41 protein-coding genes (1 of these 41 only partly in view) are annotated in these 57,671 nt (G+C 45.8%); 18 read left to right on the plus strand and 23 right to left on the minus strand.

Going from position 1 to position 57,671, the window contains the following annotated elements; translation table 11 throughout:
• Window positions 1-398, minus strand: the 5' portion of a protein-coding gene (locus ACRD6K_RS01585) for an outer membrane beta-barrel protein (protein WP_430971790.1). Its footprint begins 280 nt before the window's first position; the window shows 398 of its 678 coding nt (coding positions 1-398); its start codon is at window positions 396-398; its stop codon lies off the left edge, out of view.
• A gap of 340 nt (window positions 399-738) precedes the next feature.
• Here ACRD6K_RS01585 and ACRD6K_RS01590 point away from each other — a divergent pair, with 340 nt between their 5' ends.
• Both ACRD6K_RS01590 and gldB read left to right on the plus strand, forming a co-directional pair.
• On the plus strand, window positions 739-1,563 hold the full coding sequence (locus ACRD6K_RS01590; RefSeq protein WP_430971791.1) for a hypothetical protein: 825 nt from the start codon (window positions 739-741) through the stop codon (window positions 1,561-1,563).
• 168 nt (window positions 1,564-1,731) lie between these two features.
• Window positions 1,732-2,739, plus strand: a complete 1,008-nt coding sequence (gldB, locus tag ACRD6K_RS01595) for a gliding motility lipoprotein GldB (RefSeq protein ID WP_430971792.1) — start codon at window positions 1,732-1,734, stop codon at window positions 2,737-2,739.
• 24 nt (window positions 2,740-2,763) lie between these two features.
• On the opposite strand, the gene ACRD6K_RS01600 is transcribed toward gldB, so the two are convergent.
• The gene (locus ACRD6K_RS01600) at window positions 2,764-3,453 is read right to left on the minus strand and encodes a response regulator transcription factor (protein WP_430971793.1); all 690 of its coding nucleotides are present in this window, start codon (window positions 3,451-3,453) and stop codon (window positions 2,764-2,766) included.
• Between the two features lie 47 nt (window positions 3,454-3,500).
• On the minus strand, window positions 3,501-5,135 hold the full coding sequence (locus tag ACRD6K_RS01605; protein WP_430971794.1) for a sensor histidine kinase: 1,635 nt from the start codon (window positions 5,133-5,135) through the stop codon (window positions 3,501-3,503).
• Window positions 5,136-5,272: 137 nt separating this feature from the next.
• On the opposite strand from ACRD6K_RS01605, the gene ACRD6K_RS01610 reads away from it, so the two are divergent.
• Complete coding sequence (locus ACRD6K_RS01610; RefSeq protein ID WP_430971795.1) at window positions 5,273-5,923, plus strand: hypothetical protein; 651 nt, start codon at window positions 5,273-5,275, stop codon at window positions 5,921-5,923.
• Window positions 5,924-6,094: 171 nt separating this feature from the next.
• Here ACRD6K_RS01610 and ACRD6K_RS01615 read toward each other — a convergent pair whose 3' ends face one another.
• Entirely contained in the window at window positions 6,095-7,036 is a 942-nt protein-coding gene (locus ACRD6K_RS01615) for a mechanosensitive ion channel family protein (protein ID WP_299578194.1), read from the minus strand.
• 487 nt (window positions 7,037-7,523) lie between these two features.
• On the opposite strand from ACRD6K_RS01615, the gene ACRD6K_RS01620 reads away from it, so the two are divergent.
• The 7 genes from ACRD6K_RS01620 to ACRD6K_RS01650 all read left to right on the plus strand — a co-directional run bounded on the left by ACRD6K_RS01620 (window position 7,524) and on the right by ACRD6K_RS01650 (window position 23,130).
• Window positions 7,524-8,417, plus strand: a complete 894-nt coding sequence (locus ACRD6K_RS01620) for an ABC transporter ATP-binding protein (protein ID WP_299578193.1) — start codon at window positions 7,524-7,526, stop codon at window positions 8,415-8,417.
• A gap of 93 nt (window positions 8,418-8,510) precedes the next feature.
• Window positions 8,511-11,846, plus strand: coding sequence for a golvesin C-terminal-like domain-containing protein (locus tag ACRD6K_RS01625; protein ID WP_430971796.1), 3,336 nt, complete (start codon window positions 8,511-8,513; stop codon window positions 11,844-11,846).
• Window positions 11,847-11,861: 15 nt separating this feature from the next.
• Entirely contained in the window at window positions 11,862-13,346 is a 1,485-nt protein-coding gene (locus ACRD6K_RS01630) for a TolC family protein (protein ID WP_430971797.1), read from the plus strand.
• A gap of 26 nt (window positions 13,347-13,372) precedes the next feature.
• Complete coding sequence (locus ACRD6K_RS01635) at window positions 13,373-14,431, plus strand: efflux RND transporter periplasmic adaptor subunit (RefSeq protein WP_299578190.1); 1,059 nt, start codon at window positions 13,373-13,375, stop codon at window positions 14,429-14,431.
• Between the two features lie 12 nt (window positions 14,432-14,443).
• Entirely contained in the window at window positions 14,444-17,524 is a 3,081-nt protein-coding gene (locus ACRD6K_RS01640; protein WP_430971798.1) for an efflux RND transporter permease subunit, read from the plus strand.
• Between the two features lie 62 nt (window positions 17,525-17,586).
• Window positions 17,587-22,302, plus strand: a complete 4,716-nt coding sequence (locus ACRD6K_RS01645) for an efflux RND transporter permease subunit (RefSeq protein WP_430971799.1) — start codon at window positions 17,587-17,589, stop codon at window positions 22,300-22,302.
• Between the two features lie 111 nt (window positions 22,303-22,413).
• Entirely contained in the window at window positions 22,414-23,130 is a 717-nt protein-coding gene (locus ACRD6K_RS01650; protein ID WP_430971800.1) for a hypothetical protein, read from the plus strand.
• 227 nt (window positions 23,131-23,357) lie between these two features.
• On the opposite strand, the gene ACRD6K_RS01655 is transcribed toward ACRD6K_RS01650, so the two are convergent.
• The 5 genes from ACRD6K_RS01655 to ACRD6K_RS01675 form a co-directional block, all read right to left on the minus strand.
• A complete protein-coding gene (locus ACRD6K_RS01655; protein ID WP_430971801.1) occupies window positions 23,358-24,185 on the minus strand; it encodes a hypothetical protein in 828 nt (275 codons plus the stop codon).
• 235 nt (window positions 24,186-24,420) lie between these two features.
• Window positions 24,421-24,939 carry a hypothetical protein gene (locus tag ACRD6K_RS01660; protein WP_430971802.1) on the minus strand — a complete coding sequence of 173 codons (519 nt, stop codon included), beginning with the start codon at window positions 24,937-24,939 and terminating at the stop codon, window positions 24,421-24,423.
• Window positions 24,940-25,088: 149 nt separating this feature from the next.
• Window positions 25,089-25,973, minus strand: coding sequence for a hypothetical protein (locus tag ACRD6K_RS01665; protein WP_430971803.1), 885 nt, complete (start codon window positions 25,971-25,973; stop codon window positions 25,089-25,091).
• 260 nt (window positions 25,974-26,233) lie between these two features.
• A complete protein-coding gene (locus tag ACRD6K_RS01670) occupies window positions 26,234-26,542 on the minus strand; it encodes a hypothetical protein (protein ID WP_430971804.1) in 309 nt (102 codons plus the stop codon).
• A 531-nt stretch (window positions 26,543-27,073) separates the two neighbouring features.
• Entirely contained in the window at window positions 27,074-29,356 is a 2,283-nt protein-coding gene (locus ACRD6K_RS01675) for a tetratricopeptide repeat-containing sensor histidine kinase (protein WP_430971805.1), read from the minus strand.
• A gap of 857 nt (window positions 29,357-30,213) precedes the next feature.
• Here ACRD6K_RS01675 and ACRD6K_RS01680 point away from each other — a divergent pair.
• Window positions 30,214-31,560: an NAD(P)/FAD-dependent oxidoreductase gene (locus tag ACRD6K_RS01680; RefSeq protein WP_430971806.1), complete on the plus strand. Its 1,347-nt coding sequence runs from the start codon at window positions 30,214-30,216 to the stop codon at window positions 31,558-31,560.
• Window positions 31,561-31,627: 67 nt separating this feature from the next.
• Here the strand turns inward: ACRD6K_RS01680 and ACRD6K_RS01685 are convergent, their stop codons facing one another.
• The 6 genes from ACRD6K_RS01685 to ACRD6K_RS01710 all read right to left on the minus strand — a co-directional run bounded on the left by ACRD6K_RS01685 (window position 31,628) and on the right by ACRD6K_RS01710 (window position 38,760).
• On the minus strand, window positions 31,628-32,626 hold the full coding sequence (locus ACRD6K_RS01685; protein ID WP_430971808.1) for a DMT family transporter: 999 nt from the start codon (window positions 32,624-32,626) through the stop codon (window positions 31,628-31,630).
• Between the two features lie 259 nt (window positions 32,627-32,885).
• Window positions 32,886-33,431: a GNAT family N-acetyltransferase gene (locus tag ACRD6K_RS01690; RefSeq protein ID WP_430971809.1), complete on the minus strand. Its 546-nt coding sequence runs from the start codon at window positions 33,429-33,431 to the stop codon at window positions 32,886-32,888.
• Window positions 33,432-33,579: 148 nt separating this feature from the next.
• A complete protein-coding gene (locus tag ACRD6K_RS01695; protein WP_299578181.1) occupies window positions 33,580-34,023 on the minus strand; it encodes a DMT family transporter in 444 nt (147 codons plus the stop codon).
• A gap of 91 nt (window positions 34,024-34,114) precedes the next feature.
• Entirely contained in the window at window positions 34,115-35,050 is a 936-nt protein-coding gene (locus tag ACRD6K_RS01700) for a YeiH family protein (protein ID WP_430971810.1), read from the minus strand.
• A 207-nt stretch (window positions 35,051-35,257) separates the two neighbouring features.
• Window positions 35,258-36,145: a LysR substrate-binding domain-containing protein gene (locus ACRD6K_RS01705; protein WP_299578179.1), complete on the minus strand. Its 888-nt coding sequence runs from the start codon at window positions 36,143-36,145 to the stop codon at window positions 35,258-35,260.
• 122 nt (window positions 36,146-36,267) lie between these two features.
• Window positions 36,268-38,760, minus strand: a complete 2,493-nt coding sequence (locus ACRD6K_RS01710) for a CoA-disulfide reductase (protein WP_430971811.1) — start codon at window positions 38,758-38,760, stop codon at window positions 36,268-36,270.
• A 235-nt stretch (window positions 38,761-38,995) separates the two neighbouring features.
• On the opposite strand from ACRD6K_RS01710, the gene ACRD6K_RS01715 reads away from it, so the two are divergent.
• Window positions 38,996-39,733, plus strand: a complete 738-nt coding sequence (locus ACRD6K_RS01715) for a lysophospholipid acyltransferase family protein (protein ID WP_430971812.1) — start codon at window positions 38,996-38,998, stop codon at window positions 39,731-39,733.
• A gap of 21 nt (window positions 39,734-39,754) precedes the next feature.
• Here ACRD6K_RS01715 and ACRD6K_RS01720 read toward each other — a convergent pair whose 3' ends face one another.
• Both ACRD6K_RS01720 and ACRD6K_RS01725 read right to left on the minus strand, forming a co-directional pair.
• Complete coding sequence (locus ACRD6K_RS01720) at window positions 39,755-41,242, minus strand: glycoside 3-dehydrogenase (protein WP_430971813.1); 1,488 nt, start codon at window positions 41,240-41,242, stop codon at window positions 39,755-39,757.
• A gap of 168 nt (window positions 41,243-41,410) precedes the next feature.
• On the minus strand, window positions 41,411-42,910 hold the full coding sequence (locus tag ACRD6K_RS01725) for a glycoside 3-dehydrogenase (RefSeq protein WP_430971814.1): 1,500 nt from the start codon (window positions 42,908-42,910) through the stop codon (window positions 41,411-41,413).
• A 316-nt stretch (window positions 42,911-43,226) separates the two neighbouring features.
• On the opposite strand from ACRD6K_RS01725, the gene ACRD6K_RS01730 reads away from it, so the two are divergent.
• From ACRD6K_RS01730 to ACRD6K_RS01750, 5 genes are all read left to right on the plus strand, one after another.
• Window positions 43,227-43,760, plus strand: coding sequence for a peroxiredoxin (locus ACRD6K_RS01730; protein ID WP_299578174.1), 534 nt, complete (start codon window positions 43,227-43,229; stop codon window positions 43,758-43,760).
• Window positions 43,761-44,131: 371 nt separating this feature from the next.
• Window positions 44,132-44,581 (plus strand): MarR family winged helix-turn-helix transcriptional regulator, encoded by a 450-nt coding sequence (locus tag ACRD6K_RS01735; RefSeq protein WP_299578173.1) that lies wholly within the window; start codon window positions 44,132-44,134, stop codon window positions 44,579-44,581.
• Between the two features lie 35 nt (window positions 44,582-44,616).
• Complete coding sequence (locus ACRD6K_RS01740; protein ID WP_430971815.1) at window positions 44,617-45,804, plus strand: efflux RND transporter periplasmic adaptor subunit; 1,188 nt, start codon at window positions 44,617-44,619, stop codon at window positions 45,802-45,804.
• Between the two features lie 15 nt (window positions 45,805-45,819).
• A complete protein-coding gene (locus tag ACRD6K_RS01745; RefSeq protein ID WP_430971816.1) occupies window positions 45,820-48,969 on the plus strand; it encodes an efflux RND transporter permease subunit in 3,150 nt (1,049 codons plus the stop codon).
• A gap of 25 nt (window positions 48,970-48,994) precedes the next feature.
• Window positions 48,995-50,383 (plus strand): TolC family protein, encoded by a 1,389-nt coding sequence (locus ACRD6K_RS01750; protein ID WP_430971817.1) that lies wholly within the window; start codon window positions 48,995-48,997, stop codon window positions 50,381-50,383.
• A gap of 80 nt (window positions 50,384-50,463) precedes the next feature.
• Here the strand turns inward: ACRD6K_RS01750 and ACRD6K_RS01755 are convergent, their stop codons facing one another.
• On the minus strand, window positions 50,464-50,841 hold the full coding sequence (locus ACRD6K_RS01755; RefSeq protein ID WP_430971818.1) for a DUF423 domain-containing protein: 378 nt from the start codon (window positions 50,839-50,841) through the stop codon (window positions 50,464-50,466).
• Window positions 50,842-51,116: 275 nt separating this feature from the next.
• Between ACRD6K_RS01755 and ACRD6K_RS01760 the strand changes: the two genes are divergently transcribed.
• Window positions 51,117-51,674: a hypothetical protein gene (locus ACRD6K_RS01760; protein WP_430971819.1), complete on the plus strand. Its 558-nt coding sequence runs from the start codon at window positions 51,117-51,119 to the stop codon at window positions 51,672-51,674.
• Window positions 51,675-51,687: 13 nt separating this feature from the next.
• Here ACRD6K_RS01760 and ACRD6K_RS01765 read toward each other — a convergent pair whose 3' ends face one another.
• The 5 genes from ACRD6K_RS01765 to ACRD6K_RS01785 form a co-directional block, all read right to left on the minus strand.
• Window positions 51,688-52,701, minus strand: coding sequence for a YeeE/YedE thiosulfate transporter family protein (locus ACRD6K_RS01765; RefSeq protein ID WP_430971820.1), 1,014 nt, complete (start codon window positions 52,699-52,701; stop codon window positions 51,688-51,690).
• Between the two features lie 201 nt (window positions 52,702-52,902).
• Complete coding sequence (locus ACRD6K_RS01770) at window positions 52,903-55,185, minus strand: NADP-dependent malic enzyme (protein ID WP_430971821.1); 2,283 nt, start codon at window positions 55,183-55,185, stop codon at window positions 52,903-52,905.
• 129 nt (window positions 55,186-55,314) lie between these two features.
• Complete coding sequence (locus tag ACRD6K_RS01775) at window positions 55,315-55,749, minus strand: VOC family protein (RefSeq protein WP_430971822.1); 435 nt, start codon at window positions 55,747-55,749, stop codon at window positions 55,315-55,317.
• A gap of 172 nt (window positions 55,750-55,921) precedes the next feature.
• The gene (locus tag ACRD6K_RS01780; RefSeq protein WP_430971823.1) at window positions 55,922-56,395 is read right to left on the minus strand and encodes a hypothetical protein; all 474 of its coding nucleotides are present in this window, start codon (window positions 56,393-56,395) and stop codon (window positions 55,922-55,924) included.
• Window positions 56,396-56,546: 151 nt separating this feature from the next.
• Window positions 56,547-57,668 (minus strand): hypothetical protein, encoded by a 1,122-nt coding sequence (locus ACRD6K_RS01785; RefSeq protein WP_430971824.1) that lies wholly within the window; start codon window positions 57,666-57,668, stop codon window positions 56,547-56,549.
• Between the last annotated feature and the right edge of the window lie 3 nt (window positions 57,669-57,671).

Genomic DNA, 57,671 nt, shown 5'->3' on the forward strand with positions numbered 1-57,671 from the left:
GACCAGCGTTGAAACTGGCTGGTGTGTAACTTTATCATCAGGGGAACTTCGACATATTTTAGCCGGTAGCGGAAAGAGGTTCCTGAAGCAAAGCTTTCGCCGGCAAACTGAATATCGCCCATTGGGTTGTAGTAACTCAGTTTGGCTCCCACGTTGTTGACAATTAATCCGGTAGAAATGGCGTACTTGTTTTCGGCATCAAAATAAAAGTCCGCATTTACTCCGTAATCAAAACCCATGGCTACTTTTCCTGATTCAACGCCCTCGGTGTCGGAGGAAAACCAGTTGATGGAAGGGCTGCCGGTGAAGGATAGGTCCATGGCTCGCTGCGAGAACGCCGATTGACTGATAAGGAACAAAAGAAGGAGGAGCAAAAGGTTATGGTATCGGTGTTTCATAATTGTTTTTGTTTCTGAATATCTGAATAATTGAACGGATGATCTTGTTTTTTTGTATCTGCAAATCTCGAATTTTCTTTTGAGAAAGACAATTCATCGGTTTATCAGTTGTTTCCGAACTTTTGGATTTGTTAACCCAAAATTAGACGATTTAATGAAACTTCCTGCTGCTGGGTGATTTTTACATTAATTAAACGATTTTTTTATGTCACTGCCGATGCTTTTTAGTATGTTAATCGACTGGTGATTAGGTTCTTGCCCTCTGGGTTTTATTTTTATTTAATCTAAATAAGTGGTAACTTATTCGGGAATTGATTGAATAACTTTAAATGACATGAAAATGAGTACAAAAGATGACATGAGTCGGAAGATAATGCGTTGGGCTTTGGCAATCGCATTTGTTTTTGGAGCCGGGCTTTTTACCAGCCAGGCTCAGGATGAACCCTCGCTTTTTGCAGTGGTTGATTTCATGAAAGTGGAAGCTGGCGATGAGGGTAAGTATGTTGACCTTGAGCAGAAGGTGTGGAAGCCCATCCACCAGGAGCGCATTAACCAAGGGGAGATCATTGGATGGGTGTTGTACCGGATTCATTACACGGGCGCTGATGATGAGTATAACTTTGTTACCGTTGCGCTATTTGATGATCCGGCTAAATTGGAGCATACCTTTTCGGTGGACATGGAAAAGGTGCATCCTGATGCGGATCTGGATGAGTTGTTTGAAGAAACGATGGATAGCCGGCAGCTTGTCCGGCAAGTTCTGATTCGTCGGGTTGGCGCTGTTTATCCTGAAGGTGGCCCTGGCAATTTTAAATACATTCAGGTCAACAGCATGAAAGTTAAGCCTGGACATGGAGGTGCCTATGTGAACAATGAAATGAACGTATGGCGCCCCGTGCACCAGGAGTTGATTAATGCCGATACCCGTAGTGGCTGGTCCTTGTGGCAGTCGGTTTACCCATTTGGGGAAAGCTTGCCTTTTGATTATGTAACTGTTGATTACTTTGCTGACTTTTCGAAACTGGGGGCAGCCGATGTATATGGAGCCTTTGAGAATGCCCATGCCGGTAAAGATATCGACATGTTGATGCAGGAGACAAATGAATCGCGAAGTCACGTGCGTGCTGAATTGTGGGAAGTGCTTGATTCGGTTTGGAAAGAATAACCATTGATTGAGGCTTTTCTTAGCGAGAATTCAAGCCTTTCAAGGATTTCGCTCGTTCATCAGAAAATATTTTGTAGTTTAACGAGTTGTAATTTTGACCCCGACCGTGATTTGTCGGGGTTTGTTTTGAAGTTAAACAGAACGAATGATTTAAACATGAAAGCTGAAATGACGAGGATAAAATGGGCTTTGTTTTTGGTGGGTATGGCTTTTGTTATTGGTTCGTGCCAACGAAATCCTTTGCGTGTTGATGTTTCGGATGTCGAGACAGTACAGACAGTGAAGTTTTATGACGATGCGCTTTTTGCAGATGAGGCGCTGACCAAAGAACGAATTGCCGAACTGGAGCAGGAGTATGGGCGCTTTTTCGAATTATTCAACTACCACATGATTGGGATTGGAGGACCAGAAGACGAAGGTTTCCTTTCCCAGCTAAAATCCTTTGTGGCGGATACGATGATTGTAAGCCTTAAAAGGCAAGCCGATCAGTTGATTGATAAAGAGGCTCTGGCGCACGATTTTACGCAGGCCTTTAAGCACTATCATTATTATTTCCCTCAAAAAGTGGTTCCAACCATTTATACCTGCATCAGTGGATTGAACCAGTCGGTGGTGTTGGCCGATTCGCTGATCGGGATTAGTTTGGACAAGTACCTAGGGGCCGATTCTCCGTATTATCCGAGCCTGGGAATTGCGAACTATAAAATACAAAACATGCACCCGCAAAAGATTGTGTCGGATGCTATGCATTTTTGGGGAGCTACCGAGTTTCCAATCAGCAACAGGGCCAGCAAAGTAATTGAAAACATGGTGTATCAAGGAAGCCTGCTGTACTTTGTGGAGGCCATGATGCCGGATTTGCCCGATAGTCTGATTGTTGGTTATACCGATGCACAGCTTGCTTTTTGTGAGGAAAGCGAGGCGGCTATGTGGAGTTACATGGCTGAGCAGAATTTGTTGTTTTCGACCAAGCGCATGGATATCAAAAGGTATGTGGATGATGGCCCTTATACCTCCAGTTTTACCACCGAATCCCCCGGCAGGGTAGGAGCCTGGCTGGGCTGGCAGATTGTACGGTCTTATATGAAGAAGAATCCGGAAGTGAGCCTGCAGCAGTTGATGGAGCAACAGGATTATCTCAGCATCTTAAATCAGTCGGGCTATCAACCGGAATAGGCTTTGGGGGCTTGTTGTCAGAGATCAGTCTGTTTTAAGCAGGAAGCCTCGCCCGTGAATGTTGGCAATCTCAACCGATGAATCGTTGGCTAGGTATTTCCGAAGTTTGGTAATGTAAACGTCCATGCTTCGGGCGGTAAAATAACCATCATCTCCCCATATCTTAAGCAAGGCTGTTTCGCGAAGCAAAAGTTCATTTTTGTTTTGGCAGAGTAGCTCCAACAGGTCAGCCTCTTTGGGGGAAAGTTTTTGCTCCATATTTTCGCGTGAAATGGTTCGCAACGAAACATCAAAAACCGAGTTTCCCAGCTGGTATTGAGTGGGGCGAGACTTGGGGTGTTGCTTGTTCCGGTTTAATATGGCTTTAATCTTGCAAAGCAACACTTCGGTGTCAAAAGGTTTGGTTATGTAATCGTCGGCACCAATCGAATAACCTCGAAGCACATCTTCCTTCAGGTTTTTGGCCGTAAGAAAAATGAAGGGAATGTGCGGATCAATTTTACGGACTTCGGTACCAATGGTAAAGCCATCCAGGTTGGGGAGCATCACATCCAGCAAACAGAGGTCGTAGCTGGAGTTTCGGAAGCGATCGATGGCCAGCTTGCCATCATCCACCCAGCTCACTTCAAAGTCATTCAGTTCAAGGTAGGATTTCAATACCGCACCGAAACTCAAATCATCCTCCACTAAAAACAGGTGTCGCTTTTCATTCATTGTTTTCTTAGTTTTAAGTTCCGAATTCAATGTTATCAATTGTCAGTTTATCCTCTCATGAAGGGTAAAAATACCTCAAACTGGCTACCCTTGCCCAGTTCGCTGTGGACCGAAATCGTTCCTTGATTGGCTTCTACGATGGCTTTAACATAGCTCAGTCCGAGTCCAAAACCTTTTACGTTGTGAATATTTCCACTGGTCTGTCGGTAAAAGCGTTCAAATATCCGGCCTTGAACCGATTTACTCATACCAATGCCTTTATCTGAAACCCGAATGATTACCCCTTTGGAGTTGTTGTGGGTTTCAAGTTTTATTTGGGGACTATCCTCTGAGTATTTGTTGGCATTATCTAGCAGGTTGTAGATAATATTGGCACAATGAGTCCGGTCGGTTGTCACGGTTGGATTGACCGCCTGCAGTTCGGTCTCAATTTTACCTCCGCGTTTTTCTACTTGTAATATAATGCTTTCAATTGCATCTTCAATCAGATGATGCAGGTTAATGGGTTCCCATTTGAAATCAAACTCTTTTTTATCCAGCCGGGCAATGGTTAAGATGTCTTCTACCTGCCGGTTCATACGGAAGTTCTCCTTCTTTATCATGTCAATAAAGTAGTTGATTTTGTCAGGTTGACGAATCACTTTTTCATTTTTGATGGAGTCGGCAGCCACTGAAATGGTGGCAATGGGCGTTTTAAATTCGTGGGTCATGTTATTGATGAAGTCCGACTTCATCTCCGAAATCTTCTTTTGTTTCAGCATAAAAAAGATCGTCAATCCAAAGGTTGTCAGAATAAATAGTGAAAAGATGAAAGAAGCTGCCAGTAGCCACGAAACCGAGCGGTAAATGTAGCGGTTTTGTGTAGGGAAAAAGAGGGCCAGTTGGGTATTGCGGTCGAAGATAGCTTGAGGAAATAAGTTGGTTTGGTATGGCGTATGGCTTAGGGCAAGGCTGTCGGCCTGTGCCGTCATGCTGGTGATCGTGTCTTGTTCCAGAATGGCAGCATCGTAGCTGAGGTTAATGTTTTGGTTTTGAAGCTCTTCTTTCAGAATCGAATTGACCTGATCAATGGAAATGGGAGCATCTTCAAAAGCGATAATTTCGCGGATAACCCGGTTCCCGATGTTTTTCAGATTTTTTGATTTGTCTTGTAGTCGCTGCTTGAGTTGTGGATTGAAATAGCTGAGTGTATCTACAATGGTTTCAATCGAATCGAGCTTGACAATGGTTGATTTCACCAAAGCGGTGGTGGTGGTGTAAATGGTATCGGCTTTGGAAATAAAGGAGTGCGTGTTCTTAAGGTTAAACGTACTGTCTTGATTTAGTTCTATAATATGCACATTGCTGTCGTTGACGGAAAGGTCCAGCTTGATGCGGCTGCTGCTTTGCGGCGATTTTGAATTCCGGATAATTTTCACGGGACGAGGCGGAATGGGTGGTGTTGGCATTTGCTTTGTTTGCCAGTGGAATTGCCCCGGACGCGGAATTCCGGTAATCAGCTGAACATCGTGCTGGGTTTCCATCCGGTGCGCCGTATTAGTCAAGGCCTGGTTTACGCTGCGATCGAACAGCTCATTGCGTACTTGCATGGCTTGGTTTATCCAAATAAGCTGAATGGCAATAATTCCCAGAATTGACGTGCCCATCAGCACCATTAGTAATGTAAAAAACCGTTTGTTCATAGTTCAAAGATAACCAATTCATTTGGCGTGTTTTTGACTTTAACTTTTCCTTAACAGAGTTTAACCAGGCTTTAACGGAGAGTTGGGTGGGGGCTGTCCTACCTTTGATGGTGCAAACTTCAATTAAAATTCATGTTATGAAAACAAAATTACAACTAAGAAGAATTGGCTTGTTTTTACTTTTTCTGCTGGCTGCTCTTCTGGTGACCGCACAACCCGATTCGAAACCCGGCAAGAAAAAGCACCTCAAGTTGGTTAAAATAGAAAACGGCGAGAAAACAGTTATGGACACCGTTTTACTGGGCGATGCCTCAGAGCTTGAGTTGATGGAAGAATTTGGCTTTACCGAAGAGCTTGATTCCATCCTGAAAAGAAAGCTGAAGCGCTTTAATATAGAGGTGACGGATGACGGTGAAAACCAGGAGGTTTTTGTTTTTTCGAAAGAAGACGACTTACCATCGGAGTGGTTTGCAGCGGTCGATTCCGTTCGAAAAGTGGTGAGAATCAAACGTGGTAACGGACCTATGAAACGTGAAATGATGATTCATACGGCTCCACATGTTGTGCATGTTCCCAAGCCGCCGCATCCTCCCATGGCCATTCGTTGGCACAGCGCACAACAGGATGATAAGATGGTGATTCGCTTAGACAACCCGGGAGTCATCTCATACAAGAAGAAGGACTTGCGTGGAGGTCGTGAAAAAATTGAGATTATCCGTCAAAAGCCTGTTGAGCATTCCAAAGAAATGGACGTTGAGGAAGAAATTATTTTGGAAGATAACCAGTGATTTGAAAATTTTGCTCCCGCTCTTTTCAGAAAACAGATCAATTAAACAATGAAAAAGCTGGCTGCACACATTGGCAGCCAGCTTTACTCAATCTTCACGCAGACTAAGTCGGTTGACCAAGAATGGCTTAGTGTTTTCGGACACTAAACCCAGCCAACCGCAAAAAATCGTTTATTGCTCCGGCCAGGTTTTGCCGGTTTGCTCCTTGTCCATGACCAATTTGAGCGGGTCAATTTCTTCGCCCCAGTAAATGGTGCGGTGTGGAAACGGAATTTCAATCCGTTGCTGATCGAAGGCTGCTTTCAGGCGCTTGCGGTATTCGCGGCCAACGGTCCATTGATGGCTGGGCTTGGTTTTTAGCCGCCCTTTAATCACTAAGGCGCTGTCGCCAAAACTATCAAGCCCGAAAATCTCCATGGGTTCCAGAATAAGGTTTTTATACTGGTTGTCCTGCCTCATTTTTTCAGCCACCTCCTGCATGATTTTCATCACCTGATCCAAATCTTCCTTGTAGGCCACGCCGATGTCAAAAACCATGGCCGACCATTCTTTGGTCATGTTCGAAACCGTGTTGATTTTACCATTTTGAAAAATGTGAACCACGCCTGACAAGTCACGCAGCGTGATGGTTCGAAGTTCAATTTTTTCGACGAGCCCTCCGGTGCCATTAATGATGGCCACATCGCCGGTGCGGATCTGGTTTTCAAGTAGAATGAAGAATCCGCTGATAAAGTCGCGAACCAATTCCTGAGCTCCGAAGCCCACAGCCAGCCCCACAATACCAGCACCGGCCAAAATAGGTGCAATGTCTATGTTGATTTTCTTCAAAAAAATCATAATGAAAATGGACCAAATCATAACTGCCACGATTTTGCGGACGATCCCCATCAAGGTATTCAGGCGCTTTTCTACTTCCAGGTTGGGTTCTTCGGATTGATGAACCGTGCGTTTGGCCAAAAGATTCCGGATTTTCTGAATCATGAAAAAGCTGACCCGCAACGTGACCAGTAAGAGTACAATCAGAATAACGATTGATGGCAATTCGGTAAAAATCCAGTGGGATAATCGGGTTAGAAGAGTACCCCAAAAGTCGGCAGTGAATAATGTGTTCATTTTTTGCGGAGTGTGATGATTAGTAATTCAAGTTATTAGAAGGAATTGACTCAAGCGGCTAGTGCTTTGGTGTCAATTCCAGCGTCAATGGAACAATTCACAGATAAGGCTTAAGCCCAGCTGAATTTAAAATTGACCTTGTTAACTATTCCGGAAAATCGTGCCAGTTTTGTTTAGTTGATGCCAATGCCTTGTTCCGTAGTGTTTTACATGAGGTTTGATGCTTGCTTCTCTTTGGGTGTTGATGTAGAATAATTGTGAATCTTGTAGAACTCGTTTCACAGCAGGTCTTTACATGAGGTTGTTTACCCTGTTCTTTTGTAATTTGGTCGGTACGCAAACCTGTTTGGTCTAATAAAAATGGAAATGAGCCAATGTTTACCAAATTTAGGAGCCGGATTTTTATTGAAACAAGGGGTGAATTCTTTCGATAAGCATTAAACGTTTGCTGAAAGAAAGAGTCTACAAACTAAACGAAACTGACGCAGTGAAAATTACGATTGACCAACTAAGTAAAATTTATCCCAACGGAAACCGGGCCCTAAACGATGTTCATTTGGAAATTGAGAATGGGATGTTTGGGCTGCTGGGGCCGAATGGTGCAGGCAAATCAAGCCTGATGCGGATTTTAGTGACCTTGATGAAACCAAGTTCCGGCAAAGTAACTGTCAATGGTTATGACCTGGTGAAAAACCGAAAAGAGATTCGAAAGATGCTGGGTTACCTGCCGCAGGATTTCCGCTTTTTTTCACAATTGAAAACCTACGAATTTCTGGACTATGCAGCGCGGCTGGCGGGCATGAAAAATGCCAGGGAGCGGGCCAGTGCTGTGGACAAAATGCTGGAAGAAGTGGGCTTGTTTGAAGCGCGCGACCGACAAGCCAATCGGTTGTCGGGAGGGATGAAGCGCCGCCTGGGAATTGCTCAGGCCTTAATCAACGATCCGAAGATTATCATTGTGGACGAACCCACCACGGGGCTGGACCCAGAAGAGCGCATTCGTTTTCGAAACTTGTTATCGACCATCTCCACCAACGATGTTATTATTATTCTTTCGACCCACATTGTGGGCGATATTTCCAGCACGTGTAAAAACATGGCCTTACTGAATTTTGGAGAGTTGGCTTACAGTGGTTCGCCCGATGACTTGGTGGATAAAGCCCGGGATAAGGTCTGGCTTATTCACGCCAGCGAGACAGAATACCAGGAAATCAATGAAAAGTATCCGGTAATATCCAATGTGCCAACCAGCGAAGGATGGGAAATACAGGTGGTGGCCGATCAGATCAACGGGTATTCGGGGCACAACATTGATCCGAACCTGGAACATGCCTACGTTTATTTTATGGAAAGTCGCTTAAACCAATGGACGGCCGTTTAAGGATTCAGATATTGGGAGGAGGGACTCCCGGACAATTTGGTACAGAAAATATTAGATAGGCCGGAAGGGCTGAACAACTGATAACTGACTTTTATGATTTCGATACACAATATTCGCTCAATTGCCCGTTACGAAACAACGACTTTGTTGCGCAGCTGGTTTTTCCGGATTTTCGCGATTCTGGCGATGATCTTCCTCTCTTTATTCAATTTTGGCGTATTGATTGAGTCGAATGGAGGTGCCGGAGAGTGGGCCATGAAAGGGCTTCCTTCAATCATTCCGTATGTCAACCTGTTGTTTTTGAATGTGGTGCAGGCGGTGATCGCCATTTTCCTGGCTTCCGACTTTCTGAAACGGGATAAGAAGCTGGATACCACCGAGGTGATCTATATGCGTCCGATGACCAACGGTGAATATGTGATTGGCAAAACGCTGGGTAACCTGGTTGTTTTTATTGTGCTGAACCTGATCATCCTTACAATTGCCCTCATATTTAACTTGATTACGCAAAACACCAGTGTCAACTGGTTGGCTTACCTCTACTATTTCTTGGTAATCAGTGTGCCCACCTTGGTGTTTATCATGGGGCTTTCCTTTTTGGTTATGTCGCTTATTCGCAACCAGGCAGTTACTTTTGTCGTCCTGCTGGGCTATGTTGCGATTTCGCTGTTTTATCTTCAGGATAAGTATTATTACCTGTTCGATTACATGGCTTTTAATATTCCTTTGACTTTTTCCGATTTTGTCGGCTTTGGCAACTTATCCACCATTCTTGTTCACCGGGGAATGTACCTGGTTTTCGGCATTGCTTTTATTTTTTATACCATCCTGCTTTTACGTCGGTTGCCGCATTCAGAAACCATGCGTCTGTTTTCGCTGGTTTTCGGAACCCTTTGTTTGGCGGGGGGCATTTACCTGGGAAGTTTGCATGTCGGTTCTTTTTTGAAGGATCAGGAGCTGCGGGCAGAAATGATTCGGTTGAACGATGAATACCTGGGAACACCCCAACTGACCATTGCAAATTACGATATTCAGTTAGAGCATCGGGGCGAACAGATTATGTGTGAAGCCAGGTTGAAGGCTCAAAATACCCGGAATGAACCGATTTCTACGGTTTTGTTTAGTTTGAATCCTGCTCTGAAATTGGAACAGCTTACGGTGGACGGACAAGCTCAGGCCTTTGAACGTAAGCTTGGCCTGATTGAACTAACTGGGCTGAGCGTGCGGCCGGGACAACAGTTGGAAATCACATTCTCATACGCCGGAAAGATTAATGAGGCCGCTTGCTTCCTGGATATTGATGATGAAACCCGGGAAGAAGCCTATCGCAATTTCATGTATCAGATTGATAAACGACATGCTTTTATTACTCCGGATTATGTGCTGCTGACCCGCGAAAATAACTGGTACCCAATTCCAGGTGCTGGCTTTGGAGTGAAAAATAAGCAATGGCTGTCGCGACAGTTTAGTACGTACCGGCTCGAAGTCAGTTCGCGTCCGGGGCTAACCGCAATTTCGCAGGGCCTGGTAGAGGAAACTGAAGGGCGGTTTGTGTTTACCAACTCGCATGCGCAGTCGCAAATTTCGCTGGCCATTGGGTCGTATGAGCGGATGAGCAAAGAAATTGACGGATTGGATTTCAACATTTATTACCGGAAAGGACATGATTATTTTTCCGGGTTTTTCGAAGAAATAAAGGATACTATTCCGGGAGTTATTACCGAAGTGATTCAGGATTTTGAACGGGATGTTGATCTGTATTATCCGTTTGAGCGGCTTGATTTGGTAGAAGTTCCAGTGCAGTTCTATTCGTATGAACGCATTTTAAGTGGAGCGCGTGAGCAAATTCAACCCGAAATGATTTTATTTCCTGAGAAAGGCTTGTTAGTGGGTGAAGCTGATTTTAACGGCCGCCTGAATCAGCGCCGTCGCTATGGGGGGCGAAACGATGAAAACCTGACCACCGCAGAGAAGAAAGTCCAGGTGTTTCAAAACTTCCTGGCAACCTTTACCCGCGAGCAGGGCAGGCCTGATTTTAACCGGTCGCAGGGCGAGTTGGAGATTGAGGAGACACAAAATGCGTTTTATGCATTCCCCCTGTTTTACAACTATGCCTATTACATTCGCTCCGAGCGCTGGCCGGTAGCCGATCGGGTGTTTGAAGCCTACAAAAAGCAATCGACCGGAGACATGCGGATGGGGTGGATGCGCGACCTGCAAGGCATGTCGGAAGATGAGCAAGCCAACCTGGCTCTTTTATCACGCAGCTTTGAAGAAATTCTGGATGATCCGGATGAAAAGCAAATCATTGATAATGTCATTCAGCAAAAAGGAAAAGCCCTGTTCTCCATCATCAAGACCAAGGCCGAAGATGAGGCGTTTGAAGATTTTCTGTATGATTACCTTCGGGAAGTGAAATTTACCGCATCAAGCATCGAAGATTTTAACGAGGCCATTTGGGCAGAATTTGGGATTGATCTGATTCCTTATATGGAAGATTGGTTCAGCAGTACTCGCTTGCCGGCCTTTTTGGTTGGTCCGGTGGATGCGGTGAATGTGCTGGATGGCGATCAACTCAAAACCATGGTCAAATTCAAGATAAGCAACACCGAAGATGTGGAAGGAATTGTGTCGGTTGACTTTCGTTTGGGAGGAGGGCCTGGTGGTCGTTTTGGCGGGATGGGTGGTTCCCCGGAAACCATTAGTAAGCTGATTCACCTGGAAGGAAACCAAACCAAGGAGGTGAGCTATTTGCTTAATGGCACTCCTCGCGGAGCCAATGTCAATACCCTGACCTCTAAAAATATCCCGTCTGAAATTCGCTTGCCCTTGGATAATATAGAAGAAGATAAAAAGGCGATTCCTTATGAAGGAGAGCGCATTGTGGATCAGCCGGTTCGTATTGCCGAAGACAATGAAATTATTTTGGACAATGAAGATCTGGGCTTTGAAGTAAGGGGAGAGGCCGAGACCAGCCTGCTGCGCAAATTGCTGATTAAAGAAGAAAAATCGACCGGTAAATACGCCGGGTTCTCCAGTTGGCGGGCTCCACGAACCTGGACGCTGACAACCCATTCCAGTTTTTATGGCGCCTACATTCGCTCGGCTTACTACCTGCGGGCGGGCGAAGGCGATAAGGTGGCTACCTGGAATGTGCCCCTCTCCGAAGTGGGCTACTACCAGGTGTATGCCTATGTGTATAAAGATAACCGACGTGGGCGTCGTGGCGGTAATGATGGCGAATACCACTTTATTGTACACCATGATGATGGGGATGAAGAAGTCGTGGTTGACTTGAAAACAGCCGAGGAGGGATGGAACCATTTGGGTGGTTACTATTTTTCTCCGGATACGGCCAAAATTGAGCTGACCAACCAGTCAACTGCCCGCATGGTAGTGGCCGATGCCGTTAAACTGATTAAACAATAAAAAGAAGAAATACGTATGAAATCTACTTTCGTTAAACTTAGGTTCCTGATTTTGCTGGTCTTGTTTCCGGTAAGCGCACTTTGGGCCCAACAGCTGCTAAGTCTGGAGAAAGCGATGGAAATAGCCTCGCAAAACAGCCCCGATATCCGGCGATCCTTGCTGAATCTGGAGCGTTCGCAGGAGTCGCTCAATGCTCAGAAAGCGGCATTGAAATCGCAGTTTTCGCTCAGCCTGAACCCGGTGGAATACAGCCGTACCCGCTCGTTTGATGATTATTATTCTTCCTGGTATACCAATGAGTCGTTTGGTTCGTCGGGAACCTTTACCGTGTCGCAGCCTATTTTGCTGACCGACGGAACGGTTTCGCTGGTTAACCGCTTTGGCTGGCAAAAGAGCAACAGTGATATTAATAATGTGGAAGATCGGTCGTTTACCAATAATTTATACATCAGCTTGGCTCAGCCGCTGTTCACCTACAACCGGCTTCGACTGCAGCTGAGGGAACTACAACTGGATTTGGAAAACTCGAACCTGAGCTATGCCATGCAGCTGCTTAATTTGGAGAAGTTGGTGACACAGTACTTCTACAATGTGTACATGGCTCAAATGAGCCTGAATATTTCGAAGGACGAATTGGCCAATACCGAAAAAAGTTACGAGATCACAAAAAACAAGGTAGAGGCCGGACTGGCTGCCCGCGAGGAGCTGTATCAGGCTGAATTGAACTATGCCACCGCCAAGTCGAACGTGCAAAACCAGCAGGTGAGTCTGGAAAATTATAAAGACCAGTTCAAGCAGTACATTGGCATGGATATTTTTGAGGAGATTGCCGTGATGGCTAATGTGGATGCCACGCCTGTTGCGGTCGATTTGAAAAATGCCATTGATTATGGATTGGGCTCACGCATGGAGTTGCGTCAACGGGAGATTGACATTGAAACTTCGCAATTTGATCTGATTCGCACCAACGCCTTGAATGAGTTTCAAGGGGAGATGAACCTGTCGGTCGGAATCATTGGCGATGATCCCAAGTTGTCCAACATCTATCAGAATCCAACGAACAACCCGCGGGTTTCGCTTTCGTTCAATGTGCCCTTGTTTGACTGGGGCGAGAAAAAATCCCGAATGAGAGCCCAGGAAGCAGTGATTAAAACCCAGGAATTGAGTTTTGAACAGCAGAAAATTCAAATCATCATGGATATTCGTCAGGTGTATCGTTCGTTGCAGAACCTCAAAAACCAAATTACCATCGCCGAGCAAAACGAGCGGAATGCTCAGCTGACCTACGAGATCAACCTGGAGCGCTATGCCAATGGCGACCTGACCAGCATGGACCTGAACCTGTTTCAAACCCAGCTTTCGGAAAAGAAAATGGCTTACGCGCAGTCTTTAATCGATTATAAAATAGAACTGCTCAACCTGAAGATTCAAACCCTGTACGACTTTGAGCAGGGACGAGGCATTGTTCCCGAAGAACTAATTCAAAAAAGTAATAACTAAAAACCATCCTTATAAAACGCAATCCCATGAAGATCAATTTGTATACTACCGTAATTTTATCCGCACTACTGGGCTTGACTGCGTGCAACAACCAAAGTGCTGATTCGGAAACTGAAATTGCCATCCCGGTTTCGGTTGAGGAGTTGAGACCTGGCTTTATTGAGCAAACCATTAATACGACAGGTACCGTGGTGGCGACCAAAGAGGCTACGCTGACAACGGAGATGGCCGGCCGCTATACCCTGGCGACCAATCCGAAGACCGGCAAACCGTTTATGCTGGGCGACCGGGTCAATCAGGGACAGGTGATTGTGAAGTTGGAGGATGAAGAGTATGTCAATAACCTTGGGATGCAGTCCAAAGAGCTTAACCTGAAAATCTCAGAACAAAACTATACCAAGCAAAAATCGCTTTTCGATAAGGGGGGGGTAACACAAAGTGAGCTGAGCAACGCTGAGGTGTCGGCTGTTAATGCACGTGACAGCTATGAACTGGCTAAAATTCAGATGGAAAAGATGAATGTGCGTGCACCGTTTGGCGGGGTGATTACCCAATTGCCTTATTTCACTCAGGGAACAAAAGTAACCAGCGGCACCGAAGTGGTCAGCCTGATGAGCTATGAGAAGTTGCAGCTGGAAGTGAACCTGCCGGAGAAATACATCAACCAGGTGGAGCCGAACCAGGATGTACGCGTGATGAATTACACTTTGCCCGAAGATACTTTGCATGGGATGGTTCGGGAATTATCGCCGGCGATCAGCACCGAAACGCGCACTTTCACAGGAAAGTTGAGCATCGATAATGACGAGTTGAAGCTGCGGCCGGGAATGTTTGTGCAGGCCGAGATTGTGCTTGATCGGAAAGACAGTGTCATCGTCATTCCGAAAGAGGTGATCATCTCGAACCAGCGTGGCAAGTCGGTTTTTGTGGTTGAGCAGGGAACGGCTGAGCAAAAACAGGTGACCCTGGGCTATGAAAATCAGGATAAGGTAGAGATTACTTCCGGCTTGAAAGCCAACGACCGATTGGTGGTGAAAGGCTTTGAGACCTTGCGTGCCCGTTCGAAAGTAAAAATCATCAAATAGAAAGGATATCCCGTGAAGAAGTTAAGCGAATTTTCGGTCAATTATCCGGTTACTGTTTTGATGATGGTGCTTGGCGTGGTGCTTCTGGGCTACATCTCCTACGACAAGCTGGGTGTTGACCTGTTTCCGGACCTGAATAACCCGCGCCTGTTTATTGAGCTGGAGTCGGGTGAACGGCCGCCGGAGGAAATGGAAAATCAGTTTGTGGAAAACCTCGAAGCTTTGGCAATCCGGCAGTCGGATGTGGTGGAAGTTTCGTCGGTTTCCAAAGTGGGAAGCGCCCAGATTACGGTTGAATATGCCTGGAACAAGGACATGGACGATGCCTTTCTGGATTTACAGAAAGCCGTGACCTCCTTTGCCCAGAACCAGGATATTGATGCCATCAACATCACCCAGCACGACCCGAACACTTCACCGGTAATGATTTTGGGCTTGAGCCATGCCACCAACGACGATATGAACGACTTACGCAAGGTTGCCGACAACTACATTCGCAACGAGCTGATTCGTTTGGAAGGGGTGGCCGAAGTGGATGTGTCGGGTGCGCAGGAAGTGGAAGTGCTCATTGAAACCAGCGAATACTTGCTGGATGCTTTTGGCTTGTCGTTGGATGAAATCAGCACTCGTATTGCCAGCTTCAATCAGAATATTTCGGGCGGAAGCATTGAAGAGATGGGCCTGCGCTATGTGGTGAAAGGGGTGAGCCTGCTAACCGATGTTGAGGATTTTGAAAACGTGATTGTGGGCTACAAACAAATTACGGCCGATAATACCGAGGCGGCTTTTGCCCCCATTTACCTGCGTGAAGTGGCTACCGTTCGTTTTCAGAATAAGGAGCCTGAAAATATTGTTCGCCTGAATGGCAAGCGTTGTTTGGGCCTTTCTGTTTATAAGGAAACGAAGTTTAACACGGTGAAAGCCGTTGAACAAATCAACGAAGGCATTGCGGACATTCAAAAAGCGCTGCCCGGCTACCAACTGCAAATGGTGACCAACCAGGGCAGCTTTATCAGCGATGCCATTAATGAGGTGGAAGAGTCGGCCTTGCTGGGAATTTTATTAGCCGTGTTTGTGCTGTTTCTGTTCTTGCGGCGGGCCGGAAGCACGCTGATTATCAGTGTTGCCATTCCCATTTCAATCATTGCCACTTTCAACCTCATGTATTTTAACGGTCTTAGCCTGAATATAATGACTTTGGGAGGGCTGGCGCTGGGGGCCGGCATGCTGGTAGACAATGCCATTGTGGTGATGGAAAACATTTTCCGAAACCACGAGTCGGGTCTATCGGTGCGCGATTCCGCGATTCTGGGAACCTCGCAAGTGGGAGGTGCCATCACCGCATCAACCATCACCACGATCATCGTGTTTTTGCCCATTGTTTACTTGCATGGTGCGTCGGGCGAGCTGTTTAAAGATCAGGCGTGGACGGTAGCTTTTTCGTTGGTTTCATCCCTGGCAGTTGCCATTTTGTTTATTCCCATGCTGTTCAACCTGTTTTATAAGAACAGGAAGAAGCAGGTGAAATCACGCTCGGTTCAGGTGAAAGGCTATGGGAATTTCCTGGACAAGGTGCTGAAGGTAAAATGGGTGGTTATCCTGGGTGCGCTTATTCTGGTGGCCGGATCCGCTTTGCTGGTTCCTTTTATTGGTACCGAATTTATGCCGAAAACAGAAACCCGCGAATTCAGTATCGAAATTCGCATGCAGGAAGGCACACGCCTGGCTCGTACTACGGCCGCTGTGGAAAATATGGAAGCCATTGTGGCTGAACTGTTGGGTGACAACCTGGAAACCAGTTTTAGCCATGTGGGGCCAACCAGTGGCATCAGCAGCTCTACCACCGATATTTTTGAAGGCGAAAATACCGCCAGCATAAAAATCATTTTGGCTCCGGAAAGCGCACTGATCTCAACGGCTGCCATCCGCAAAATCAGCCAGGCCGTGGGTGAAATTCCGGGGATGGAAATCAGTTACCATCAGGATGAAACGGCCTTGAAAAGTATTATGGGAACCGACGAGGCTCCTTTGGTTATTGAAGTGCAGGGAGAAGACCTGGCGGTGATTGAATCGCTTGCTGCTGAAGTGAAACAGCGGGTTGAAGGGCTGCCGGGCATGTACAATTTTGAGTCGTCGCTGGAAGAAGGTTCGCCTGAAGTGGAAATCATGGTGGATCGTTTGCGGGCCGGGATGTATAACCTGAGTGTGAACACCATTGTGTCGCAAATTCAGGATCAGCTGGAAGGAAAGCTTGCCGGGCAGGTGGAACGGCAGGGCGAAATGCAGGACATTACCCTGAAGCTTCCGGATAAGGGATTGGCGCAGTTGGACGAACTGATGATTTCAAGCAATAACCAGGAGTTTATGGTCAGCGAGTTGGCTGATATTCATATCGGACAATCACCCAAAGAGGTGTACCGCCGCAACCAAAACCGGATTGGAAAAATTACGGCCCAGCTGGATAAGGATGTCCCGCTGGATCAGGCTGTCAAGGAAATTCGTGCGGCCTTGGCTCCCATGAGCATTCCTCCCGACTACCAAGTGAACATTAGTGGTGAAGAAGAAAAACGGCAGGAGTCTATGGACAGCCTGAGCTTCGCCTTGCTTTTATCCATCGTGCTGGTGTATATGGTGTTGGCCTCGCAGTTTGAGTCGTTGCTGCACCCGTTCACGATTTTGCTGACCATTCCGTTGGCGGTGGTGGGCTCTGTCTTGGTGTTCTTCCTGCTGGGAAAAACACTCAACATCATGGCTTACATCGGTATCATCATGCTGGTGGGTATTGCCGTGAACGACTCCATCATCTTTGTCGACCGCATCCTGCAATTGCGGCAGGAGGGCATGGCACGGCGCGCGGCAATTTTACAAGCCGGACAGCAACGGATTCGCCCGATTATCATGACCAGCTTAACAACGATTTTGGCCTTGTTCCCACTAACCCTGGGAATTGGCGAAAGTGCCTCGCTGCGTTCGCCCATGGCGCTGGCGGTTATTGGTGGTTTGGTGACCTCCACCTTGCTGACTTTGATTGTCATTCCGTGTATGTACGATGCCATTGAGGGAATTAAAGACCGGATCAAAAATAAGAATTGACGATTTGCTCATTTACGGTTGACAATTCGTAAATGGTAACCAGTTAAATGGAAAATAGACCAATGAAATTTATCATCGATAGAAAGACCCTGATTAGCATGTTGTTTTTAGGACTAACCCTTTTGGGCTATGTTTCCTACAAGCAGCTGGGGGTGGAGCTACTGCCCAATGTGGAGCTTCCCTTCCTCTTTGTTCAGGCTGTTTCACCGCAGGAGGCTGATCCGGAGTACCTCGAAAATGAGGTGGTCATTCCCATCGAAGGAGCCGTGGGAACGCTGGAAGGGATTGAGTCGCTCGAATCTACCATCACGTCCCGCATGGGAACCGTGATTGTCTATTATCAGAAAGGGGTTGATTTTAGCTTCGCCTACCTCAAGCTGCAGGAAAAAATCAATGAAATACAGGGAGATTTGCCCGAAGGCGTTCGGGTAAGTGTTAACCGGGTGGATCTGTCTCAGATGAGCAGCCAGTTTATGGAGCTGCAAGCGCGTGGTGGCGGTGGAGTAGACCGGATTCGGAATTTGGTGGATCAGGAGATTGCTCCCGACTTGGAAAACCTGGATGGGATTGCCGGGGTGAATGTCTTTGGAGGAAAAGAAAAATCCATTGAGGTGATTCTGGATATGGAGGCTTGTGAAGCTTATCACATTACTCCGGGACAGATTCGTTCGCTGCTTTCGCAAAATTCGCAGTCGCGTACCTATGTGGGGGCGCTTCGCGAAAAGGAAAAGCATTACTTCGTTCATGTTACGGCTGAATATACGCAGGTGAGTGACCTGGAGCGGCTAGTGGTTGCCGAAGGCCCCATTCTGCTAAAGGATATTGCCGATATTCGGTTTGGGGTGAAAGAAGAAACCAGCTACAGCCGCGTGAATGGGCAGGATGCGGTTACCATTCGGCTGATTAATGACTCGCAGGCCAACCAGATTGAATTGTCGCATAAAACGAAGGAGCTGGTTGAACGCTTGAATGAAAAGCTGGCCCGAAAAGATGTTCAGCTCTTTGTGCAGGATAACTCCGCCGAAACGATGGAGGAGAACATTGATCAGATCATCAACCTGGCGCTGATTGGGGGCTTGATGGCCGTGTTTGTGTTGTGGATGTTTTTGAAAAATGTGCGCATTGTGGCCTTCATTGCCTTGGCAATTCCGGTGTCGGTGTTCACGGCTTTCAACCTGTTTTATGCCTACGACATTACCCTGAACAGCCTTACGCTGGTGGGGATGGCGCTGGCCATTGGCATGCTGCTCGACAACAGTGTGGTGGTGCTCGAAAATATTTACCGGCTTGCCGGCCAGGGCCACGAGGCCGATTCGGCCGTAACACAAGGGACCACGGAAGTTTGGCGCTCCATTCTGGCGGCTACGCTCACCACCATTACGGTCTTTCTGCCGTTCGTGTTTTCGTCCAACTTCATGATTGAAATGCTGGGTAAGCATGTGGGTGTCTCCATCATTTCAACCTTGCTGGTGTCGCTGTTGGTGGCCTTGCTTTTTGTGCCCATGGCTGTTCATTTCATTCTGAAACGAAAAAAGGGAAAGGACATTGCATTCCAGAAGCTGACCACGAACAACCGGATGGTGCAGATTTACATGCTTTTGCTGAAATCGTGCATGCGCAATCCGGCCGGAACAATTTTGGGCGCGGTGGCAATCTTCTTCATCACGGTGTTTGCCAGTTTGGCAATCAGTGTCAGTTCTTTGCAGGAAGTGGAGAACGATCAAATTCAGCTGTATGTGACCATGCCTTCCGGGTCGAGCCTGGAAACGACCGATGAAACGGTTAGCAAGATTGAAGAGAAACTGGAGGAGGTGAAGGAAAAGCAGGATGTGCTTAGCACCATTGAGGAAGAAGAAGCAGTGGTGACGGTGAAGCTGGTGGAGGATTTTGGAAAAATAGATGGCCGTAGTTTTGCTGAAATTAAATCATCAATCAGTGAGCTGACCCGGAATATCGGTTCGGCCGAAATCTCGTTTGAACAAAGCAGCTCCGGCGGTGGTGGTGGCGGCTTTGGCGGTGGCGGTCGAAATATGATGGGTAATTTCCAACGCTTGCTGGGCATTGGCAGCAACGAAGAAAAAGTGGTGCTGAAAGGGCAGGATTTCGAGATGATGCAGACCGTAGCCGAAGACATTGAGTACTTTCTGGAAGAACTGGATTTCATCAACCGGGTGCGACTGAACGTGTCGGATAACCGGCCGGAAGTGCACATGCTGTTCGACCCCTTGCTGATGACGGAATACAACATCAACATCAGCCAGGTTACCAGCGAGCTGAATTCGTTTTCAGGCGAAATTTCTACTGGTGTGCAGTTTAACCAAGGGGTGGATGAGTATGAAATTATCATTCGGCAGGGGGAGGAAGACCCGCTGGAGGACGACACCCGAACGATGGATGACCTGAAGCTGTTGCAAGTGAGCGATGCTGCCGGAGGGCTGCACGACCTGCAGGATTTTGCCCAGCTGGTGTATGCCCGTGGGCTGGCCGGAATTAACCGGGTGAACCAGGAAAAACAAATTGAAATTACCTACAGCTTGATTGATGAGGCACAGCAGTCCAACGATTTGCTGGCTTCCTATCGTTACGAAATAGATGAGCTGATTGCCTCCTATAACTTTCCATCGGGCGTTGCCGCCGAGGTGATTCATGAAGAAGACGACCTTGGCGAGTTTAAGTTCCTGATTCTGTCCGCCATCATTCTGATTTTTATGATTCTGGCTTCGGTTTTCGAATCTTTTGCCACGCCTTTTGTGTTGCTGTTTTCCATTCCGCTGGCCGCTATTGGCTCGCTGCTGGCCCTGTTGCTTACCGGCAACAGCTTGTTCAATGCCAATACCATGATTGGCTTCCTGATTTTGCTGGGTGTGGTGGTCAACAATGGGATTATTTTGATTGACTACAGCAACATTTTGCGCAAGCAGGGCTATCGTCGTCCGCGGGCACTGATGACCGCGGGCTTGTCGCGGGTGCGTCCCATTCTGATTACCACCATCACCACCATTGTGGCCATGGTGCCGCTGGCCATGGGACAAGCCGAGTATGTCAGCGTGATTGGGGCTCCCTTTGCCATTATTGTTATTGGCGGATTAGCCTTGAGTACGGTGCTGACCCTCATCTTTATTCCGACCTTTTATTCGGGACTGGAAAGTGCCTTGGAGTGGTTTTACCAACTGGACTGGAAACTGAAAGCTTTTCAGCTGCTGGCCATGGGAGCCATCCTGAGCTGGATTTACTTGGAGGTGGATGCCCTGACCTGGCAACTGCTGGATACGGTGCTGGCCGTGGTGCTGGTACCGGGGATGACCTGGTTTGTGCTAAACAGCTTGAAAAAAGCGGGAACCCGACTGATTGGGCCCGATGACCGGGTGCATATCGTTATTCAAAATCTGGTGAAAATTTATGACCGTCCGGGGCGCTTTAGCCGTGAATGGACTGGTGGATTGAACATTCGGCGACGGGCCGGACTGGAAAAGGAATACCGGTCCATCCGGGAATTTGATCAGCTGATTTGGCAACTGCCCCTGCTGGCGTTCCTGATTTATTTTACGTTTTTCTACCTCGCCTCAGTTTTTTGGATCAGCTTCATGCTGGTTATGGTTTACCTCTACCTGAACCAAATTTGGAAACCGGTAGCCATTTACCTGGAACACCGGCAAGCGGCAAGTTCCGGCGGCTTGTTCAAGGCCATTCGGAAATACAGCAAGCTGTTCCTGTTTTGGTTGCTGCCTTTGGTCGAGCTGTTTGTGCTGTGGAAGAAGACCAACTTTATTGGCTTGGTGGTGGCCTTTGCCGTTTTGTGGTATTTGGCCTTGCTCGTTTCAGTTACGGCACGGCGACTGTATGACGAGAAAGTGAATATTGACCGGATTACCGGGCGCTTTGGAAACCTGCGGAGAACCACCTTGCGCCTGGTGAAACAAATTCCGGTTATCGGAAAACGAAAAGTGCCCTTTAAAGCTCTGGATGGGGTGTCGTTGGAGATAGGGACCGGCATGTTTGGTTTGCTGGGGCCCAACGGAGCTGGAAAATCAACCATGATGCGGATTATCTGCGGAATATTTGAGCAGAGCTATGGCAAGGTGTGGATCAATGGAATTGACACGCAGAAAAAGCGGGAAGAATTGCAGGGGCTGATTGGCTATTTGCCGCAGGAATTTGGAACCTATGAAAATATGCCGGCGCAGGAATTCCTGGATTATCAGGCATTGCTGAAAGGACTGACCGATGCCAAAGCCCGTCGGGAGCGCATTGAATATGTGCTGAAGTCGGTGCATATGTGGGAAAAACGTGGCGATAAAATCGGGTCATTTTCCGGAGGAATGAAGCAGCGAATCGGGATTGCTCAAATCCTGCTTCACCTGCCTAAAATATTGGTGGTGGATGAACCGACTGCCGGTCTGGATCCGCGCGAACGGATTCGCTTCCGGAACCTGTTGGTGGAGTTGAGCCGCGAGCGAATCGTGATCTTTTCCACCCACATTATTGAAGATATTTCAAGCTCGTGTAACCAGGTGGCTGTCATCAACCGCGGGCGGGTGAAGTATCACGGAACTCCGATTGCGATGGTGAACCTGGCCGATAAGCTGGTGTGGCAGTTTGATGTGGATGTGGCGGAGTTCGACCAAATGCCCAACAAACACATGGTGACCCACCACATGCGGGTGGAGGATAAGATTCGGGTGCGCATGCTGAGCCATGAGCAACCTGCGGAGGACGCCATTGAGGCCAAGCCGGTTTTGGAAGACGCTTACTTGTGCCTGATTAAGGATTTGAAATAGGAAGGCAGAGGCAGAGGCAAAGGCAAAGGCAAAATTATTGACGATTGGACGATTGACAAGGGACGATTAACTGATAACCGATAACGCTCAACTGAAAACTCTTACTTAAAAATGAATAGACTCAAATTAAAAAATACGATAAACCTGATCCGTAAAATGATTCAATACAATTTCCGGATCATCTTTGGGGGCCGCTTTATCTGGTTTTTACTGGCTGCTTTTGCCTTTTTTGCTTTTGTGGCCATTACTGCCGTTTGGAATGGCGAGGTGCCTGATGAAGAGTTTGTGTATGGCATCCTGATCTTTCCGGCCATGCTGCTGATTTTTTACCCCATGACCTTTGGAATTCAGAACGATTTGGACGCCGGTATTCTCGAAATTTTATTCGGCATACCCGACTACCGCTACAAAGTGTGGTTGGTGCGGCTCGTGCTGGTTTTTGTATTGGTTTTCCTGTTGCTGCTGGCCTTTGCCGGGGTGAGTTCTATTTTCCTTACGCCCGTTAATTTAGTTGAAATGGCCCGGCAACTCATGTTTCCGGTTTTGTTTCTGGGCAGTTTGGCGTTTATGTTTTCCACCATCATTAAAAATGGCAACGGAACCGCGGTGGTGATGGTCATTCTGGGGGTGGTGCTGCTCATCTTTAGCGATGCCCTGCAGCGTACCTACTGGAATGTGTTCCTCAATCCACTCAGTGTGCCCCGAAATATGAATGAAGTGGTGTGGGAAGGCATCGTGCTGAAAAACCGTATTTTTCTGATCGTCGGTACCCTGTTGTTTACCCTCTACGGCCTGTTTAACCTGCAAAAACGCGAGAAGTTTATTTAAAGAAGTCGGTGAGTCGTGAGTCCGGAGTGATGCTTTCAAGGCCATTGATTGGTGCTTGTCATGCCCCCGGCCTGCCCCTTCTAGACTTGAGATTTCCCGAGAAGCAGGGTTCACCAATATCCTATTCATGATTTAATTAAAGAGTAACGTTCTGCAACTACACGCAGGTCGGGAGTTTTCCGACAAATTTCCTACGAAGAATTGCACTTTTTATCCGTAATTTCCGGTCAGCGAAGCTCGTTGCCCGACCTGACGGGTAACTTCCTCTTGTAAGTAGTTGATTGTTCAATCGAGAAGTCAAAAATAGATTGATTGTTAAATCCTCCCATTGGAATTGTTCCTTGATAGAAGAAACAATATTCTCCGGGTCCTAATATCTGACTTGGAGTTACTTTATATCGGCCATTTCCCAGATCTTCAATTGCAAATTTAATGGTCTTTTTGGAATCAATTCCCATTTGGGTTGATGCAGTTATTCCACTAACTTTCCCAGTTACTAACTCTCTACTATCTCTTTTCTGTTTCAATTGAGTTAGTGCAAATTCATTTGGTGATGACGCTGTTTTAAACCACCAGTTTCCACTTCCTAAATCATTTTTATTTTTGATATCGAATTGAAAAATAAAAGTTAAATTAATTGAATCTACTTTGTTGACAGAAGTTGCATTATTTATGTACGATTTCACTTTTGCAGAGGCAATTCCATAGGTCATTGCTGCCCCAAGCGCACTGGTTTTAGTGCCAGAAAATACAGAAGGTTCAATTTTTACCAATTTATCATTTTTGGTGTAGAAAACTCCACATTCAACAGCGACCGAAGATTTATTAATCATTAAAGCCAAAATGTCGGAGGAAACCCCTTCCTCTTTTAGGGCTTTTAGTTGATCCATTGATGTGTCAAAATATGTTTTCGATGAATTAATCTTTGCTTTAATGACTTCACTTCCAAATCCTAAATCCATTAAATCTAAAATAGATTGATTTGTTAGTTTTTCTTGAGCAAGGCTAAAAAAGCATGAGAATAAAATTAGTCCAAAAAGAATTGTCCTTTTCATAGTTATTTGAAGTTTAATAATAGATGTCTATGTTAATTGTTTGTAATTCATTAATTACCTGCGGCGGATGGCGCCATTTAATGTAGGAGCCTTGGTTGATTTATGGCTTGTACATTTTATTAAACGGAAAGATAGCTATTCTAGGAATATTTTTAACTATAACTACTCTATAGTGACTAGCTTGCCGTTGCTCATTAAAAGCATAAATCCCTCGAAGACCTATTATTCACCTATGTTATTTGTTGGTGTTTCTATTACTATTAATATGATCAATCAATTCTGAGTTAAGTAAATCGATATCATTTTGTATTTCTTTTAAATCAAGAATTGTGAAATTAATCTTTCGTTGTGGACTCCAACCTTTTTCAGTAATATTTTTAGCATTATCTAATTGTTGGTTATATCTAGTCTTTGTATCTATTACTGAAATTGTTTCGAAATCATATTCAATGGCATTTTCAATATTACCCCAATCTCCATGAATGAATAGATTTCTTTTGTTTTTGAAGTTTTTAATTTTACTTATGGTCTCCAATTGTTGTTCTTCTCTGTGTCCATTACTTTTTAGATGAATTAATTTTTTCAGGTTCTCCAGTTTCTTGTCTAGTGAATCATTTTGAAAAATCATATGGTTGTCAACAGTATCAACACCAGATATCAATACTGAGATATACTCCAAAGCAAGGTGTTCAAGTCTGGAGAATTTCAAAGTAATCTTTCCTACTTCTTGTAGTATTGCCTCTATTTTTTTCATTTAACTAATTTTAGTCGCTCTGTATCCTATAGCTTACCCATAACGGAAAATTGCTATGTTGTCGTTGCGGTTTGCGATGAGATTTCCTGTCCGAAGGAACTAAGGAAACTGGAACCGAAGACGGCAACCCACCGAAACCACAATGCAATTTACAATATATTAGCCGCTGGGTTTTTATTCAACCTTTTAACTATTTCATGTTTGACGTCTTCCTTTGTTTCACAACCACCAAATAAATATCCAGGAGTTATAAGCTTTAATTTTTTAAGACTAAAATTTACGGAAAATAAGATTCTCCATTTTGCAAATCGGCGCAAAGATTTATTGTCTTTTAAAAAGAAACCAACTCGAATAAATAAACTTTCATAATGCGAATATAAAACATAAAAGTAGGCAAATGGCAAAAACAATATTGTCATTATTGCAGGAAAAATGAGTGCTCTTAAATTGTCATAGTTTGCCAAATCTTTGAAATTTTGATATATCTTGAAACCAGAGTAGATTATATAGAAGATTGCAATTGCGCCAAATATTTTTAGTAGAAAATTTCTGACTTGTTTGTGTTCTTCATATACTTCGGTGTACGCCAATGAAATTGATAGAAAAATCACAATAGGCATTAAAATAAACTCAGTAATTATTCCAAAAACGTATAATCCCAAAATGAATTCAATAATCATAAAAACTTTAATATTTTCCAGCAAAAATTTTTTGAAATAATGTTTTTCCTGTAATGCCTTGTTTGAATCCATCATTAAAATGAATCCGACACCAAAACTCCAATAGATAGTATCTTTAATTAAACTGGAATTCCAGAGGCCTAAAAGTGAAAGTCCACAAACAACGATTGTGATATAAATCAAGAGGCAAAGGATTGAAATAAAAATCTGTTTTACAAACAATGCTCCTATTACACAAAAAATTGACTCTCTTATTTTTTTCTGAGTTAAATTCCACAGAATAAAAAGGAAAAGGTAAAAAATCAATGCAATCTCTCTGTTGTTAAAAGTTTTATTTAAAAAATCGAGAATCATTATTGTTTCTATAAGTTTGCTTTTTTAACCTTGCGCCCAACACTTAGATACCCATAGTTCTGTGGATCTATTCGCATTAGCTGTATGTGTTTTTGTTGGTAAAGTACTGCTTGTGTCGTTGGTGTCCGTAGGGTGGTGCTGTCATTGTTTTTTGCGTTTTCGCTGATCAATATAGCAAAACTTTACAAAATGTACGCATCCGTAAGCGCCTTTTTATTTTTGTTCTAAATGGCTGATAATCTTTATGGAGCATTTTATATTTAACACCTCAGGGGGGTACCTCTGAGGTGCTCGTTTGCATGTTTAACCCCCTCGTTTGCATGTTTGACCTGCTCGCGTTCATGTTTAACCCGCACGCTTGCAGCAAAAAGATTCAAGCGAGCAGGTTTTTGGCGCAAGCCTGAATAAAAAAGATTCAAGCGAGCACCAATTTGCTTCACGCTTGAGCCAAATTGGTGGAAAATTCCGCCAAAAACAGACAAGCTTGCAGCTATGACCTGAACGTTTGCATCAAAATGACGGACGTTTCCTTGTTCGAGCTGAACGGTTTCATCTTTAAGGTTCTCCATTCAATGTTCTTACTTCTTGATTGAAGCTTAGGGGTGATAGTGTCCGGTTCAGGCCCATTTCCCCGCCTGCCAAGGAGGGGTGTTCCCGACTTGTCGGGGACGGGGTGGTCAAAACCTGCACAAAGAAGGAAGCTGACTAATTCTGAATTGGCAACAAAACTACCTCGTCACCGGTAACCCGGTGCCACTCCTCCTTGGAGAAAAGAGCGCATCGGTGAACGGTAGCCCATAACCTGACAGCGTCGGAAGGTTCTGTCAGCGTTTAAGCGAAACCGACAACTTCTGACCAGTAACAGATCCTGAAACAAGTTCAGGAAGACGCTTAAAGCGGATAACCGAAGTCACGAACGCATGAAGTTACGGAACTGAAAACCGATAACTGACCTTTTAACCGCAAAGTCGCCAAGAGAACGCGAAGAAAGAAGGCACGAGGTCACGAACGTACGAGGTCACGAACGTACGAGGTCACGAACGTACGAACTCACGAAGACACGAAGACACGAACTATCCGAACATCCGAACATCCGGCAATCAATTATTTTCGATTGATTTTTCAATTTCTTCTTCAACAACACTGTTGGGTAATCGGAACCAGAATTCCGTTTCGCTACCTTCCGATGAGTTTACGCCAAGCGTTCCGCCATGAGCTTTTATTGCCAGCTGGCAGAAGGTTAGTCCCAGTCCGGTGGAGGCCGTTACTCCGAGTTGTCGTAAGTCATGTTGTCCAAATTCTTCAAAAATCAGGTGCTGTTTTTCTTCCGGAATGTGAGGCCCTTGATTGCGGATCCCAATCCGGATATCTGTTTCGCCTGGTTGCTCTATGCGAACCGTAATGGTTCCTTTTTGCGGCGAAAACTTAACAGCATTGCTCAGCAGGTTGGCAATTACCCGTTTGATTAAATGATTGTCGGCAAAGAAAACAGGGCGGGTGATGTCTTCAATTTTCAGGCTTAGTTCTTTTTCGTTGAGCAGAAAGAGCAGTCCGGTTTTTTCATTTTCAACCAACTGGAATAAGTCATTTTTCCGTGGATTTACTTTCATTTCGGTACTGTCGGCCTTATAAACGTTGAGCATGTTATCAACCAGGTTGAGCATTTCGTAACCGGAGTGAATGACAAGTTCGCTGCGAAGCTCTTCGTCATCAATATACCCACTATTGATAATGCCATTCAACGGACTTTTTAAGTCGTGGACAATCATGCCGGTGATTTTTTCTTTAAACAAGACCAGCTCGTTCAGGCGTTTGTTGGTTTCGCATTGCTTGTCCATTTGCTTCTGAATTTCTTTCCGCTGTTCTTCAATCAACTGATTTTTTAGCCTCAGGATGCGATTGTTCTTCTTGTGCTGGCTATAGTTGTGGTATATCAGAATTAAAATCAGAAGGGTCAGGGAAAAGGCAACAATCGCCGAGTTGCGCCACAGGCGTTCTTTACTGAGCAAGATTTCTTTTTGAGCTAGCTGGTTCTTTTGAAGTTCAATCTGTTGTTCTTTCCGGCTTGTTTCATACTTCGCTTCTACCTCAGCAACTGCCTCCGCCTTACTTTTATTGAAAATGGTGTCATTCAATTCAATAATTGCATTGGCAAATTCCAATGCTTTTTTGTAATCTCCTTTTTGGGTATAGGCTTCACGAAGTGCTATTGTAACTGCCTTTTGTTGGAATGGGGCATTGAAGTTAGGAGCAAGTTGGCGGCTTTTAGTTCCATAGGCAATAGCACTGTTGAGGTGTGATTCTCGAAGGGCAGAACTTGTACTCGTATTGGCCAGATTGATATGAACAGAAGCCAGATTCCCATAAACATTGATCAAGCCGGGAATGTCATTCAACTCTTGTTGTTGTTTTAAGGTCTTTTTATAGTAGCTTAAAGCTTGTTCGTACTTGCCCATATTCTCATAAAGAATAGCGATGCTTCCATAGTTATTGGCTATGCCCGCTTTATTATTCCTTTTTTGGTTTACTTCCAAGGCTTCTTGTACGTACTGCAAAGCCAGGTCGAAATTTTCAAGGTGCCCATAGGACTTACCAATATTGGACAAACAAATGGCGACCCCTCTTTCATCGCCTTGTGCTTTAAAAAATTGCAAGGTGCGCTTATAGCCATCAATGGCCTCTTCGTGATTATTCTGATCGTAGTGAATGGTTGCAATGTTGAGGAAAGCGACAGCTGTTTCTTTGGGTTGATTAAGACGTTCGTAATAGTGAAGTGATTCGTAGAAATATTTTAGAGCTTCTGCCAGTTTTCCTTGTTTTTTGTAGGTAAGGCCTAATTTTGAGTAGGAGTTGGCTAGCTCCGAAGTATCTTGTAAGGCTTCACTGATGGGAATGGCTTGGAGGTACAGCTGGGTGGATTGATCCAGATTGCCTTTTAGGTAATTAATAACTCCCATGTTCCGGAGTGATTCTGCTAAAAATTGTTGATAGCGCTTCTGGTGCTTGTTATCTTCTTGGCTGAGTTCTTGCCGGGCAATTTGCTCCACCTGATGAAAGTGGTGATAGGTGCTATCCAGTTGATATTGCATGAAGAATGAAAATCCAAGTACCCGGTAACATCGGCTTAGTAGCAAGTTGTGGTTTGTCTTTTCTGACTTTTTGGGCTGAACACTTTGCCCTGTTTGAATGGCCTTTTGGCTGTAGAAAATGGCCGAATCGGGTAGGGGAAGCTTATCGTAATACTCGGCTAATTCCGTGAATAAACGAAAACGGCTTGTATCATGTTTTGAACCTTGTATTTGTTGCCACAGTTCACTTTGGTTACCAGCTGAAGCATGGATTGCAGCCAAAAAGAAGGTAAGGAGTAAGAATAATTTGCTCATTGTCGGGGTTGAAGAATAAGCAAACTAAAATAGCAAGAAATCGGAGAAAACCTCTGAAAAAATAATGCTGGATGGATTCTTTTTTCTGAATTTGGTATTGGCTTTAAATTCAACGGACAGATCACCGAACGCACGAACGCACGAACGTACGAAGGCATGAAGATATGAACGTACGAACGCACGAACTCACGCATAATCCGAATAGCTGACTATCCGAAGATCAATTTTTAACAGCAAAGAATACAGTAAACAGGCAGTAGGCAGTAGGTGATTTCCCAGGCCCCATGTGTTATGCGCCTTCCTTTTATCGCTAAGCGTATTCCTCAATCTAATTAGAAAACGCACCTTACGCTGGTGGTTGGGTTTCCTTCTCTTCTCGAAGGGAAGGTGTCCCGGGAACCGGGACGGATGGGTTAATGAAAAGTGAGCAGATGAGCCAGGTAGAAGGGAGAAGGCACGAAGACATGAACGTACGAACTCACGCACAATCTGCCTGTCTGGGCACCACGTAAATCGCTATCGACTAACAACCAATAACCATTATTGACAAATAATGACTATCAATGACAAATTTTATAAGCACAGAGCGAAACAGAGCAAAAAACCAATGAATACCGAAAACTGACAACTGAAAACCGACAACGGACAACCGGTAGCTTTTTTAACACCAAGGTGCCAGAAAAGCGTCTGTCTTTGCGTGTTAAATGATCAATTGTTCCCTTCAAACTATCCGAATAAATGAGCGTGTCGGAAAGCCGGGCCTTTCGTTGCAATGAGATTCGTCATAGGATGACCTTTGGGGAAAAGCTAGTTTTGGCGGCTTGACCAAAAACCAACCAACTAAAATTTGATAAAGCATGACGCTATCAAGAAGAAAATTTTTAACAGCCGGCGTAGCCGGATTGGGAGGACTTGTTCTGGGAGGACGAGCCTATCAATATCTATCGGCCAGTGAGGCCAAGGCCAAAGTGGTGATTGTAGGCGGAGGAGCTGCCGGAATAACCATGGCAGCGTATTTGTCGGATATGCTTCGACACGACGATATCACCATCATTGAACCACAGGAAATTCATCACTATCAGCCCGGATACACCCTGGTTGCCGGGGGCGTGTTTACGCCGGAGGAAATTTTGAAGCCGAACCAAGACCTGATGCCTTCAGGCGTAAAGTGGCTAAAAGATTTCGTGGAAGAGTTGGTTCCGGACCAGAATTACCTGATGACCCGGGCGAATGGAAAAGTAAGCTATGACTTTTTAGTATTGGCTCCCGGCTGTCAAATGAATTTTGACCGGATTGAAGGCATTTCCAGAGAAACACTGGGCGAAGGAAATGCGCACTGCATTTACGATTACCAGGGGGCCATTAAGTGCCACGAGGCCATCACCAAACTGCGCGAAAAGCCGGAAGGGAAACTGGTGTTTACCGACACATATTCGAAGTTAAAATGTGGAGGAGCGCCCAAGAAAATTACCCTGATGACCGAAGATTACCTGCGGGACGAAGGCATCCGTGAGGGGTTTGAAATGACTTATTATTCCAACTCCAATAATCTGATGACTCCTGCAGTGTATGGCGATCGTCTGCAGACCTTGTATGACGAACGTGGAGTCGGCGTTCAGTACCAGCACCGGCTGGTGAAGGTGGACACGCAGGCTAAGAAGGCCTTTTTCCAACGACTGGACGAGCCCACGCTGGCTCATTTGCCCCGCGTAGCCGACTCGGAGCTGGTTGGCGTGGATTATGATATGCTGCACTTTACACCCCCGATGGAGGCGCCCGACTTTATGCGTCATTCGCCACTGGCGATTACTGAAGGGAAATTGAGACATGGTGGATGGGCGAAAGTCGATGAAGGAACATTAATTCAGCCCGACTATCCCAACATTGTAGTGCTGGGTGATGTGGCAGGCCTGGGAACCAGTAAAACCGGGGCCGCTATTCGTATTCAGGCGCCCATTGCAGCTGCAAACCTGGTTGCCATGATGGAAGGAAAAGAACCGGAGCAGATTTACAATGGCTATACGGCCTGCCCGATTGTTACCGAGCATGGCAAAGTATTGATGTGCGAATTTGGCTACGACAAGGAGTTGATGCCGACTGTTCCGTTTCTCGATCCGGCAGTGGAGCGTGGCATGTGGTGGATTTTAAAGGTTCACGGCCTGAAACCCATGTATTACCATGGTATGCTGAAAGGGCTGATGTAAGCCGACGTTCCGGTAGAAAAGAAAAGGGATTGCAGGTACTGTTGAAGTAGGCAATCCCTTTTCTGTTTTACAGCGGCCGCTTTTTCGATCCTTTAAGCAGAACAAAAACATAGGCGAGCCGCTGGTGTCGTTTAAGGCTGGAAAATGCGGTTTTCCACCAGGGAATTGAAGGGGCTTTGCCGGCTTCTGCCGGCTGGCCTTTATGCTGAATAACGGTGAATACCGAACCCAAAATCAACAACATGGCCACCAGGCTTTTCATGTCCAGCGTTTCATGAAAAACAAGCACACCCACCAAAACTCCGGTAAGTGGCTCCAGGGTGGATAGCAGCGAGGCATTTCCCGGCCCAATGCGCTTCAAACCATTGAAGAAAAGAACAACGGCTGCAAAACTGGACCATACACTCAGGTTAAGCGTATAGAACAAGGCTTTGGGGGTGAAATGCAGGTTGATGTCGTTGGTTACCAGCCCCTGAATGAGAAACAGCACCGCCGTGAATCCAAATATCCAGAAGGTGGCGGTAAAGGAATTCAGGTTTTTCAACTCGGGGTGAGCCATGGTGATGATGTAAAAGGCATACAATATGCCGGAGGCCAAAGCCCACAGAATACCTACCATGTTCAGGTCTCCACCCGAGCCAATGGCCAGAATAGCAATGCCGGCAAATGACAAGAGCAGGGCCAGCAGCTTTCGGCCTGTAAAGCGTTCCTTAAACAGCAGCGAAGCCAGAGCCAGCGTAAAGATCGGGTAAACAAAGTGCAGGGTACTGGCTAAACCTGTTGAGATGTATTGATAGGATTTGAAAAGCGTATAGGTGGTCATCATGGTGCCCACCAAAGCAGCCAGCAACAGGTGAAAAAACTGCTTCCGGCTTATCCGAATCTGAATGCGTTTGTACATGCAAAACAAGCCGATTAGGATGAAGGCAAAGGTATAACGGTACAACAAAAGGTTGTTTACATCAAATCCCTCGGCGTAGGTTTTTAAGGCGAAGAAAGGCATCAGACCAAAAAAGATGGCCGACAGCAAAATCATTATTGTTCCTTTAGTTGTCGATGAAATCATGGCTATCCGGTTTTACTTGTAATTGTTTAATTGTTAATCGATCAAGCCACTTGGGCTGATCCAAAAAAGTGCGCAAATATCCACATTTTTCATCAATAAACAACACGAAAAAATACACTTCGTATGGTTTGTTTCTGAAAGAGGAAATTGGCAGTCTTTCTGCGTTTTAGCTCAGTAAGTTTTGAGGATGTTGCGGGCTTGTATTTTTGTGGCGGCAGTCAATGACCGAAGGCTGGCCAGTCCTCCGGTTCCGGGGTAGTTATCCCGGATTCTTTTCAAAATAGGGGCGGTGGATAATGGGATGGCACTCCGTTAGGAAGACTTGAAAGTCCGCTTCACTTAAAGCAGCCGGGTATGACATGAGCAGCAATTCAACAAACGGCCCTCCTTCCTGATACGGAGGCTGGGCATAGTCGTAGTTGTTCAGGTAAAAGCCTATGCGCCTATAAAAACCAATACGTCGCTGTTTCAGCGAGTCTTCCGGTTTTTCAACCTCCAGCAGGACTTGCTGATGGCTTTCGGCCAGAAAGGCTTCAAGGCATCTTTTGCCGAGCCCGGAATTCCGCTGCGTGGACGATATGGCAAAATGTTCGATGTAGCGGATTGTGTCAAATTCCCACCACAGGAGAATGCCCACAAACGCTTCGTCAACCAGGATCAGATCGAAGTGATACGATTCATGCTTCATGATCTCCTGTTGCAGGTGCCAGCTTCGTCTTTCCTCGGAAGGAAAGGACTGTTCATATAAATTCCAGGCATCAGCCAGGCGCTGGTCGGTATCGTTGTATAGGCGAAATCTTCTCATGCTAAACTGGTTTTGAAGGATGAATCCTTTGCATCGTTTCAACTCACTTTTCCGGGCAAGTTCCTTTTGCAGGTAACGAGCTCAACGGAAAAGAAGGACAAAGATCGGCTTTTATCTTAGGGATAACAAGTGCAGAGGGAAAGTCAGTTTAATAGCGCTGAATCAGAAATATTCCACCAAGCAGGAGCAGGATGCCGGCAATACGACCTGCAGAAATAGGATGCACGGCCAGACCAAAATAGCCAAAATGATCGATGATGGACGCGGCCACAAGTTGTCCGGCAATGGATGCCGCTAAAACGGTACTAACGCCAATTTTGGGAATAAAAAAGATAACTGATGATACAAAAATGGCGCCCAGCATGCCACCGGCAAATAAATACCAAGGGGCTATTTTTAGCTGTCCCCAGTCTGGCGTTTGAGTTTTTAGAATTAAATTGAACCCCACCAGACAGATAAACCCCACCAGGAAGTTAACTAATGCTCCTTGCAAAGGATGTTTTAAGAATGTTGTTAGCTGGGTGTTAATACTTCCCTGAATGGCCAGCAAACACCCGATTAAAAGAACAATAAGCGTGTAAATAATTTTCATCAAATTCTATTTAAGAACACAAAACTAGGGAATGTTTTTATGATGATGAAAATTTGGACCGCCATAAAAATCAATGACAACATGACACGGCTTAGATAGCACTGAACTTGTGGAGTACCAGCAAGGATAGGCTGGCAATGAAAATCCAAAGCAAAATGCCGAGGATAAAACTGCGCGAGCCTGCTTTTTTGACTTCACCCAGCGAAATGTTTGAGCCTATCAAAAACAGGGCTACCACCATGCCACGCTTGCCCAGCCAGTTGAGGTGGCTGAAGGTAGGCTCCCATTGTGGCAATAGGTAAGCCAGCACTACCGCAATAACAAACAGACCAATGAACCAGGGAATACTGATTTTGCCGCGTTTTTCATTTTTACTGAACAGGGCGATGGCAACCGAAAGCGGAATGATCCACAGGGCACGGGTTAGTTTTACGGCAGTGGCTATTTCCAGCGCCTGGGGGCCGTAGGCTGCTCCGGCACCCACTACCGAGCTGGTGTCGTGAATCGCAATGGCCGACCAAAAGCCAAAGGTTTCCTGGCTTAGGTTGAAGTAGTGCCCCAGCAGGGGAAAAAGCAACAGTGCCAAGGCATTGAGCAGGAAAATGACCACCAGCGAAAATGAAATCTGATGGTTTTTGGCATGAATGACGGGGGCGATGGCAGCAATGGCGCTGCCTCCGCAAATGGCCGTTCCGGATGCAATGAGCCAGCTGATTTTGGAGTCCACGCGCAATAGTTTTCCCAGCAGCAAGCCAAACCCAATGGTGAGGACAACCGAGCCGGCGGTGAGCAGCAGACCCGATTTGCTGGCTTCAATGGCTTGGGTCAGGTTCATCCCAAAGCCCATCAGCACAATGGATGCCTGTAAAACCCGTCCGGTTTGTTGGTGCAGTCCGGTGTGGCGCCAACCCCAAAAGGCGAACAGGATTCCGGTAACCAGGGCCAATGCCGGGGATACAAAAGGTAAAAAGCAGGCCGCAATGGCGATGCTGTAGATCAACTGCATATTGGTGGATAACTGTTTCATTATTTCTTGTTTTGCTTGAATTCGATTGCAAATGTCGATGATTGAAATAATGAAAACAAATACTAAAAATTAATATTCAATAACGATAAGTTATAATAGGGGTGTTCGCTAATGTCAGCAAAAAAACGGGCTTATTGTGGATTTGAGGTAGGAGTAAGGGTTGGAATGAAGCTAAAAGTCCAAAGGCAATCAACCGCGGACTTCTGCTTAAAACGGATATTGCAGCAAGAAATTCAGGAATAACTGCTGAAGCCTGTTTTCGGGGCCTTGCCGTGTTCCAAGCCGGAATTTCCGATGAATGCTGAAGTCTTTTACATTAAGCTTGACAATGGTTTTTAGCTGCAATTCCCGAGCTAGGGCTTTTTCAGATACCAAGGCGATACCATCAAAATTCACCAAAAAATTCTTAATGGCTTCGGTGCTTCCGAGGTGCATCAGAATATTCAGTTTGTCCAGATCAATTTTGTGTTTACGAAGGGCATGCTGAATCACTTCCAGTGTGCCCGAGCCTCGTTCGCGCATTACAAGTGGAAGCTGTTGCAGGTCGGCAAGTGCCAGATTTTTTCGTTTCCCCAGTGCATTTTGGCTGCCGGTTACCACCACAATTTCATCATCCAGAAAATCGTGGTAACGGATGTTGGCTTGCGATGAATCATTTTCAACCAAGGCCAGATCAATGTCGTTTTGCAGCAGCTTGTGTTCCATGTCAACCGAATTGCCATTATACAAGTCGAGCTTGATTTCGGGGAAACGTTGATGGAAAGCCGCCAGCACGCCGGGAATCAGGTATTGTGCGATGGTGGAACTGGCCCCAATACGCAACGAACCCTGGTAAGCATCATTCAAGCGCCCCAGCTCAAACTCCAATTCGTGATATTGCTGCTGGATTTGCTTCAGATGGCGGTAGGCCAGTTTGCCTGCCTGGGTGAGGTACACTTTGTTGCCTTTGCGTTCAAAGAGGGCGCTGTTTAGCTTACTTTCCAGTTCTTTGATGTGCTTGGTTACAGCAGGCTGGCTGATAAACAGTGCTTCTGCCGCTTTTGAAAAGCTCAGGTTTTCGGCAACAGCTAAAAATACTTCATCACGGTAATCCATCGGCTGACTTCTTGTTTTGTTGTCGAAAGTTATGGAAATTTCAGGAATGACCGGCTTTATCTACAAAAAACGCTGCCCCGGGTTGTCGAAGCAGCGTTTTGTATCTTGAAAAATCAGTTGTCTTAAATGAACAGGTTGAGGTTGGCTTTTTCGGCTTCTTCCAGGTAAGTGGCTACCCCACCAATTTCTACCCGATCCAACAGCTCTTCGGCATTTACACCCATCACGTCCATCGACATTTGGCAGGCAATCATCTTAACGCCATTGTCCAAGGCGGTGTTTAGCATGTCCTCAATGGAGTCCACTTTTTTGGCGAGCATGCGCTTTTTCATCATTAATGAGCCCATGCCCATCATATTCATTTTTGAAAGCTTCAGTTTGCCTGCGTTGCCCGGCATCATTTTTCCGAACATTTTGCCCATGAAGTCTTTTTCAACCTCCGGCTTGTCGGTTTTTTTGATGATGTTGAGGCCCCAGAAGGTAAAGAACATGGTAACTTCTTTCTCCATCGATGCAGCACCATTGGCAATGACCAGTGAGGCCAAGGCGCGATCCATGTCATCGCTAAAGACCACCATGGTTTTGTTTTGGGGTAGCTGAACTGATGAAAAGTCGCCAGAGGATGGTTTCGATCCTTTTTCTTCGCCTTTTTCAATGACAGCAGTGATGATTCCGGCAGCGGACTCCAGGGACACCAACTTGTTCCCGGTGATGTTGCACCACGATTGCACATCCTTCATGAAGCCGGGATCGCTGGCTTTTTGTTGCAGCCGGTCGCCCGGGTTCAATTTATCCATTTCTGTTTTGAGCTTCAGCACCGGCCCCGGACATTGCAAGCCACAAGCATCAACCTCAATTGTTTTTACCAGGTTTTTCAGCGAAGGTGCTTCGGTGGGCTTACCGCGATAAATATGATCGTCTTTGGCAATGTAGCTCGACTCAAAAATGTCTTCGTTACTTTGCTTGCACATGGTATGTTCGTAAGTTTTGTAACCACCACTCAGGTTGTAAACTTCTTCAAACCCATTTTGCATCAGGATGCGGCAGGCAAAATAGCCACGGATACCAACCCCACAGTACACGATGATTTTTTTGTCGCGTGGAATTTCATTCAAGCGCTCGCGGATCTGATCCACTTCCACATTCAACGAACCTTCAATATGCCCCAATGCGTGTTCGGCAGGCGTACGCACATCGAGCAGGCAAATTTGAGGCGCATGCAGTTTGCTGACTTCAACCCAGTTGATGTTTTTCATGCGACCCATAATGATGTTTTCAGCCACATAGCCAGCCTGGTTTACCGGATCCTTTGCCGATGAGTAAGGTGGTGCATAGGCATGTTCAATGTCTTGCAGGTCGTAAATGCTTCCGTTGTTTAATAATACCGTTGCAATAAGGTCAATCCGCTTATCGATGCCTTTGTAGCCAATCATTTGCGCCCCGTATAGTTTCCCGGTTTTAGGGTGAAAAAGAATTTTCAGCGTATAGGGTAAAGCGCCCGGATAGTACCCGGCATGCGATGATCCGTGAATAATATTGGAGGTGTACTCGATGCCTTCGCGTTTCAGCGCTTTGGCCGAAAGTCCTGTGGAGGCAACCGTAAGGTCGAACACTTTGGCAATGGCGGTAGCAATGGCACCTTTGTATTTTCGGGTATTGCCCAACACCAGGTTATCGGCCACCAGGCGGCCTTGCTTGTTGGCTGGTCCGGCCAGGTAAGTGTTTACATAGTTGCCGGTAATGGGATGTGGAAAGGCAATGGCATCGCCCAGTGCGTAAATGTTGGGATCGTTGGTTTGCAGGTACTCATTGACTTTAATGCCTCCGTTTTCGGCCAGCTCCAGGCCGGATTCCCGTGCCAGTTTTGTTTCCGGGCGTACACCAATGGATAAGATGACCATGTCGGTTTCCAGTTCGCGGCCGGATTGCAGTTGAACGGTCAAAGATTCTTCTTGGCGGTCAAAGGAATTTACGCCATCCTTCAGGTAGAATTCAACTTGCTTGGTTTTTAAGTGCTGGTGCACTTCGGCAGCCATTTCATAGTCCAACGGAGCCATCACCTGGCTGGCCATCTCAACAATGGTGACATTCATGCCCAGCTGGTGCAGGTTCTCGGCCATTTCCAGTCCAATAAATCCGGCACCAATCACAACGGCACGCTTCGGCTTTTGCGTATCGCAAAACGACTTGATCCGATCGGTGTCGTGTACGTTTCGCAGAGTGAAAATGGAGGGATCATTGATACCTGCAATAGGTGGCTTAACTGGTTCAGCTCCGGGTGAAACCACCAGCTTGTCATAGCTTTCGGTGTAGGTTTCCTTGGTCTGATGATTCAAAACCTCCACGGTTTGTGCTTCCCGGTTAATTTGAGTCACTTCCTGTAAAACACGAACATCAACATTGAGGCGGGCCCGAAAACTTTCGGGAGTTTGTACCAGCAGTTTTTCGCGTTCTGTAATGGTTCCACCGATGTAGTAGGGCAGCCCACAGTTGGCGTAAGAAATGTTTTGTCCGCGTTCGAACATGATGATTTCTGCTTTTTCATCCAGTCGTCGTAAGCGGGCGGCGGCTGTTGCTCCTCCGGCAACTCCACCGATGATAACATATTTTGTCATTTTCTGTCTTGAACTATTAATTGTGAAAAAAAATCAACCTAATTAGATATGCAAATGTGTGGATATTAAAAATGATAATCTCTGAGTTTTGTCTGAAAAAGATCTAGATAATGTATTCTTAACACGATTATCCGTTATTTAGAATGGTTCTGAAAAGATTTGGGCGATTGGCTGAAGTTTAACTGGTTTTCCCTTATTTTTTGTTCTTTTGTGTCAATAAAATTCAATTTTGGAAATGAAACGTTTACTTGGATATTTACTAAGCCCTGTTTACCTCTTGGTTTTTGGCTTGTTGTTGGTCGTGTTCCACCCCATTCAGATTGTTTGTCGGTTGGTTGGAGGATATCCCCTGCGGAAAAAATCGGTGGACATTCTCAACTTTTTGTTGATCTATAGTTTGGTTATTCTGGGAACACGCATCCGGTTTCGGGGATTTGAGCAGTTGCCCCAAGGGCGTCCGTTCATTATCGTATCCAATCATCAAAATACGTTGGATATTCCTCCTATTGTCTGGGGATTTCGGAAGCATCATCCTAAATTTGTGTCGAAGAAGGAATTGGGCAAAGGCATTCCAAGCATTAGCTACAACCTGCGTCATGGTGGTTCGGCTTTAATCGACCGTAAAAATGGGCGTCAGTCCATTGTTGAAATCACCAAGCTGGGTAAGCATATTGAGAAAGAGCAGTATTGTGCCAGCATTTTCCCCGAGGGCACGCGCAGTAAAACCGGTTTAGTGAAATCATTTCAGCCAGCCGGAATTGCATCCTTGTTGCGTGCAGCGCCTTCAGCCTGGGTTGTTCCTTTTGTGATTGACGGAAACAGCCGCTTGATGCAGAAAGGCTACTTTCCTTTGGCTTTCGGAACGCGCCTGACCTATACTGTTTTAGAGCCCATTGATCCTTCCGGGCGGGATGTAAAAGAGTTGACGCTGGAAATTGAGAATAAGATCAAAGCCCATTTGAATCAGGCATAAACTGGTTCAGTGAATGCACCGTTAAATTTGCTCCCAGCCTTGCCGGTAGTTGTGCCGGATCCATTCTTCGGCCATCTTTTTGGCCGGCAGGGTAACAAAATCCTTGTTGAAACGGGGGTCTCCGTTTACAACCTCAAATTCATCCTTGGCCAGAATGCGCAGCTGATCGTCATTGCTGATGTTGGTGAAACGCATGTTTGGACCATCCCAAAGCAGTTTGCGCTGCAAACTTTGCAAGCGAACGGCCAGCACACCCATGACGACCATTTCGTTTAGCGGTCCGGCATAGTCGAAGTTGGATGATGCTTCTACACGGTTTTGGGGCGTTTCCTTGCAGGCCCGAATCCAGTCCTGTTCGTGTCCGCCTTCCTGGGCGTTAGGAATCCGTCGAATGCTTCTTCCCGGCTGTTCAAAATGAGCCATCTCACGTGTTGGCAGCAGGGTGGGGTTAGCCGATGAAGCACCGCACATGATCTTTCCTTTGGTTCCATGAAAAATACAGCCTCCACTTTCATTGCCCATAGGTTCTCCGGGCAATAGCTCATCGGGGCGGGGCGGCATCAGTCCCCCGTCATACCAGGTTACGGTTACCGGGGGCATGGCCACTTTGGGGAGGTTATCCCTGGCGGGGAATTCGTAAACGACCATTTCTGCATTGGGGCATGACTCGGTATTTGTTGGTGTGGAACTGCCCTGCACTGAGGACGGGTATTCCAACTTCAATGCTTTAAATACCGGATCAAGAATATGACAGGCCATGTCGCCCAGTGCGCCGGTGCCAAAATCCCACCAGCCGCGCCAGTTCCAGGGCGTATAAATTTCGTTGTAAGGGCGGTAGGCTGCCGGTCCTAAAAATAAATCCCAGTCCAGTGTTTTAGGAATGCGCATTTCCTTGTCTGGTCGCTCCAGCCCTTGCGGCCAGATGGGGCGGTTGGTCCAGGCATCGACCCGGGTTATGTCGCCAATTTTTCCGGCCCAGATCCATTCGCAAATTTGCCGGATGCCTTCATTGGAATTCCCTTGGTTTCCCATTTGCGTGGCTACTTGATAACGTCGGGCTGTTTCGGTCAGCACCCGACTTTCGTACACCGAGTGGGTGAGGGGCTTTTGAAGGTAGACATGAATGCCTTGGCGCATGGCCATTAAAGCCGGCAGGGCATGCGAGTGATCGGGCGTAGCAATCATCACTGCATCAATGTCTTTTTGCTTGTCGAACATCACCCGGTAATCCTTGTACTGCGGAGCTATAGGCCATTCGCGGAAGGAGTTCCGATTTGCATATTTCCAGTCAACGTCACACAGGGCAACAATATTTTCCAGCTCCATGTTTTTCAGGTTGCGATAGCCCATCCCTCCAACACCAATCCCGGCAATGTTGAGTTTGTCGCTTGGTGCTTTATGCCCCAACCCGCCAATAACATGGCTGGGAAGCAGGGTCAATCCGGCTAATGCCCCGGTGGTTGATCCGATAAATTTTCGTCGGCTGATGCCCGTTTTACTAGGTTTCATTGCGTTTGATTTTAGGAAATATGCGTGGACAATTTAGTAAGAAATGTTGATTTTGTAAAAAAAGGAAAAGCTCTAATTGGAAATAATTGACCAGTTCGGATTGGGCAATAAAAAACGAGGTAAGATGTTTCTTACCCCGTTTATTGTAATTAAACTTGAATTCAATCATTAAGCTGGCATATCCGGCAAGCTCCATGGTGCACGGTAAGTGTGCTTGATCAGTTCTGATGCAAACTCTTTTGCAGAAACAGGATCAGTCCATGTTTTCTTGAAGGTTGGGTGACCATCATGAATCGCAAAACCATCTTTAATAACCGTTCTGATTTCTTCGCTGTCATTCAGGTTCGTGAATTCCATTTTTTCTCCATTCCACTCAAGCTCTTTATTCAGGCTTTGTAAGCGAACGGCCAATACACCCATGACTACCATTTCGTTGAATGGTCCGGCTTCACTGAAGTCAGATGCTGTAGGGATCCGGTTTTCAGGAGTTTCTTTACATGCACGTACCCAGTCCATTTCGTGGCTGGTTTCAATGCGACGACGGAATTTAGGTGCGTCTGGTTTGCGTCCGGACAACAACCATGGATTAACACCGTAGCAACCACAGATCAGCTTGTCTTTAGTTCCGTGGAAAATGACACCACCACCTGAGTCATTCGGGTTTTTACCAGCTGGCCATCCGTCAGGAAGCATTGGTTTAATACCACCATCATACCAGTTTACTTCCACTTCAGGAAGTTTAATTTTCATTTTTTTCTTCGCTTTCCTTTCGGGGAAAGTTAATTTCACAGATTGTGCTGTTGGGGCACAGTCTTGTAACAATAAAGTAGAGTTACCTTGTGCCTTTGTTGGGTAGCCTAAGTCCAGACCAACAAATACCGGGTGCAGGATGTGGCAAGCCATATCACCGAGTGCACCTGTACCGTAGTCCCACCAGCCACGCCAGTTCCAAGGATGGTAAATTTCGTTGTACGGACGCATTTTAGCTGGTCCAACGAACAAGTCCCAATCCAATCCATCAGGAACCCACTGCCCGTTTTCAGGAGTGTTCAATCCTTGTGGCCAAATTGGACGGTCAGTGAACGCTTCTACTTTGGTAATTTCACCAATCTCACCGTTGGCAATCCATTCGGTTGTCAGGTTTACACCTTCGCCTGACGATCCTTGGTTACCCATGGATGTGGCCACTTTATACTTCTCAGCCAATTTTGTCAACAAACGAGATTCGTAAACGGAGTGTGTTAATGGTTTTTGCACGTATACGTGTTTGCCCATGGCAATGGCGTGAGCTGCAGTAATGGCGTGGGTATGGTCGGCTGTTGCAATCATAACCGCGTCGAAATCGTTACCCATTTCGTCATACATTCTGCGCCAGTCTTTGTACTTTTTGGCTTTTGGATAGCGGTCGAAAACGCCGTTGCCGCCAGTGTAGTTCCAGTCCACATCGCAAAGACCGATGATGTTTTCTGATTCCAGGTTCTTCAAGTTAGCGAAACCCATACCGCCGACACCAACACCAACGATATTCAGTTTATCACTCGGGGCTTTGTGTCCCAAACCTGCAATAACACTGCTAGGAAGAATGGTAATTCCGGCAGCTGCAGTTGCAGCTGTTCCCAGAAAGGCCCTTCTTGAAACTTGCTTTGATTCTTTTGAAAGCTTTTTCATAGTTTATAATTCAAATTGATTCAGGTAAAAACGTAATTTCTTAAAGCCCGAAAGCTTTAAAAAACCAGTTAAAGATATAATTCTTCGGGCTTACCCCCAAACATTTTGCCGGATGAATCCGCAAAGGACAACGGAATTAGGATTCTTGGCTTGAATGGGTTGCAATAAAGAGGAACGATAACTAATGGGTTTTTACAGGTTTGTCAAATAGTTTTTGTCTATTCCGATTAAAAAAAATCAATTTGATTGCCACTGGAGCTGCCGCTATATTTGCCACAGAAATTATTGAAAAATCAAATATTAAAAACAGAAAATCATGTTGACAATAGGACAAAAATTTCCCGAGTTTAAAAAGACAGCCGTTGTTTCCCTTGAACCAGGAAAAGAATTTAAGACCATTACCAATGAAGACCTGAAAGGCAAATGGAGTGTGGTGTTTTGGTGGCCAAAAGACTTTACGTTTGTATGCCCGACAGAAATTACCGGGTTTAACGACCACTTCGCATCATTTCAGAAATTGAATGCCAACCTGATTGGTGCTTCAACCGACTCTGAATTTGTGCACCTGGCTTGGAGAAACGATCACCCTGGCTTGCGTCAGCTGCAATTCCCCATGTTGGCGGATACTTCAAAATCGCTGGCCGAAGACTTAGGAATTTTGGAAGCTGACGAAAAAATTGCTTACCGGGCAACTTTCATTCTAGATGAAGAAGGAGTGATCCGTTGGGTAAGCGTTAACGATTTGGCTATCGGCCGCAATGTGCCTGAAGTTTTACGCGTTTTGGGCGCTTTGCAAACAGGGGAGTTAACACCTTGTGATTGGGAGCCGGGTCAAGCAACATTAGCTTAATACAATACGCCATAATGAGTTAAGTTAGATTAGATCTTATAGCTTATAGAAAGGATGTCAGCAGACATCCTTTTTTTGTGCCTGAAAAATCGGAGAAAAGAAACCGAAATCGCTGTAGCAGGAGGAAGTATTGCTTGCTGTCGTTCAAAAGAAATCAATTTTGTTATCAGACGGTTAGTCGCAAGTAGGGATAGACTGTTAACAGGTGTTAAAAGCAGAGCTTATTGTCTGATTTCTTAACATTGGGATAATTTGTAAGATTCAATTAACTAGTTGATTAAGTTTTTTTTCGATGTGTTAAAGTTTTTTTAACCAAAACTAGTTGACTTAGTCAACTAATTCGGATTAGTTTTGCTGAAAACAATTTAACGATGAACACAGATAAACCATTGGGGCATATTCTGGGGCAAACGGTCCATGCCTATAAGGGGATGATAATGCAGGCGTTTAAAGAACAAGAGATTCATCTGAGTTTTGAGCATTTCGCGATTATGTTTCAGTTGTCTTTAAATAAGAATTGGACGCAACAAGAGCTTGCTGATGCATTTAACAAGGATAAGTCAATCATTTTGCGACAAATCAGTGTTTTGTTGGATAATGGCTATGTGGTTCGAAGCCAGGATAAGCATGACGGGCGGAAAAAGAACCTGATGCTGACCAGCAAAGGAGAAGAAGAGTTGGATAAAGCCAAGCGAATTGCAAAATCGTTGGTCGATAAGTTGTTGGCAGGAGTGAGTAACGAAGATTTTCAGGCCTTTAGGCGTGTGGCTGAAATGATTCAGCAAAATGCCGGATTTACGCCTGGTGAGTGCAATGACTAATTTGAAAACAGAAGACTTTAAACAATAGATTAAACATGAAAACAAGAAAACACATTAAAAATCTGAATTTTATTTGGTTGATGTTCGCGGCTGTAGCCTGCACACCAACCCAGGGAGAAGTGGCCCCCGGAGCCCCGGGACAGGCAAAGGAGTATCAGGTTATTTCAATAAAAGAGCAAAGGGCAACGCTGGATAAAAGTTATCCGGCAGTTTTGGAAGGCCAGCAAACGGTTGAGATTCGTCCCCGCGTGGCTGGATACATCGAAGAGATTTTGGTGGATGAAGGAGCCTATGTGAAAAAAGGACAGGTGTTGTTTCGCTTAAATGCGAACGACATTGAAGCCAACGTACGCTCAGCCGAAGCGCAGGTTAAAGTTGCCGAGGCACAAGTGGCTACGGCCAAAATCAATGTAGGCAAAACCAAACCACTAGTTGATAAAAACATCATCAGTAAGTTTGAGCTTGAGTCGGTTCAGTCAACACTGAAAGCAGCCGAGGCACAATTAGCCCAGGCCAAAGCCAACATGGAAAATGCCAAAGCCAACCTGCAGTATACTAAAATCACCAGTCCAACCGATGGCATTATCGGTAATTTCCCATACCGTGTAGGAAGTTTGGTGAGCAGTGCCATTGCTGAGCCTTTGACAACTGTTTCGAATACGACAAACATGTATGCTTACTTTTCGATGAATGAAAAAGACTTTCTGAAATTGACCCGTGATCTGGAAGGTGCTAACCTGCAGGAAAAACTCAAGAGCATACCAGATGTTTCCTTGGTTTTAGCCGACAATACCACCTTTGACGCTACTGGAAAAGTGGAAACTGCCAGTGGTTTGGTTGATCAGCAAACCGGATCAGTAAACATTCGGGCTTCGTTCCCCAACCCCGGGTTCCTGCTACGCAGTGGTAGCAGTGGTTTGGTTCGCATCCCGGAACATTTGGAAGCAGCAATCCTGATTCCGCAGAAAGCGGCTTATGAATTACAGGGTAAGCATTTTGTATACGTGGTAGGTGAAGACAATAAGGTAGTAAATACCAGTGTAGAGGTATTGGCCGGTAACCTGAAAGACTACTATGTGGTTACTTCCGGATTGAAGGTTGGTGATCAGGTTGTGATTGAGGGAATTACTTCGCTGAGAAATCAAACACCAATCAAGCCAAAGTTGACAGAACTTAGCTCGATGAACGAAAGCGGGCTTGCAGCTAATTCAAGTCGTAACTAAAATTCCACAGAAAACATGTTCAGAAAATTTATTGAACGACCGGTATTATCATCGGTCATATCGATTGTTATTGTCATTGTTGGCGTGTTGGGGATTACCACATTGCCCATTGAACAGTATCCGGATATTGCACCTCCAACCATTCGGGTGTCGGCTAACTACACCGGCGCCAGCGCCGAAACCGTGCTGAAAAGTGTGGTGGTGCCGTTGGAAGAACAGATCAACGGGGTAGAGGACATGACCTACATGACTTCTTCTTCCATGAACAACGGGCGTGCAAACATTGAAGTGTATTTTAAGCAAGGGGTTGACCCCGACATGGCTGCGGTAAACGTTCAGAACCGGGTTACCCAGGCCACCAATATGCTTCCTGCAGAGGTGGTAAAAGCCGGGGTGATTACCGCCAAGCGCCAGAGTAGTATTCTGTTGATTACTTCGTTGTACAGCCCGGATGGGACATACGATGAAACCTTTATTCAGAACTATGCCAATATCAACCTGATTCCGATGTTTAAGCGGATTAGTGGTGTTGGAGAGGCGATGATTTTTGGTGCCAAGGATTATTCCATGCGTATTTGGTTGAAACCGGACGTACTGGCTGCTTACAAACTGGAGCCACGCGATGTGATGGCTGCTTTGAATGAGCAAAGTTTGGAGGCTGCCCCCGGACGTTTCGGAGAACTGAATAACCAGACCTACGAGTACATTCTGAAATACAAAGGAAAGCTATCTCAGCCCGAAGAATTTGAAAACATTATTATCCGGGCCGATCAAGACGGAAACATCCTTCGGTTAAAAGATGTGGCCGAAGTGGAACTGGGAGCACTTAGCTATTCGGTAACCACTACAGCGATGGGGAAACCGGGTGTGTCAATTGCCATTTTTCAGGCGGCCGGATCCAATGCGCGCGAAGTAATTTCGCAAGCCAAAGCCACCCTGGAAGAGGCGTCTAAATCGTTTCCTGAAGGTCTGGATTATACCATTCTGAATGATACGAATGAGTTCCTGGACAGCTCAATTAACAAGGTGTTGAAAACGTTGGTTGAAGCGTTGGTGCTGGTTATCCTGGTTGTTTTTATCTTCTTACAGAACTTCAGGGCAACCTTGATTCCGGCAATTGCTGTTCCGGTATCTATTATTGGTACCTTCTTCTTCTTGAGCTTGTTTGGGTTTACCATCAACATGTTAACCTTGTTTGCCTTGGTACTGGCCATCGGTATTGTGGTGGATGATGCCATTGTGGTGGTGGAAGCCGTGCATGCCAAGCTTGATGGTGGTGCTAAAAACGGAAAAACAGCAGCCATTTCGGCCATGAATGAAATTTCAGGTGCGATTGTGGCCATTACCTTGGTGATGTCGGCCGTGTTTGTGCCGGTAACTTTTATTTCCGGATCAACCGGGGTTTTCTACAAGCAGTTCGGAATTACGCTGGCTGTGGCCATTATCCTGTCGGCCGTAAATGCCTTGACATTGAGCCCGGCCTTATGTGCGATTTTCCTGAAACCAGAGCATGAAGATCCTTCGAAAAAGAAAAACCTGAAAGAGCGGATGTATGCTTCGTTCAATACGGCTTTTGATGCGATGACCGAAAAATACCGGAAAACCACCATGTTCTTTTTGAACCGGAAGTGGGTGGCTGTTTCCGTGATTGTTGTCTTTGTCGGAATTATGGGATATCTGATGAAAACAACGCCAACGGGCTTTGTACCCAACGAAGATACCGGAAGTATTTTCCTGGATATTAGTATGCCTCCGGCTACGTCATCCGAAAAGACCTTGATTGTAGCCGAGCAGGTTGACTCCATGCTAACAGCGATTCCTGAAATAGCCGGGCGTTCTACCGTAGCGGGTTATTCTTTGATTAGTGGGGCTGGAAGTTCGTATGCCATGGTAATTTGTAAGCTGAAACCTTTTGCCGAGCGTACCGAGAAGAGCCAGGGAGTGAACAGTGTTATTGCCCGCATTTACCAGGCGACAGCCGGAATTCGCGATGCCCGGGTAATTGCTTTTGCACCTCCTATGGTTCCAGGATTTGGAGTTTCCGGTGGTTTTACCCTTGAACTGGAAGATAAGACCGGTGGCGATATTAAGAAGTTTGAGCAGATCAGTAACAACTTCCTGATGAAGCTGAACCAGCGTCCCGAAGTCCAGTATGCGATTACCTCATTCAGCACCAACTTCCCGCAGTACGAAGTGGATGTGAATGTAGCTGTTTGTAAGCAGGCCGGCGTAGGAGTTAATTCCGTGTTGGGTGCCTTGCAAGGATATATTGGTGGTTACTATGCTTCAGATTTTAACCGGTTCGGAAAACAGTTCCGGGTGATGGTTCAGGCTGATCCGAGCTACCGGGGTAATCCGGAGGACCTTTCAAGTATTAAAGTCAGAACCGGCAACGGAGAAATGGCTCCAATCACGCAGTTTGTTGCGCTGAAGCGGGTGTTTGGTCCCGAAAGTTTGAAGCGATTCAACATGTACACGGCCATTTCTGTGACCGGAGCGCCTAACCCCGGATTCAGTACCGGTGATGCTATTGCTGCAGTGCAGGAAGTAGCAGAGCAGGAACTGCCAATGGGTTATGGATACGACTTTTCAGGATTGACACGGGAGGAATTGGCCTCGGGAAGTACAACGGTTATCATCTTTATTTTGTGTGTGGTTTTTGTTTACTTCCTGTTGTCTGCACAATACGAAAGTTTTATTCTGCCTTTGTCAATTCTCTTTTCGTTACCCGTGGGGATTGCCGGTTCATACATTTTTGCCCGCATCATGGGGGTTGAAAACAACATCTACCTGCAAATTTCACTGATCATGTTGATTGGTTTGCTGGCTAAGAATGCTATTCTGATTGTTGAGTTTGCCTTGCAACGCCGCCATGAGGGAATGACCATCATGCAATCGGCGATTGAAGGGGCGGTAGCTCGTTTACGTCCGATTTTGATGACCTCGATCGCCTTTATTGTTGGTTTGCTGCCTTTAATTGTTGGTGGTGGAGTAGGAGCTAATGGAAACCGTTCAATTGGTGTGGGAGCCGTAGGCGGAATGCTTATCGGTACCTTCATCGGTATCCTGGTTATTCCAGCCATGTATGTTATTTTCCAAACGCTTCAGGAGAAAGTGAAGAAACCGGAACAAACAGAAATTTCAGAGATGAACAGCCTGGATTAATCGTTCAGCGCAATTAAGAGAAATTATGAGAACAAAATCAATCAAAAATATACTCTTCATTATCGGAATCTCGGGGCTGCTGGTATCATGCAGCAGTTCCCGGCATTTCCAAAAGAAGGATGTTAACACCGAAGGGCTTTTTGGCGTTGAGGTGACTGACTCGGCTAACCTGGCCGAAAAACCCTGGCAGGAGCTTTTTAGCGATTCAAAGTTGAAAGCCCTCATTCAGGAAGGACTGGACAATAACCTGGATCTTCAGATGGCCGTTCAGAAAATTGCGGAAGCTGAAGCCTATTTCGGTCAAAGTAAAGCCGCCTTGTTGCCAGGAGTAACTGCGCAGGGATCGGTGGTGCATAGCCGTAATTCGGAATCGACCAATCCTGCTGGTCCCCGCGAATTGGATATCTACCAGCTCAATGCCCAGGCAAGCTGGGAACTGGATATTTGGGGAAAGTTGCGCAGCTCGAAACGGGCCGCTTATGCCAACTTGCTGGCCAGCGATGCCGGACATAAAGCGGTGCAAACACGGCTGATTGCCAACATTGCTTCAGCCTATTACAGCCTGCTGGCCTTGGATGCCAAACTGGAAATTACCCGCGAAACGGTGAAGAACAACATTGACCTGGTGGAAACTATGAAAGTGTTGAAAGAGAATGGCCGGGTAACGGGGGCGGCTATTGTGCAGAGTGAAGCGGCTCGTTACGCAGCCGAAGTTACCCTGCCGGATTTGGAGCATCAGATTCGGGAAGTCGAAAACGGGTTGAGCATGCTTTTAGGGCGGACTCCTGGCCCGATTGAACGCGGAAGTCTGGCCGACCAGGAAGTGGCAAGTCTGCTGCAAACCGGGGTTCCGGCTCAGCTGTTGGAAAACCGTCCGGATGTGATGCAAGCCCAGTATGGGGTGATGAGTGCTTACGAAATGACCAACAGCGCCAAGGCGTATTTCTTTCCTTCGGTAACACTAACGGCAAACGCTGGTTTTGAAGCGCTGGACCTGGCTGATCTGCTTGATCCTTCTTCGTTCGCTGCCAATGTTATTGGTGGGTTGGCTTCGCCTATTTTTAACCGGAAAGCCAATACCACACGGCTGAAGGTGGCACGTGCCCAGCAGGAATCAGCTTTGTTAGGTTTGCGTCAGACTTTGCTGAATGCCGGCCAGGAAGTGAACAATGCTTTGGGGCTTTACGATGCTTCTGAAGCGAAGATTGTGTTGCGCGAAAAGCAGTTGTCAGCCCTCGAAAAATCGGTTGACTATACCAACGAGCTGTTGACATACGGATCGGCAACCTATACCGAGGTGTTGAATGCCCAACAAAGTTTGCTGGCCGCACAGCTTAGCAATGTGAATGACCATGTGCAGCAGCTGAATGCTGTAGTGTCGCTATACCGTGCATTGGGTGGCGGATGGAAATAAATCCTTTCATGTTTAGTTATAACTTCAAAGGCCGGGTTCTTGTAATCCGGCCTTTTTTTATGCTTTCCCTTTGCGGGTTATTACTTTGGAAAATGTTTCCAGATGGCTGCAAAAAGCAAAATCCAGCCGGCAATAAAACTTAGTCCGCCAATGGGCGTTATGGCACCCAGCCATTTGATTCCGCTGATGGTCAGAATGTACAGGCTTCCGGAGAAAATCAGGATTCCGATGATGAGGCAAATGGCTGACCAGTTGATCAGGCTTGATGGCATTTGCATGGCCAAAGCACCCACCAGAAGTAGTCCAAGGGCATGGTAAAAATGGTATTCAACACCGGTTTTGTAGATTTGCATCATATTGGGCGACATCTTGTCTTTCAGGCCGTGGGCGCCAAAAGCACCCAAAATAACAGCGACTACTAAAAAGCCGGCTCCTGTAAGTAGTATGGTTTTGCTCATAAGTATGGTTTTAAAATGCTTGCTAGTAAAACAACGTCAAGCTGATTTTGTTAGACAGCCGCAGTTTTCCTTGCTCTGGGAAGTTGTTTTTCAGTGTGTTGTCGGATTTAATTACCGGGCAGTACCAATTGAATGCCCCAAAAGTCAACAATATACGATGCATCACGTTTGGAATAAGGGATGTAGCCGGATTGGAAGGTTGACTTTTATAACATCAAGCATTCGGATGTTTCCTGGTTTTCAGCTTCGAATTGATCACTAAAAAGACAATAAAAATGAGAACAAAATTGGATTTGCTGGTTTGGAGATACCTTGTCCCAATGCTTCGCCCGGAAATGTTTCAATGGAAGATTTTTCAGTTTCTGGCTGTGGGCTATAGTCTTTGCTATTCAATACCTCGCCGGTTGATGAAGCACTACTTTTGGGGACAAGGGAGGCCTGTAACGGTTGATGCCCGTGAATTGCTGAAGGATAATCCGCATTTGCTGCCGCTGATTCAGGAGCAAACCCAAAGCAAGATGGAAGGAAAGCTGACTATCTCGCAATTGCTGATCACTGATCCCCAATGGAAATATTCGGTGGGTTCCTTCCGGCTTTTTTTCAAACGTCAGGCGGAAGGGGTGGAGTTGCAACTTCGGTCAAACTACGATTATCAGTCAGAGTCTGCCCGCTTAACTGGTCATTTGCACCAGGCGCTTGCTTCATCTGCCCAAACAAGGGGCTTTTTAATAACCAGCCCACCATTTTGGTTGAGCAACACCGAGCTGGAAGCACAGCCGGTCTGGAGCGAAATCCAGCCGACCCTTCCTTTAGCCTGTTACCTTTTGGTGTAAAAACAGGAGCTGTTTACTTCAGCCCTTTGTAGAACAGTTTGCCGGTACCCAGCAAGCCAGCAAAGGCCATGACGGCAAACACGAGGCTGCCGATAGCGATTTGCATTCCACCGGAAATGGCATGACCGCTGGTACAACCGCCAGCCATGCGCGCGCCAAAAATCATGATGAAACCACCCGCAAAAGCCCAAACCAAGCGTTTAGCAGAGGAGTTGCCTTTGTATTTTTGCCAGTTTTCGTGAATGAGGGTGAGTTTGAAATCTTTCCGAAGAAGTGATAATACCAGCCCTGAAAGAAAAGCACCCCCTAAAAAGAGCAACTGCCAGCTTCCGGAAGCTTCAATCTTTTCGAAGTAGGCATTGGATGTTGTGCCGGTCAGTAAATCACCCAGGTAAGGGTAAACCGTTGAGGCACCAATGGGGCGGTTGAAGGTCGCTGTTGAAAAGATGATTACATTGAGCAGGGCCAGCGCAATTCCTGCTCCAATCCATTTTTTACTTGTGCTTTTTTCAAGTTTGTGGACCCCAAAAGCTGCCGCGATAAAAACCAGGCCAATGACAACAACAAGCAGGTAGAAGACCGTTGGATTTTCGCCCGTTAGCGAGTGCAACGAAATTTTCCCCAGGTTGGCTCCCAGCAGCGGTTCAATGCTTGGCAATACAAGGGTGTAAACCCATCCGCCCAGCATTCCGCCAATAATTCCGGTTAAGGCATCCAGCGATCCTTCGCCCAGCGAAATGGCCAGCGTGCCGGGGCAATAGCCCAGAACAGCCATGCCAATACCAAAAATTAATCCCCCAATCAGGATACCTCCAACCATAAAGGGCTTGACATGATAGGTGGCCAATCCCAGCCCGATTTCAAAGTTAATTAGAATTACACCTACCCCGATGGCCAGCGCAATGGTTTTGGCAACGGTCAGGTCTTCGAGTGTGGCCATGCCACTAATAACGTTATACTTGTTGAGGCTGGCGTGTTGGAGAGCTGCGCCAAACAGAAATCCGAAAACGAGAATTAAGAGGGTCATTTTGTGTGTTGTTGGTTTTGGCTGGCAAGTTAAACTTTTTTCAACGAAGCGACTTTGATATCCGTCATTTTAATGGCTTGGAGCACCAGCGACTGTTGTAAAACAGGGCCTTTTATCCGAAGAAATGTTAAAAGCCAACGTCCTGGAATTGCGTTGAAACGCACTTCGGACATTGGCTTTACTCCGCAGGAGTGGCGGTTTTTAATCCGTTCTGGTTTCAGCTTCCTGAGCATCAACCACGGCAATGGCAACCAGGTTGACAATTTCGCGTACCGAGCTTTCCATTTGCAACACATGAATCGGCTTTTTCATGCCCAACAGAATGGGGCCTATGGCTTTGGCGGTTCCCAGTTCCTGTAAAACCTTGTACAGAATGTTGCCTGAGCTGAGGTTCGGACAAATCAGCACATTGGCATCGTGTTCTCCCAGCTTGGAAAAGGGGAATTTGCGTTTCCGCAAGGCTCCGTTTAAGGCGTAGTTGGCTTGCATTTCGCCATCAACCATCAGTTCGGGATGCGTTTCATGCAAAATTCGCACAGCTTCGCGGGCACGCACCGGACTACCCTTGCCCTTAAAGGCTCCAAAGTTGGAGTAGCTTAGAACAGCGATGCGAGGTTCAATTTTAAAGCGCTTCACTTCGTTGGCTACCAATAACGTGGTGTCGGCAATTACCTGAGGCTCCGGGTCCGAGTTCACGGTAGTGTCGGCCAAAAATAGCGGTCCTTTTTTGGTCAACATCACATACATGCCGGCCAGGTGGTTAACATCGCCCCGGGTGCCAATAACCTGCAAGGCCGGACGAATGGTGTCGGCGTATTTGCGTGAGAAGCCTGAGATGAAAGCATCGGCCTCACCGGTTTCCACCATGATGCAGCCAAAGTAATCGTGGTTGTAAGTTTTTTCGAAGGCTTCTTCCAGGCTCATGCCTTTGCGTTTGCGCTTTTCATAAAGTACTTCGGCTAACTGGTGTCTGCGGGTATCCGAAATATCGCGGAAAATGTCGATGATGGGGACATCGGACAAGTCGAGTTGGTTGTTGGCCAAAATGGTTTCAATGGTTTTTCGGCTTCCCAACAGGATGGGGCGGGCAATGCCCTGATCCACAACAAAACGGGCTGCCTTCAGCATTTTTAGGTTATTGGCATCGGCAAAAACCACCCGCTTCGGATGTTGTTTGGCCTTGTTGCAGATGGTCATAATCAGCTTGTTTTCCAAGCCCAGGCGAGCACTCAGCTCACGTTCGTATTCGTCCCAGTCGGCAATGGGTTTGCCGGCTACGCCCGAGTCCATGGCGGCGCGGGCAACAGCAGGCGCTACGGTGGTAATGAGGCGGGGATCCAATGGTTTGGGAATGATGTAGTCGCGTCCAAACACAATGTTCTCCATGTTATAAGCTTTGGTAACCAGCTCCGGAACATATTTCTTGGCCAGATCAGCCAGGGCTTTTACGGCAGCAATTTTCATTTCTTCGTTGATGGTGCGGGCACGGACATCCAGGGCGCCGCGAAAGATAAACGGGAAGCCCAAAACATTGTTAATTTGATTGGGATAGTCACTTCGTCCCGTGGCCATAATCACATCCTTGCGGGCGCTGGTGGCATCTTCGTAGGAGATTTCCGGGGTGGGGTTGGCCATGGCAAAAACAATGGGGTCTTCGGCCATGGATCGGATCATTTCCTTGTTGACCACATTGCCTACCGACAAGCCTAGAAAAACATCTGCACCAATCATGGCTTCTTTCAGGGTTTTGATGGTTCTGGAGGTGACAAACTGCTGCTTGGCGGAGTTCAGATCCGTGCGGCTTTCGTTTAACACACCCTTGCTGTCGAGCATAACCATGTTGCCTTTTTTTACACCGAGGCTGGTGTAAAGCTTGGCACAGGAGATGGCTGCTGCGCCGGCTCCGTTGATAACCACTTTGATTTGATCCAGTTCCTTGCCATTCAGTTCCAGGGCATTTAACAGGCCGGCCCCCGAAATAATTGCTGTGCCATGCTGATCGTCGTGAAATACCGGGATGTCGAGCGCTTCTTTCAGCTTTTCTTCTATCTCGAAACACTCGGGCGCTTTAATGTCTTCCAGGTTGATGCCGCCAAAGGTGGGAGCGATGGCCTTTACCACTTCAATCAGTTTTTGCGGGTCCTTCTCGTTCACTTCAATGTCGAACACATCCACATCGGCAAAAATCTTAAACAACATGCCTTTGCCTTCCATCACAGGTTTCCCGGCCAGTGGCCCAATGTCGCCCAGCCCCAACACCGCCGTACCATTCGAGACAACAGCTACCAGGTTGCCTTTCGAGGTGTAGCGGTAAACTTCTTCCGGATCCTGCTCAATTTCGCGGCAGGGCTGAGCTACCCCCGGCGTGTAAGCCAGCGATAAATCGTACTGTGTGTCGTGTGGTTTGGTTGGAATAACTTCGATTTTCCCGGGGCGGCCTTTCTCATGATACCATAAAGCATCTTCGTAAACTGATTTTTTCATGGTCGGCAGATTTTTGTCTTATCAATTTACGAAAATCTGACTTGAAAATCAATGGCTTATCCAAGACCTGCAAAGGAGGCATTTCGGGCTTTTCAGCGGGGTGGGCAAAGGCGAAAGGCCTGAGTGGGCTTAAGAATCAGACTCTTTTGTACATACAATTTCGTATTTGATGTTCCCCGGATCCTTGAAAAAGACGGCATAATAATGCTCTCCATACTCGGGGTAACGTTTGGGTGGGGTAACAATGGTGGCTTCGAATTGCAGTAATTGCTGGTAAGCATGGTCAACTTCAGCGCGCGATTCGGCTTTGAAGGCCAGGTGGTGCAAGGCACCAGGTTTGCGGCGGTTGATTGAATCGTTTACAAAGGCTTTGCGCGGCGAAGTAATGGCAAAGGCCAATAACTCGTGGGTATATTCAATGACATGAAAATCATGTGCCTCAATATAGGCGCGAACTTTATTTTTGATGTCAAATCCCAGAATAGGAAGAAACTGATCGTAAAACTTTTCTGCAACCTGCAGGTCTTTCACAGTGATCTGAATGTGGTCGATAATCGGATTCATTGGGTGTTGAGTTTCGTTATTGATTGGAGTGCTCAAATTCGGGATGCAGTTTAGTCAATATTTCTGAATTTCCCAGCGCTGCCGCGCGATTGCCTCACGTGGTAGCAGAGGGCGAGCGGCGCACTGGCGGACTATTAGTCCGTCAGCCGTCTACTCGATTACCAAACGTTTTTCATTTTTCACACTCCAATATTCCGGAAATTAATATCTTATATTTTTGAATATCCTTTCTAAATTTATTTTGTACTGCAACCCATAACACGGTTCCGATAGCTAATAGTATTCCTCCAACTATATATAATGAAGCATTGCTACTTATTCCTGATATTATTGTGATTAAAAAAAACAAGCCTAAAAAGATATGTGTAAATACTATCAATCTTATTAATAAATGTTGATTAAAAACAATTACCACATCGGTCTTATTTTCTGTATCAGTTTTTAATAATTCTCCATTAATAATAGTCCAATTTTGGAATGCCATATACCATACATAAAGAACCCGTTTACGCACTCTAAAGGATATTGAATTATTTTTTTCCTGATTTAAATTAAATACAAATCCGTTAACAGTTCCAAGTGCGGATTCTAACTTCTTACTAATCTCGTTAGGACTACTGTTTACTCTAAAATTCCATGCTTTCATATTATCGTTTTTAAATGTTTGGTAACGGTAAATTGTATGAGTAGTGGCAGATTGCGTGCTAATTTCCTGTCAAACCGCTACGCTTTTTGAGCGGGCTACAAACCTTTATATTTCGCACTTTTACTGCCATTACTTATACAAAATGTTAACATTAGTATTTTCCATTCATTTGAAAATTCTGCCATCTTTCTTTCTCTAGTTCAAAACTATAGTTCTCTATTATTGTCGTAAAATATTCTTCCAATGATATTGAACCTGTCTCATATTCTTTTAGTTGCTCATAGAAGAATGGGATTAAAGTAAGTCCATAAGAATATTGATTGTTTATTTCGTTCAATGTTTTTTCTTTACTATAGTTAAAATGTTTTTCTCGTAAAATGTAGTCGATTGTCCGAACCATACATTCGCTAATGAAAGGATAGCCTCCGACATAGTTCCCATGCATTTTCTTCATGCGTTCACTGAAACCAACCCTGCTTGCATCTAAAAGCTTTTTTATTTGTTTTTGTGTAAATCCGTCTACAATTGGATTAATTACGTTGTGCAAGGCTTCATGATAAAAAGCTTGTGGACCTGGTTCTTCTATTCTGGGAGAGACAACAATATAAATTTGCGAGTTTGAATATTCTGTAAAACCACTTTCGTTTTGCATAAAAGGACAAATATTGAAAACAATCTTTTTTACATTAAAGATATCTTTTGAACATCTACAATATTCGAGAATATCGTCAATTGCCAAACTTGAAAATGGAATATATTGATAATTTGCTTCACGTAGTTTACTCTCGTACTTCTTCCACAAGTCCGATATTTTTGCTACTTTATAAAATTCGTTTATTAATTCTAAATAGGTCGAATCTTTTTTTGCTGGGTGGTTTAAATTGAGAGAATCAGGTAGCCATATGAAGTGAGGCGGGTCTGATAATGAAAATGCCTTTTTACCAATAGAAGCAAAAAAATCATTTTTACTTGCCTCCGAAATTTTATCTTTATACTCAATAGTCAAAATAGAATCTAAAGAATTTCTTAATCCAATTCTATCAATTGACATAGAATCTGTATTTTCAAAGTCATAACCAGAAATGTTTGCAAACGCCATTGTTGTAAATAACCGAATGTCTGGCTCAAAGTCAAACAGAGTTGTATCATAATCAACTTTGTTATTTGCCAAATGCTCTATTTGTAAATTCGAGTCCTTCTCCTTAACGTTTGATTTATTGGAACAACTTATAAAAACTAAAAGAACGCAAAATAGTAGTAAAAGGTACTTCATTGG

The sequence above is a fragment of the Sunxiuqinia rutila genome (genome assembly GCF_050589705.1).
In the GTDB taxonomy this organism is placed as follows: Bacteria; Bacteroidota; Bacteroidia; order Bacteroidales; family Prolixibacteraceae; genus Sunxiuqinia; species Sunxiuqinia rutila.

Bases quoted from the DNA above. Each gene is read 5' to 3' on its own strand.
- ACRD6K_RS01670 (WP_430971804.1), bottom strand. From the start codon at position 26,542: ATGGAGAACCTTAAAGATGAAACCGTTCAGCTCGAACAAGGAAACGTC.
- ACRD6K_RS01680 (WP_430971806.1), top strand. From the start codon at position 30,214: ATGACGCTATCAAGAAGAAAATTTTTAACAGCCGGCGTAGCCGGATTG.
- ACRD6K_RS01770 (WP_430971821.1), bottom strand. From the start codon at position 55,185: ATGAAAAAATCAGTTTACGAAGATGCTTTATGGTATCATGAGAAAGGC.
- ACRD6K_RS01720 (WP_430971813.1), bottom strand. From the start codon at position 41,242: ATGAAACCTAGTAAAACGGGCATCAGCCGACGAAAATTTATCGGATCA.
- ACRD6K_RS01690 (WP_430971809.1), bottom strand. From the start codon at position 33,431: ATGAGAAGATTTCGCCTATACAACGATACCGACCAGCGCCTGGCTGAT.
- ACRD6K_RS01765 (WP_430971820.1), bottom strand. From the start codon at position 52,701: ATGACCCTCTTAATTCTCGTTTTCGGATTTCTGTTTGGCGCAGCTCTC.
- ACRD6K_RS01780 (WP_430971823.1), bottom strand. From the start codon at position 56,395: ATGAAAGCATGGAATTTTAGAGTAAACAGTAGTCCTAACGAGATTAGT.
- ACRD6K_RS01700 (WP_430971810.1), bottom strand. From the start codon at position 35,050: ATGAAACAGTTATCCACCAATATGCAGTTGATCTACAGCATCGCCATT.
- ACRD6K_RS01685 (WP_430971808.1), bottom strand. From the start codon at position 32,626: ATGATTTCATCGACAACTAAAGGAACAATAATGATTTTGCTGTCGGCC.
- ACRD6K_RS01650 (WP_430971800.1), top strand. From the start codon at position 22,414: ATGAATAGACTCAAATTAAAAAATACGATAAACCTGATCCGTAAAATG.
- ACRD6K_RS01635 (WP_299578190.1), top strand. From the start codon at position 13,373: ATGAAGATCAATTTGTATACTACCGTAATTTTATCCGCACTACTGGGC.
- ACRD6K_RS01590 (WP_430971791.1), top strand. From the start codon at position 739: ATGAGTACAAAAGATGACATGAGTCGGAAGATAATGCGTTGGGCTTTG.
- ACRD6K_RS01705 (WP_299578179.1), bottom strand. From the start codon at position 36,145: ATGGATTACCGTGATGAAGTATTTTTAGCTGTTGCCGAAAACCTGAGC.
- ACRD6K_RS01725 (WP_430971814.1), bottom strand. From the start codon at position 42,910: ATGAAAAAGCTTTCAAAAGAATCAAAGCAAGTTTCAAGAAGGGCCTTT.
- ACRD6K_RS01600 (WP_430971793.1), bottom strand. From the start codon at position 3,453: ATGAATGAAAAGCGACACCTGTTTTTAGTGGAGGATGATTTGAGTTTC.
- ACRD6K_RS01645 (WP_430971799.1), top strand. From the start codon at position 17,587: ATGAAATTTATCATCGATAGAAAGACCCTGATTAGCATGTTGTTTTTA.
- ACRD6K_RS01735 (WP_299578173.1), top strand. From the start codon at position 44,132: ATGAACACAGATAAACCATTGGGGCATATTCTGGGGCAAACGGTCCAT.
- ACRD6K_RS01665 (WP_430971803.1), bottom strand. From the start codon at position 25,973: ATGATTCTCGATTTTTTAAATAAAACTTTTAACAACAGAGAGATTGCA.
- ACRD6K_RS01605 (WP_430971794.1), bottom strand. From the start codon at position 5,135: ATGAACAAACGGTTTTTTACATTACTAATGGTGCTGATGGGCACGTCA.
- ACRD6K_RS01775 (WP_430971822.1), bottom strand. From the start codon at position 55,749: ATGAATCCGATTATCGACCACATTCAGATCACTGTGAAAGACCTGCAG.
- ACRD6K_RS01610 (WP_430971795.1), top strand. From the start codon at position 5,273: ATGAAAACAAAATTACAACTAAGAAGAATTGGCTTGTTTTTACTTTTT.
- ACRD6K_RS01730 (WP_299578174.1), top strand. From the start codon at position 43,227: ATGTTGACAATAGGACAAAAATTTCCCGAGTTTAAAAAGACAGCCGTT.
- ACRD6K_RS01745 (WP_430971816.1), top strand. From the start codon at position 45,820: ATGTTCAGAAAATTTATTGAACGACCGGTATTATCATCGGTCATATCG.
- ACRD6K_RS01785 (WP_430971824.1), bottom strand. From the start codon at position 57,668: ATGAAGTACCTTTTACTACTATTTTGCGTTCTTTTAGTTTTTATAAGT.
- ACRD6K_RS01660 (WP_430971802.1), bottom strand. From the start codon at position 24,939: ATGAAAAAAATAGAGGCAATACTACAAGAAGTAGGAAAGATTACTTTG.
- ACRD6K_RS01655 (WP_430971801.1), bottom strand. From the start codon at position 24,185: ATGAAAAGGACAATTCTTTTTGGACTAATTTTATTCTCATGCTTTTTT.
- ACRD6K_RS01750 (WP_430971817.1), top strand. From the start codon at position 48,995: ATGAGAACAAAATCAATCAAAAATATACTCTTCATTATCGGAATCTCG.
- gldB (WP_430971792.1), top strand. From the start codon at position 1,732: ATGACGAGGATAAAATGGGCTTTGTTTTTGGTGGGTATGGCTTTTGTT.
- ACRD6K_RS01740 (WP_430971815.1), top strand. From the start codon at position 44,617: ATGAAAACAAGAAAACACATTAAAAATCTGAATTTTATTTGGTTGATG.
- ACRD6K_RS01615 (WP_299578194.1), bottom strand. From the start codon at position 7,036: ATGAACACATTATTCACTGCCGACTTTTGGGGTACTCTTCTAACCCGA.
- ACRD6K_RS01630 (WP_430971797.1), top strand. From the start codon at position 11,862: ATGAAATCTACTTTCGTTAAACTTAGGTTCCTGATTTTGCTGGTCTTG.
- ACRD6K_RS01760 (WP_430971819.1), top strand. From the start codon at position 51,117: ATGAGAACAAAATTGGATTTGCTGGTTTGGAGATACCTTGTCCCAATG.
- ACRD6K_RS01755 (WP_430971818.1), bottom strand. From the start codon at position 50,841: ATGAGCAAAACCATACTACTTACAGGAGCCGGCTTTTTAGTAGTCGCT.
- ACRD6K_RS01675 (WP_430971805.1), bottom strand. From the start codon at position 29,356: ATGAGCAAATTATTCTTACTCCTTACCTTCTTTTTGGCTGCAATCCAT.
- ACRD6K_RS01625 (WP_430971796.1), top strand. From the start codon at position 8,511: ATGATTTCGATACACAATATTCGCTCAATTGCCCGTTACGAAACAACG.
- ACRD6K_RS01715 (WP_430971812.1), top strand. From the start codon at position 38,996: ATGAAACGTTTACTTGGATATTTACTAAGCCCTGTTTACCTCTTGGTT.
- ACRD6K_RS01710 (WP_430971811.1), bottom strand. From the start codon at position 38,760: ATGACAAAATATGTTATCATCGGTGGAGTTGCCGGAGGAGCAACAGCC.
- ACRD6K_RS01695 (WP_299578181.1), bottom strand. From the start codon at position 34,023: ATGAAAATTATTTACACGCTTATTGTTCTTTTAATCGGGTGTTTGCTG.